Here is a 57,671-nt window from a genome sequence, read left to right on the forward strand (position 1 = left end):
GTCAGATTCAAATAGGAGGTATAGACAATCCTGTAGTTAAAGACCCTATTTCACAAGAACCTTACATTCCCGGTTCTTCCCTAAAAGGAAAGATGAGACACCTTTTAGAACTCTATTACGGATTTTTTAGTCCTGATGGTAGTCCTTCAAGTGCAAAAATTCTCAATGACAACGATGAAAACGGTCTTAACATATTAAAGTTGTTCGGTATTTCCGGTGCAGATACCAACGAAGAGGAAGTAAAAGAAAAGATAAAAGAAAAAAACATTACACCTACAAGGTTATCGTTCTACGACTTAAAGTTATTTAACGCTGAAAAACTTAGAAAAGTAAGTCCGCTTATGACTGAAGATAAAGCAGAAGTGAGAATAAATAGAATAACTGGAACCGGAGAACACCCAAGACATACAGAAAGAGTTCCTGCCGGCGCAGAATTTGAGTTTAAACTTGCACTTAAAGTTTTTGAAGACGATAACGAAGAAGCTTTTAGCAAACTTTTAGGAGAAGGTTTAAAACTAATTGAAGCCGATTCACTTGGTGGCAGCGGTTCACGAGGTTATGGAAAAGTTAAATTCCACATAGAAGAGGTAACTTCAGTTATTGGAGAGAAGGAAAGTGATATCTGGAAAAGCTTCAAGGAACAATTCAAAGAGGCAACAGATGGAAACCATTAAAATTACGTTAGAGCCGGAAACGTCTTTCATAACCCCACTGCAAAGCGATACGCTATTTGGTCAATTCTGCTGGTTGTACTTTTACCTTTACGGAAAAGAAAAATTGGAAGCGCTTTTGGAAGATTTTGATGAAAATCCGTTTATAGTTTTTTCTGATGGTTTACCGGAAGGTTTTTTACCAATGCCCCAAATGGTATACTCTAAAGAAAGCGAAGACGTTATAATTTACAAGAAATTCAAACAATTTAAGAAATTTAAATTTGTTGAGAAAAACCTGCTTTTAAGCGCCAAAACTCCTGATTCTCTGTTTAAAAAGTTTCTCTCCCTGCCCGATAAACAATCCATCGAAAACTATTTCCTCGTTTCCCCCTGGAAAAAGCAATCCTTTTTCAGAGTTTCCATTGATAGGCTTACTGGAACGGCAAAGAAAGGTCTTTTATTTGAAAATCAAGAATTTTTTGCTGGATACATAGATAAAGAGAAGGAAAAGCGCTTTAAAGTGGAAATTCATGCAAGGTTTAACCCTGATAGAATAAAGTTTGAGCAGATTAAAAAAATCTTTGAAGCAATCGGTGTAGTGGGATTCGGAGCAAAAAGAACCTGGGGAAAAGGAAAGTTTAAGATTGTTAGCATTAAAAAGGAAGAATTCAAAGAACCTGAAAACAGTAAAACGTTTATTTCTCTTTCAACAGGACTTCCAAAAGAGGAAGAAATAGAAGACTTTTACGCAGAGTTTTTTACGAAATATCCAAAGCACCCTAACGATATCAACAGCAAGTCTGTTTTTAAAGCTCCAATCGTTTTAACAAAAGCAGGCTCTATTTTTAAAGCCTCAGAGAAAAAGAAAATATATGGAATGAGTTTCAACATTTCTAAAAAGCCAGAGTTTAGCAGCTTTATACATAGTGCGAAAATCCTACCACTCTTTTTGGAGTTTGAACCATGGTAAAGCTAAAACCCGTTGAATATGAAGTTACCATAACTGTAAAATCCCCCTTAGCTATCACAACAGGAGAAAGTTACTACCTGACAGATTACGCTTTAAAAGATGGTTGCTTATTTGTATTAGATTCCAACGCTTTTGCTGAATATTTATCACGAAAAGGAAAACTTTACACCTTCATTAATTTACTTACCTCAAACGTTCAAAACCTTGAAAAGGTAAGAACTTTTATTGATGAAACCTTTGACTTAGGTTTTGAAAGTTTAAAAAGTAACTCCCTTAAAATAGAATGCGACCCTAAAGCCTGGGAAAATCTAATAACAGGAGAAAGAAAAAGAGAAATTAGGAAAATTTTTAGGAACCAGTTTGACGCTGAAAAGAAACCTTACATTCCTGGTTCTACCATAAAAGGAGCCATAAGAAATGCTCTTGAAACTAAACTCTTACTTAACGCTTTAAAAGAAATAGACAAGGAAACTCTTCCATTCCTTTTTGAAGAACTCAATAAATTTCTAAGGGAAAGAAAAAAGTCGGAAGAGATTTTAAACCGATTGGAAGATATGTGTGTTACTATCAGAGAGCTTCTACAAGCCGAAGCTAAAGTTGAATGTATAAAAAAAACTGCCGAAAAATCAAAGAAAGAAATAGATGATAAAAAAATCATAAAGATTTTTGATTCATTGGTAGAAAGGGCGTTGCAAAAGGATTTCAGACAGAAAATAACAGAAATTTTTAAAAAGCATTCAAAAAAACCACCCCCAACAGCAAAAGATTTAATGCGTTTTATAAAAGTGTCTGATTTTCAAATGGAGAAAGGAGAAGTTAGAATAGGGCATCCTGAAAACTCTAAAATGGGCGACGATGTCAAGATATTCACTGAATATGTAGCTCCAGGTGCAAAATTCAAAGGTAGTATAACCATATATAAAGGCGCAGAAAATCTGTTTGAATCTTTAGAGCTGAATTTGACTATAGAATTAATAGTTGAAGCTCTTAAAACTTTTGCTTCAAAAACCTATTCTTTAGAAAGAAATAAAAAACTCATACCTCAAAACTGGAAACTCAAAGTCCCTCCAGACTACAAAAACTCTCCTAACAAGAGCCTTTTAAAGTTAGGTTTCCACGCTGGAGCTTTATCAAAAACTGTGGGAGAAGAACATTTAAGAGCAATTCTTATTCGCAAAAAAGGACGAAAAGTAAAATATGAGAATTACCCATCATCTACCTGGCTTTTGAACGGAAAACCCATGGGCTGGTGCTTATTAGAGGTGAGGAAAAGAGAAAATGCCAATTAAGCTTTTGCTGAAGTTTCAAGCTGACAAGAAAATCCCCACATCAAGTTTAAAGCCCAAAACAATTCATGGAATATTTTTCTCCTTGTTTCCCGAAAACGTCGGAGAAATTTTCCACACTCCTTCAGTTAAACCATTTTCTCTTTTTTACCCCGTTTACTTCAAATCACCAAGCAAAAATCAACTCTCTTTTACGGTAGAAATGAACGTCCTCAATAACGAACTGTTTCCTGAAATTTCACAAGTACTGTTTAGAAAAACTTTTTCAGAGAAAGCACCAGTCGCAAATGTTGATGGAGTGGAAATTGAGTTAACTACTGTGAAAGCCAAAGATGTTACAACTTTTGAATCTTTAATGGCAAAAGCCAAACCTTTAAAAGAATTGATATTTGACTTCGTGACACCTACAACCTTTAAGAAAGGACGTTACGATTACGTTTTACCAGAACCTTACCTCGTGTTTAAAAGCCTACTAAACAGATGGAACGCTTTTTCTCCGATTAAAATTTCTGGTAAAGAGTTACTTCCATTCGTTAAAGAAAATGTTTTAATTTCTGGCTGCTGGATAAAAACCAAAAAGACAGAACTGATGAATGGAGCAAAAATAACAGGTTTTAGCGGAAGAGTTTTCTTTTATGCAGCAAAATTTGATGAAGAAAAGTTAAAAATACTCAACGCCCTTTCGCGCTTTGCCGAATTTGCCGGCGTCGGGAGAAAAACAACAATGGGATTCGGAAAAGTGAAACTGGCACAGAAAAGAGAAGGAGATGAACAGGACGTTTAAGGTAATGGTTTCGCCTGTCTCCACGCAAGTGTTTCCCGTTGTTGTAACAGCGCTAACGATAAGACCTGAAAGGGTTGTTCTACTCACAACTCCAAAAGTAGAAATTTTCACCAAGTTAATCAAAAGGGCGTTACTTTTTGCTGGAATAGAAGTTGAAGAGAGAAATATCAATCCTTATTCTTTTAACTCCATTAAAGAAAAAACGAAAGATTTACAAAATCCTTTTTTACTTCTTAACTGCGGGACAAAATTTACAGCGATTGCTCTTTTCAGATTATTCGGCGAAGAAAACGCTTATTACTACACTCCAGAGGGAAAGATAATTGATTTCAACAGTAACCTTTTGGAGAAAGTCTCTCAAAAACTTGTAGATGTTGAACTTCACTCTCAAATGTACGGTTTTGAAATCGTTGAAGAGAGGCAGGACCACGAAAAAATAAGAATGAGAGAAAAACTAACACGATACATCGCCTCTAAACCATCTTTATTGCCTGTTCTTACAAAACTTTACCTAAAAGGTTCTGCACGGATTTTACCCAACGAGTTTGCTGGTTTAGCAAAAAAGTTTGAAGTTGTTGTTTATAGGGGCGGAAAATACGTCGTTCTTGATAGAGAATACATCGGTGGAAAGTGGCTTGAAGAGTTTACGTTCTTAGAACTTCTGAAAAAGAACTTTTATGACGTGAGAATAGGAGTAAAGGTTGAATGGTACGAAAAAGGGGTAATTAACGAAATAGACGTTATGGCAACAAAGCATAATCAACTTCATATCTTTTCCTGCAAAACTGGAAAAAACGTAAAAGAAATAGCTAAACACCTTTACGAACTTGAAGAACTAACAGAAAGGATTGGGGGAGATTTTGGGAAAAGCTTTCTCGTGATAACGGAAAACATTTACGTGAAATCACCCCCACGGAGAGAAGACTTTCCAAACGCCCCTTCTGTTCCTTATAAGGTTGCTCCCTCTACCTGGAATGAGTATTACAAAACGGAAGAAGGCCAGAGATTCAAAAAACTATTTCGGATATACAATTCGTTTAAGTACCTTCACAAAAGAGCAAGTTTGCTTGGCATAGAAATACTAACTCCCGAGATACTTAAGAGAAATTTAGGAGGAAGAAGTGGCGCTTAAGACAGGACTTAAGCAGGCTTTTATTTCTCAGTTTGGATTCCTTTTCAAAAACTGGGGAATTGCTCTTATTTCAGCTGGTATTTTCCTTGTACTATCGTTGATTGCTGGATGGTTCCCCGATGGTTGTTCTATGCTTTTAAATGAAGAAACCAGAACACAGGGATTAAAACTCGTTAGTACTTCAGTTGTATTACTTTTATCTTTAGTTGTTTTAGGGCGAATCCTATATTCACCCCTTAGATTCGATGTGGATGCTGATAAACCTCGGAAAAAGAAAGTTTTAATCTGGTTCTTGAGTAAACCCTGGGGAACGAAAGAGGAAGTGGAACAAGACGTTAGAAAAGTTAGCGAAATGGCTAATAACCTAAACATTCAAGATATAAAGGAAGCTGTTAATGGTTTAAAAATCAAAAACTGGCGAATGGCTTTGGATGCGATTGAGTATCACATTCCTAAACTGGAAAGAGTTATTGTTATAACTTCACAAGAATCAGAAACTTATTTTGATTTGTTTAAAGATTTTATTAAAGTCGTTTTCGGTAAAACATTTTCTGTGGAAAAGTTTGCTACTGTTGATTTTGAGAATGGAGAAGAACTTATAAAAATTCTCGATGAGAAGCTCTTCCAGTTCTTAAAATGTTTAGGTTATAAAGATAGAGAAGTAATTGTTGATGTTACTGGCGGTCAAAAAACGATTTCTATCGTAGGTGCAATCTTAACAGTTACCAATTTTGATAGAGAGTTCCAGTACGTATCTACTAATAACTACGATATAAAATCATTCAACGTGAGGTTAGTTACAGATGATTAGGTTTTCCAAAAAAGAAATTCTCAACGGAGAAGCAGTTTTAGTAGAGTTTGAAATTGAAGACGGAGTAACCACTCCAAAAGAAGCCTTTAGCGTTGAACTTCCTCCTGTTCCATATGGAAAAGGAGTAATTTTAAGCGGCAGAGGTCCTATTTGGTTCTACGGCAGGCTTATCCATCACTTTCATCCTGCTAAATGGGTTGCTGTTTTTGACCCAAGAATTGGAGCTGTTGTGGTTCAGTCACATACAAAAGAGATAAGGGAGGGGGACGTAATAGAATTTATGGAGAAATAATGAAGGGCTACCTTTTTGTGACAACTCCAGGAGCATGCATCTCACGAAAAGGTAACGTCCTAATAGTAGAAACAACAGAAAGGAAAACTCAAATACCGATAGGTATTATCAAGCATGTATTTCTGTTCGGAACAGTTAACATTACTGTTCCTGCGATAAGACTCCTTTCTTCAAGAGGAAAGTTTGTATTTCTTTTAAATCGATACGGAAGGCTCGTTAGCGTTGTTTATCCAGAATTTTTCGGAAGCGATAATAACATTAGAATGAACCAATACTTAACCTTTAGCAATGAAGAAAGAAAAATAGCAATAACAAAAGAACTTCTGCAAAGAAAATTAGAAGTAACAAAGTTGGTTATCTACAATCTTTACGCTTCCAGAAACTTGAAACCAGAAAATCTCAATGAGTGGGCTGAAGGAATAAGGGCTTCTATACTTTCTGCTGAAAACCTCCAGTCTCTTCTGGGAATTGACGGGAACATAAGCAGATACCTTTACGGGAAATTTTCCTCTTTTAACGAAAGCCCCTTTTACTTTGAAAGGCGGGAATATTATCCACCACCTGACCCAGTTAACGCTTTGCTTAGCTTGAGCTTCTCAATTTTTTACTCAATCATGCACCCGCTGGTGCTTTCTTTTGGTTTTGACCCTTACCTGGGATTTTTCCATATAAGGAGAGGAAAACACGCTGCCCTTTGTTCTGATGTTATGGAAATTGTCAGACCGCGCCTTGCCGAGTTCGTTTTTACAGCTTTGAATGATGAGTTTTTTGAGGAGGGGGATTTTTCAAAGGACAAAGGAGGAATGTTTCTTAGAACTGAAGCTCTTAAATCTTTTGTTAAACTTTTTTCAGACGTTGTAATTCACGGTAAAGACGAAGCTTTTATGTCAGAAGTAATAGCTTTTCTTAACTGGTTAAAGGAAGAGGTCAAAAAATGAGATACCTAATTACATACGACATTTCGGAAGACTCTGTAAGAAACAAACTAATAAAGTTTTTAAACGAATACGGTAAAAGAGTGCAGTTTAGCTGCTTTGAAATAGAAGCAAGTAAAATTCAACTCGCTGATTTAATTAAAAAGATTGACGACTTAATAGACAAGGAAACTGACAAAGTGTTCTTTTTCCCCATTAGCGACTATGCTGCCCCTTTTGTTAGAAAGTTAGGAAAAAACGCCGATGAAGATAATCCCAACGTGGTGCTATGAGGTTACCTAAAAGGATAAAAAGATTTGTAGTAGCCTATGACGTTTGCGTTAAAGATGATTCGTATGTAGAAAAAAGGAATTCTGCAAAGAGAAGAACTAAAATAATGAGAGTTCTCTACGACTACGGAATAAGAACGCAACTTAGCGTTTTTGAAGTGGTTCTTAAAAGCAGACAGTACGAAGAGTTAATTGAAAGGGTGGAAAAAATTTTAAGAAAGGAAACTGACAAAGTTTACATTTACCCAATAGACGCAGGAAGTGAAAGTAAAATTGTTCGGCTCGGCAAAGAAATAAACATTCTTGGAGATATGTTTTTGTAAGATTATGGTAGAATTAAGGTTAGTTCTTTGAAAGATGAATATGGGGAAGAAGGGTTTTAAGGAGTATCAGGTTATTCTAAAATTGGAATAAACAAGACATTGCCTTACAATGCCTTAAAGGGTGTTTGGCGAAAAGTATTTCTTCGCAAGGAATTTTAGATAATTATAAAAATCCACCTACTTTGAGGCGTAAGAAAAATAATGTATAATGAAAGGTGCTGTTGAAATGCCCTGAAAAATGGAAGGGATTGCGACCTCCCGTGATTTGTTTTGGACGTTCAGGAAAAGTCCTGGTTGAAATGCCCTGAAAAATGGAAGGGATTGCGACAACTGAGAGCGGCAAGGTTTCTCACCACTCTTGTTGAAATGCCCTGAAAAATGGAAGGGATTGCGACAACTCTCCGGCAAAATAATCGTACCTGAGAGGCCTGTCCGCACGTTGAAATGCCCTGAAAAATGGAAGGGATTGCGACACTTTCGCCAGAGTCCAGAAAAGCAATAAAAGGTCTAAGTCCTCCTCATCCCTCAGTTGAAATGCCCTGAAAAATGGAAGGGATTGCGACGAGTTTCTTCAGCAGTTCGTTCAGCAGTTGCTGCTGCTGCGGCGTGTTGAAATGCCCTGAAAAATGGAAGGGATTGCGACAATAGAACTCCCTCTGGGGATTTTTCTGATGATGATAACTATTCTTTGTTGAAATGCCCTGAAAAATGGAAGGGATTGCGACACGGGAGTACTTATTAGTAGTCCTTCAGAAACTCCGAGAGACCCCCGTTGAAATGCCCTGAAAAATGGAAGGGATTGCGACGCCCTCCCTGTGCAGCTTTCTTACCACCTCAAGCCAGCAGTTACGCCGGTTGAAATGCCCTGAAAAATGGAAGGGATTGCGACACTACTTCCCCCGCAGTTCTTTCTTTCCTCCGAAGTGCGTGTTGAAATGCCCTGAAAAATGGAAGGGATTGCGACTCTCATCTCTACCCTCCTTTCAGTTAGTTTTTTTTGTTTGTTGAAATGCCCTGAAAAATGGAAGGGATTGCGACAACAAGGAATTCTCCAAAGTTCATTATTCGCCTCCAATATAAGATGTTGAAATGCCCTGAAAAATGGAAGGGATGTTTTTTTCAAGGGGGGAGTTTAAGGGGGGAACCTGTTCCCCCCTCACTATTGCTTGCCCTGAAAAGTGGAAGGGATAATTCACCTCGCCATGTTATAATTCTTCTAATATGAACAGTTTAAGAAAATATAAAAATCAGCTAATACACTTTTTTGTTATTCCAACAATTATCGGACTGTTGGGAGGGGTCTCGGCAATAGTCTTCAGGAAAGCTATCTCTTTTTTCCACAACTTGTTTACAACCGTTTCTCCGTTTCAGCAGTACCACTATTTATTTCCAATAATAATCCCAGTAGTTTTTCTTATTACTTACAAAATCTCAAAGCTGTTCGTTATCTCTCCTGAAGATGTAACAATAGACGAAGTAGCCAAAAGAATTTCTTTGAAAAAGGGAGGATTTGACCTCAAAAAAGGTTTGGCAGTTTTAGGAACAACCTCTTTTAACATAGGCGCTGGCGTTCCGGTAGGAAGGGAAGGACCAATTGCAAAGTTAGGCGGCGTTACTTCTGAATTACTAATGAAAATTATTAAAACAGACAGATTACATCTGCCTATATACCTAACCTGCGGCGTTTCTTCTGCCATCTCTGCCACCTTCAACGCACCAATAGCGGCGATACTATTTGGAACAGAAATAGTTTTAGGCAAGATAAACAGCTACATTCTCATACCCCTGGTGGTTTCATCCTCTATCGCAGCTATAGTTTCGCAGGAAGCTTTTGGAGACTTTGCTGCTTTTACCGTTCCTCACCTAAACTTTTCTAATGCAGAGATAATTTTCCTGCCAATAGCTGTTCTTCTATTGTCGTTGATACCACTATTTTTCTGGATATTCTTTGATTTCTTCTCCCATTTGAGATATGCATTCAGACATCACTGGGGAAAATTTGTTTTTATTTACGGAATTGTTGTGGGAATAGTTCTTTTCTTCTTCCCGGAAGCAGCTGGAGTAGGGTATGAACAGATAACAAAACTCCTAAGCGGACAGATTCCTCCGTTCTTGAGCTTTCAGATATTTTTAGCTAAGTTTTTTGCGGTTATCCTGGCGTTTGGAGCGGGGATTTTTGGCGGTTTAATGTCTCCATCTATATTTTTGGGGGCGTTTGGGGGATTTTCCGCAGGAGAGCTTTTTAAACTAATTGACCCTTCTGTTAATCCTGCTGTTTTTGCTCTTATAGGTTCAGCTTCTGTTCTTTCAGGAATATCCAGAGCACCTTTCCGTTCTTCTCTGATAATCATAGAGCTAACCCACAGTTATCAATTGGTGGTTCCTATACTGTTAGCTTCCATAATGACAAAATACCTGCTAAACGTTGAAGGAGAAATAAGCTTCCTCAAAAGAGCTCTTTTAAACAAAGGAATAGATGTTGAAAACATCCTCACAATTAAGAAGTTAAAGGACTTCAACATTAGTCAGTTTTTAAAACTTATTCATCCACTCTATGAAAATACCCATATTTCGGTAGCTCAGGAAAGACTGCTGAAAGAGAAATGGAGATATCTTCCCGTTGTTAAATCACCACACGACAACCACTTAATCGGAATAGTTTCTCTGAGGGATATCCGAATCAGCGCTTTATTTGAAGCGAAAAACTTAAAAGTAAGAGACATAATGACTCCCGACCCGTTCGCACTACCTTTGAACGCCTCTTTTGAAGATATCCTTAAAGCTCTTGCTCTCCTTGAAACAAACCTTATCCCCGTTGTAGATGAAAAGGGTAATTACGTGGGCATGTTTGATGTTGACGAATTCTTAAGATTCCTCTCTTTTTAACACCAATTTAAAAAACTTTTTGTAAAATTACTCTCACCACTTTTGGGGGTGATAGTATGCTTTTTAAGAAACCTCAAGTAGCGTTTTATCCTTTTATGGTTCTAAGAGATGATTATAAGTGTATTCGTTGTAAATCCTGCGTTGACCAGTGCTCTTTCGGTGCCACCTATTACGACGAGGATTTAGACAAAATAATGAACCATAATGAAAACTGCGTTAACTGCAAAAGATGCGAAGCATTCTGTCCTACCGATGCAATAAAGGTAGTTAAAAACCCTTCTACCTTCCATCCAGATGCAAACTGGACAGAAGAAGCAATTCGCGACGTTCACGTTCAAATGCTAACAGGTGCCGTAATTCTCACATCAACCGGAAACGACAAACCTATAAGAAACTATTTTGACCACCTGCTTTTAGATGCCTGTCAGGTAACAAACCCTCCAATTGACCCCTTAAGAGAACCTATGGAACTCAAAACTTTTATAGGAAGAAAAACGGACAGCTTAGAGTTTGAAGAGGATAGAGTAAGCATCAAAACAACAATAGGAAAGCAGTTGGAACTTGAAATACCTGTCCTTTTCTCAGCAATGTCTTACGGTTCAATCAACTTAAATCTTCAAAAGGCAATGGCAAGAGCTGCTAAAGAGTTTGGAACTTACTGGAATACAGGTGAAGGTGGTCTTCATAAATCGTTAAGAGAATATAAAGACTGCACGATTGTTCAGGTTGCTTCTGGTAGATTTGGCGTTGACCTTGACTACCTTGAGACTTCTGCTGCAATAGAAATTAAAATAGGACAGGGAGCAAAGCCGGGAATTGGTGGTCACCTGCCGGGCGAAAAAGTTACAGAAGGAATTGCTGAAACGCGTATGATTCCGGTAGGTTCAGATGCCATATCTCCTGCACCGCACCACGATATCTATTCCATTGAAGACTTAAGACAGCTCATTTACGCCTTAAAGGAAGCAACAAGATATGAAAAACCTGTATTTGTGAAAATAGCAGCAGTTCATAATGTGGCAGCAATTGCCTGCGGTATCGCCCATGCAGGAGCAGATGCAATAGTAATTGATGGAGTTCGCGGCGGAACAGGTGCAACGCCAAAAGCTTTAAGAGACCACGTTGGTATCCCTATTGAATTAGCAATAGCTGCAGTTGACGATAGACTCAGAAAAGAAGGTTTAAGAAACGAAGTTTCCTTAATTGCCGCAGGCGGATTTAGAAGCGCCGTTGACGTTTTAAAAGCAATAGCCTTAGGAGCGGACGCAATTTACGTTGGAACAGTTGCAAAGATTGCAGCAGGTTGCACGCAGTGTCAGCAGTGTCACACCGGTAAGTGTGCATGGGGAATAACAACTAACGACCCAAAATTAGCTAAAAGACTCAACCCCGATATAGTTGCTGAAAACCTTTACAACCTGTTGAGAGCCTGGGCACACGACATTAAAGAGCTGTTGGGTGCAATGGGTATTAACGCTATTGAATCCATCAAAGGAAACCGTCTGAGACTTCGTAGCTGGGGTCTTACAGAACAGGAAAACAAAATTTTAGGCGTTCTACCAGCAGGAATGTAGGAGAGGAGCGATGGCAAAGAAAAAGAGAAACCTTATGAAAGTTTATCCAATAGAAGAAAACTGTATATCCTGCAGGTATTGTGAAGTTGCCTGCACCATGGTTCACAGCCAGACGCAGGACCCTGTGAAAGCCTACAAACTTGAAGGTTTAAAGCCAAGACCGGCAGTAGAGGTAAAAGGAGCAGTTTCTCTTTCTGTAATGTGCAGGCACTGTAAACATCCTTTCTGTTTTGATGCGTGCATTTCTGGCGCCATCACGATTGGAAAAGGTGGGAAAGTTTTACTTGATGAAGAAAAATGCGTTGGTTGCTGGAACTGCGTTTTAGTGTGCCCGTTTGGTGCTGCACATCCGTTTGTTGAAAGGAAGCATTCTTTCAAATGCGACCTTTGTGAAGATAGAGGTTTTCCTGCGTGTGTAGAAGCTTGTCCAAACAGAGCGTTAGTTTACGATTACGAAAGGTAAACTGGAGGAACAGAGAAAATGCGTTACGTGATAATTGGTAACAGTGCTGCGGCAGTTGGATGCATAACGGGGATAAGAAAAGCAGACAAGGAAGGTGAGATTGTTGTTATCTCTTACGAAGACAAGTGTTATTCAAAGCCGATGATTGCGGATGTGTTGGTGGATTTTCCTGAAGAAAAGCTTATTTACAGAGACAAAACATTTTTTGAAAAAAATAAAGTAGAACAAATATTAGGGAAAAAGGCTATTAGCGTTGATGGTCAGAATAAAAAAGTTATGTTGGAAACGGGCGAAGAAATAACTTACGATAAACTCCTAATCGCAACAGGCGGAAAGCCTTTCGTTCCTCCAATAGAGGGAAGTGATAAAAAAGGCGTTTTTACCTTCACTGAACTTTCATCTGCTATCAATTTTAAAAACTATATAAAAGAGAACGAAATAGAAGAAGTCGTTGTAATAGGTTCAGGTTTCATAGGGCTTGAAGTGGCTTACTTTTTAGCAGAAATAGGGATAAAGGTAACAGTTGTAGAACTTTTAGACAGAGTATTGGCAAAAGCTTTAGATAAGAGAGGCTCAACAATAGTTGAAGAAATGTTAAAAGAAAAAGGAGTTGAATTCATTTTCAACGACACTGTAGAAAAAATATTGGGAGAGAAGCAGGTAGCAGGTGTAGAACTTAAAAGTGGAAAAGCTTTAACCTGCGGTGCTGTTGTTGTTGCAATAGGTGTAAGACCCAATACAGAATTGGCTGAAACGGCGGGAATTGAGATAAATAGAGGTATCATTACAAACGACTTCATGGAAACAAACGTTCCTGATATATATGCTGCCGGAGATTGTATAGAATGCATTGACATTATTGATGGTCAAAGAAAACCCATTCCTCTGTTCCCGTTAGCATTTGAGCAGGGACTTGTGGCAGGTCTCAACATGGCAGGTAAAAATATGAAATATTTAGGTGGTATCCCTCTAAACTCTTTAAAGTTTCTCCCAGTTCCTGTTCTTAACGCCGGAGTAGTAGAGCCTATTGACGATACGTGTGAAGTATTAGTTAACGACAAGTTTGATAGTAAGGGCTATTACAGGAAGGCTATCGTTAAAGATGAAAAGTTAATCGGCTACATAGCAATCGGCGAAATAGACAGAGTGGGAATTTTGACAAACGTGATAAGACAGAAAATAGATGTATCAAACGTAAAAGATAGGTTGGTATCACTTGATTTTGGTCTTGTTGACTTACCAGAATGGTGGAGAAAAGAAAAGTTGGTTGAAGACAAAACGGCTTATAAGGATTGGAGGGCTGTGTAATGACTCACTACAGTGAAATGTCTGGATGCGGCTTAGCTGGGATAATAAACAGAGATGGAACAAAAATAAGCGGGAAGTTCATATATGACTCCATAACGTCTATGAAAGAACGCGGAAACGGAATGGGAGCAGGTTACGCTGCCTACGGTATATATCCTGAAATGACGGAATATTACGCTTTTCACGTAATGTTAGATGATTTGGATTACGAATCTGAAGTTAACGCCGTTTTAAACAGGTTCTTCAGAATAGTAAAAAGTGAAATGATTCCTACAAAAAGCGTTCCTTCTCTATACAAAAAGACAAAACCACCTATTTTCTATAGATACTTCGTTGAACCAAGAGAAGATGCAAAGCTTCCAATGGAAACTGAAGAAGATTTAGTTGTAAGGGCGGTAATGACCATTAATGATGGTATTGACGGCGCTTACGTAATATCAAGCGGTAAAAATATGGGCGCTTTTAAAGGTGTAGGACATCCAGATGAAATCGGGGATTTTTTTGAAATAAAGGAATATGAAGGTTATATCTGGCTTGCACATACGAGATTCCCGACAAACACGCCGGGATGGTGGGGAGGTGCGCATCCTTTTACGCTGCTTGACTGGGCAATAGTTCACAACGGAGAAATAACATCTTACGGAACCAACAAACGCTACGTTGAAATGTTTGGATACAAATGTACCCTTTTAACTGATACAGAAGTTGCAGCATATCTGTTTGACCTTTTATTCAGAAAACACAGACTTCCTATAAGAGCCGTATTTATGGCTATGGCTGCACCTTTCTGGAAAGATATTGAACACTACAAAGAAGTTGGACTTGATAAAGTTTACGAAATGGCGAAAATGATAAGAACTGTCTACGCTCCTGCCATGCTTAACGGACCTTTTGCCATGCTATTTGCCTTTAAAGACGGAGTAATTGGATTTAACGATAGAATCAAGCTAAGACCTTTCGTTGCAGCAGTGAACGGCGATACCGTTTACATGGCAAGTGAGGAATCTGCTATAAGAGTTATATGTCCGGAACCTGAAAAAGTATGGATGCCTAAAGCCGGTGAACCAGTTATAGCGTTAATGAACCACTGCACAGAGGAAGAAGTTTGTTATCCTGGAAATTAAGGAAAAGGAGTAGAAAATGGAAGTCAGGCAGATTTCAGAGAAGGTCTACGAGATTACATGCGGAACGGTTCATTATAAAACCTTAAATGAAAAGATTAAGGAATTGGCAGATAACGGCGCCGAGAAAGTGATATTAAGAGAAGTTTACGGACAAAGATACATAGGAACAGGAATTAAACAGAAAATTAAAATTGAAATATACGGAACAGCAGGAAACGATTTGGGAATATTCCTTTATGGTCCAGAAATAGAAGTTTTCGGTAACGCTCAAGATGGCGTTGGAAATACAATGAGAGAAGGAAAAATAATTGTCAGGGGACACGCAGGAGATGTTTGCGGATACGGTATGAGAGGCGGAAAAGTTTACATAGAGGGAGACGTAGGATATAGAGTTGGAATTCACATGAAGGGTTACAAGAACTTAGTGCCCACATTTATAGTAGGCGGAAAGGCAGGAAACTTTTTTGGCGAATATATGGCAGGCGGAAGATTGATACTGTTAGGTTTAGATAGAAAAAGTGGAGAAGATATAGTAGGTGACTACTGTGCAACAGGTATGCACGGTGGCGTGATGTACGTAAGAGGTGAAGTTCCTCAAAGATTTTTAGGAAAAGAAGTAAAAGTATTTGAAACAACAGAAGAGGACGAAAAGATTTTAAGGGAAGAATTGAAGGGATTCTCTGAAGCGTTTAATATTCCTGTTGAAGAAATTATGTCTGAACCGTTCACCAAGATTGTTCCTGTAAGTGCAAGACCTTATGGAAGAATGTACGCCCACAGGTGGGGTATAGCGAGCGGCGTTATCAAGTAAATTCGGAGGAAACCTTGTATAGATATCCTGACGAAAAAGGCAAATATGGAATTTACGGCGGCAAATACGTTCCTGAAACGCTAATGGCTGCACTTTCTGAACTTGAAGAAGCTTACCAAGAAATAAAGAAAGATAGAAGTTTCCAGGAAGAGTTCGGAAAGTTACTGAAAGAATACGTAGGAAGACCTACATCACTTCAATACGCCAAAAGGCTTTCCGAATATTTGGGAAATGGAATAAAAATTTACCTAAAAAGAGAAGACCTTAATCATACAGGCGCACATAAGATAAATAACGCTTTAGGGCAGGCGTTGCTTGCCAAACGTATGGGTAAAAAGAGGATAATTGCAGAGACTGGAGCAGGACAGCATGGCGTTGCAACAGCTACCGCCTGCGCATTTTTAGGACTTGAATGTATCGTTTACATGGGTGAAGAAGACGTTCGCAGGCAAGCTCTTAACGTCTTCAGAATGGAACTGTTAGGAGCAAAAGTTGAGGTTGTTAAAAGCGGGAGCAGAACGTTAAAGGATGCTGTTAACGAAGCAATAAGAGACTGGGTAACAAACGTTAGAACGACTCATTACATAATAGGTTCTGTTGTAGGACCACACCCTTATCCGATGATTGTCAGGGATTTTCAGAGCGTAATAGGAAGAGAAACTAAAGAACAGATTCTGGAGGCTGAAGGTAGATTGCCTGACGTAATTGTGGCGTGCGTTGGTGGTGGAAGTAATGCGATGGGGATTTTTTATCCTTTTATAGAAGATGAAAACGTTGAATTAGTGGGAGTAGAAGCAGGTGGATATGGACTTGATACAGATAAACACGCTGCAACAATCTGCAAAGGTAAAGTTGGCGTCTTTCATGGGGCGAAATCTTACTTACTGCAAACAGAAGATGGGCAAGTAACTCCTACTCACTCCATTTCTGCAGGATTGGATTATCCAGGTGTAGGTCCAGAACACTCTTATCTCTTCGAAATTAAAAGAGCAAAATACGATGCAGTAACAGATGAAGAAGCTCTAAAGGCTTTTCAAATATTTTCAAGAACAGAGGGTATAATTCCAGCCCTTGAAAGCTCACATGCAATAGCATGGGTACTCAAAAACGCAGATAATCTAAAAGATAAGTTAGTAGTAATAAACCTATCAGGAAGAGGCGATAAAGACGTCAACCAGGTAAAAGAGATATTAGAGGAACAAAAGGACTTACGTATATGGTAGATGAGCTGACAGGGCTCTTATCAAGGAAAACATTCTTTGAGCACTTGTCAAAAATTCCCATAGAGCAATCTTTTACCATATGTCTTTTTGACATTGATGATTTTAAGTTTGTTAACTTTACCCATGGATATACTGTAGGAGACAAAATTCTTAAAGCAGTAGCTCTACAAATCCAAAAAGCTTTCAAGCTTTACTCTTCAAACTTTACTATAGCAAGAACCGGGGCTGACCAATTCGGAGTCATTATTTTTGATGAGATACCAAAAGTCAGAATAGAGGAGCTTTTCAATAGATACCTTAAATTACTTGAATTTAAAAAGGGCAACGACTTTATAAGATTAACTATAAGCGGCGGAGTTAGCGGAGGTAGGGGAAAAGGAGAAGTTATTTTCAGTCAAGCCGAAAATGCTCTATTCTCTGCAAAATCTGCAGGTAAAAATATGATTACTTTCTATGAAAACTTCGCAGCTTACGATATGGAGAAATTTAAGGAAGTTAGATATAAGTTAGTCCAAGCTATTAAGAAAAAAAGTATAAAACCCTATTTTCAACCGATTGTTTCGTTGAGGACGGGGAGGATTTTTGGATATGAAGTCCTTTCAAGGATTTTTTTAGACACTGAAGTTTTAAGTGGTGACTATGTATTTTTAGTAGCTGACTCATTAGCACTAACTCCTGAGATAGATAAAATTTTATTTCTCAATGCGATTAAATTTTTCGGGGAATATAAACTGTTTTTCAACCTTTCTATGAAATATTTCTTTAAAGAGCTAAACACCATCTTTGAAATAGCAAGAAAATATTCTCTTGACCTTTCCAACGTAATTTTTGAAATTACGGAATCCCAGAAACTACTTCAAGAAAAGACAGCCATAAGCATTTTCACAATGTTCAAAGAATTCAAAGCAGGCATTGCCGTAGACGACTTCGGAGCAGGTTATTCAAACTTTATGTACCTTAAAAAATTTCCTGCCGATGTAGTAAAAATAGATGGAGCATTCATTAAAAACGCGAAAAATAACATAAAAGACCTTAGTATTGTCAAAACTATAGTAGATGTAGCAAAAGTTCATAACTTGAGAACATTAGCAGAATTTATAGAAGATGAAGAAACTTACCAAGTTATGAAAGATGTAGGAGTATCTTTAGGACAAGGGTGGTTTATAGGTAAACCATCTCCTGAACCAATGGAAGTAAAAATCAATATAAAATAGAAAAAAAGCCCTCCGGAAGGAGGGCTTTTGAAGATTCAACAATCCAAACTACTCACTTTTCTTATCTTCACCGTTTGAATCCTTTTTTTCAGAATCCTGTTGCTCATCAGCAGTTTTTATTTCTGCTTCCTTTGGAGGTAATTCAGACTTTACTTCAAAGGTAAACTCTCCCTTCTCCTTATCGTAATCCACCTTCACAGTATCACCATCCTTAACGCTACCTTCAAGAATCTTAACAGACAACGGAGTTTCAATCTCTCTCTGTATAGTTCTTCTGAGAGGTCTTGCACCAAATTCTGGAACGTAACCTCTCTTAGCAAGTTCGCTCTTAGCCTCTTCTGTAAGCTCTACCTTAATTCCTCTTTCCTCCAATCTCTTATTAAGCTTAGAAATTAACAGGTCAACAATTTCCTTAATTTCAACTTCACTAAGAGGATGGAAAATAATTATTTCATCTATCCTGTTCAAGAACTCTGGTCTAAACCTTCTCTTAAGCTCTTCCATTATTTGCTCTTTAATTTTGTCGTAATTCTTCTCAAACTCCTCTTTGGACAGATTCATAAGCTTTTCAGAACCAACGTTACTTGTCATAATTATCACAGTATTGCTAAAGTCAACTGTTCTTCCTTTAGCATCTGTAAGCCTTCCATCATCAAGAATCTGAAGCAAGATATTAAACACATCAGGATGTGCCTTTTCTATCTCATCAAGAAGAATTACGCTATAAGGCTTCCTTCTAACAGCTTCTGTAAGCTGACCACCTTCTTCATAACCTACATATCCTGGAGGTGCACCAATCAACTTAGAAACGGCATGCTTCTCCATATATTCAGACATGTCAAGTCTAATAATCGCACTTTCATCTCCAAACAAGTATTCTGCCAACGCTTTAGCTAATTCTGTCTTACCCACACCCGTAGGACCTAAGAACAAGAAACTTCCAAGAGGTCTATTTGGAGGTTGTAAACCAGCCCTTGCACGTCTAATAGCTTCGGAGATAGCTTTAATAGCTCTCTCCTGACCAATTACCCTCTTATGTAACTCTTTTTCCATTCTGAGAAGTTTCTGAATTTCTTCCTCTTGAAGCTTAGATGCAGGAATACCCGTCATTTCAGAGATAACTTCAGCTATATCTTCAGCAGTAACTACAGGAACATTCTCTCCCTGTTCTTTACTCTTTTCTTGTTTCTCTTCAAGTTCCTTAATACGTTCCTCTATTTCTTTAATCTCCTTCTTCAACTTAGCCGCTTTATCAAATTCTTCTTTCTTAACAGCTTCATCTAACTCTGCTCTTAAATTGTGTAGTTTCTCCTTCAATTCAGCAAGTTCTGGAGAAGTATAAGTAGCTTCTATCTTCTTCCTTGCACAAGCTTCATCAAGAACATCTATAGCCTTATCAGGTAAATACCTTCCTTGAATATACTTCTTAGAAAGTTTTACAGCTGCTTCAATAGCATCATCAGTAATCTTAACTTTATGGTGCTCTTCAAGTTTCGGTCTCAAACCTTTAAGCATGAGAATAGCAGTTTCTATATCTGGCTCATCAACCCAAACTGGAGCAAATCTTCTCTCAAGTGCAGGGTCTTTCTCTATATACTTCCTGAATTCATCTACAGTTGTAGCACCGATTACTCTAAATTCACCTCTTGCCAAAGCTGGTTTCATTATGTTAGCTGCATCCATAGAACCTTCCGCTGCACCAGCACCAACAACAGTATGAAGTTCGTCAATAAACAGGATAATATTTCCTTCCTCTTTAATAGCATCTAAAACTTGCTTTAATCTTTCTTCAAACTCACCACGATATTTAGTTCCTGCTACCAGAGCCGCCATATCAAGAGCGACTATTCTTTTATCTTTAAGTTCATCAGGAACTTCGCCATTAGCTATCTTTTGAGCAACTCCCTCAACAATAGCCGTTTTTCCAACACCAGCAGGTCCTACAAGAACAGGGTTATTCTTCGTTCTTCTGGAGAGAATTTGAATAACTCTTTTAATCTCATTTTCTCTGTCAATTACAGGGTCAAGTTTACCTTCTTCAGCAAGACCTGTAAGGTCTATGCCAAATTTCCTTAAAACTTCAGGAAGCTGCTTGCCAGCCTTCTTCGCTTTTGCAGAAATATCTCTTGAAAGTTTAGCCTTACCTTCTCTATACTTTTTAACAGCTTTTAAAGCATCTTCCTTCTCAAGACCTAACTTAAGAAGAATTCTGTAAGCCATACTTTCTGGAACTTCGTAGAATGCAAGGAATAAATGTTCAAGGTCAACATTTCTTGCTTTCATCTGCCTTGCAATATCAATTGCTGCATCAAACACTCTTTTTAAAGTTGGGGTTATGTAGATTTCTTCGTACCCTGTATAGGAAGACGGTATACCAAGGCGTCCAACTCTATCAACCTGTTCTCTTATAAATTTCTTTGCCCTTACTGGGTCAAAACCTGCAAGAGTGAAAACGTCCAATATAGGTGAACCTGGAAGTTCAACCATTGCCAAAAGGAGATGTTCTGTATCTACGTATCTTTCTCCAAGCTGCCTTGCTATCTCCTGAGAAAGGAGTATCGCATCCTTCGCTCTTCCACTCAAAATGTCCCAAATGTTCATCATTACCTCCTATAAAAGTTTTTATCTTTCAAGAATTTCAACAAGTTTAAGAGCATCAAGCTCTTCAAAGGTTAACTCTTTCAATAAAGAAACAAGCATCTCTTTGGTTGTATCATCCAAATGTTCCGCCAAAGCTTTAAAAAGCTTCTCTATGTCATCTTCCAAACGTAAAATGAGATGAGTCCCCGCCACATTAACTCCTCTTTCTCGCGTAAGAGATACAATTCTTTTTACCCTCATTAAATCTCTTTCAGAATAGAGCCTTGTCCTCCCTTCCGTCCTTGAAGGTTTTATAAGTCCTTCATTCTCGTAAAAACGTAAAGTTTGAGGATGAACACCGGCAATTTTTGCAACAATGCTTATCATATAGACTGGTGTGTCTTTATCTATCACCGCCCGTTCCTCCTTTTATCTTGTTATTCAATTTAGACACTAAAAAGTTTTTGTCAACTATCCTAAAACAGAATTTTAACTCAATTGAAAGTTTCCTGAAAGGGAAATAACAGTAAATATTGACTAAACTAAGTAAGCAAAGTTTCGGAAATCAGAAAATAGGAAAGTAAGAAAGAAAAGCTTATTTATGCTTGTTCTTCTGCAAATGGAGTAATAAGGTTTTCTAAATACTTTAAAGGTTCCCCCTCTTCCAATTCTATAATTTCGCATAGGTTTTGGAAGTAAACCGTTCTAACAAAAGCTGCGTTAAGAGCATGTCCTGTTCTATAAGCAGTAATCTTTGCAAGCAAAGGATATCCTAAAACGTACAAATCCCCCACTAAATCTAAAGTTTTATGAGCCACGAATTCATTATCTAAACGTAATCCCCCTTCATTCAATATATCATATTCACCTATAACAATTGCATTCTCAAGGCTTCCACCTTTAGCAAGTCCTGCAGCTCTTAAAGCTTCAACCTCCTGATAAAAGCAGAAAGTTCTTGCTACAGCTATGCTTTTAAAAGATTCAAGGCTATGAGAATACTTCATTCTTTGGAATCTAACCTTCTTATAGGTATGGTCAAAAGAAATAGTATTATCTATCTCTAAACCAAAATAAGGTTCAGCAGTTATTCTCTTATTATCGTTTTCAATATTAACTTTCCGCTTTAAAAGCATATATTTTCGTTTTTGAGATTGCTCATATATCCCTGTATCTTCTAAAAGATATACGTAAGGAGCAGCACTCCCGTCTAAGATAGGTAACTCTTCTGAATCAAGAACTACATAAACGTTATCTATACCAAAAGCAGAAAGTGCAGCAAGAAGATGTTCAACAGTTTGAACAGAAATTTCCCCATTTGATAACGTAGTAGCATAAAACAATTTTGAAAGAAACTCGGGAGAAACCCTCAGAGAAGGAGAACCTTTTAAATCTCCTCTAACAAAAACTATACCCGTGTCTTCTTTAGCCGGTTCTATTCGAACGTTGACTTTCTTTCCAGTATGTAATCCTATTCCACTAAACTTTATAGAGTTTTTTATTGTTCTTTGAAAAACTTGCATCAAAAATTCTCCCTTTGTAACCTTAACCAAAGTAGATTATATAAGAGAATAAGTGGTTTTTTTCTCCAAAAAAAACAGAAATTTTGCGAATTTGCAGCTACCTCTGTTTAACAACCTGAAAGGATTGCAGGTCAAATATCATATTATCGTAAGCTGCCAACGTTTTAATTCCTGTATTTTCACTAACTGCGTTAGCCACCAACCAAGGCTTAGCCTCAAGCATGGTCCTGCCAAAATGAGTCATAATAGCAACCTGAGGTTTTATTTCGCTAATGAGAATAGCTGCTTCTTCAGAAGAAAGGTGGTCAACTACAGGTCTTTTCTTATACATCGTAACGTTGAGAATGAGTAAATCAACCCCTTTGTAAGCATCTATCAGTTTATCAAAGAAGCGCGTATCTGAAATATAAGCTATTTTCTTTTTCCACTTAAAAACCACTCCATACGTCTCTACTCTGTGGTCATGCCTTATAGGAAAAGAAACTCCTAAAGAATCTGTCAAAGTATATTCGTTTCCTTCCTTAACAATATTTACAGCCTTCAAATTACTACGAGTATATTCAAGAACCACTGGGTCATGAGATACAGCATCCTCAGGGCAAAATAGGATACCCCTCTTCCTCTTTCCGCCCAACGTCATAGCTTCTATAACGTGATTAACATCTGCACAGTGGTCTAAATGGCGATGAGACAAAATAATAACTTCTGTCCAATGAGGGTCTATTCCTTTTTTATGAGCATGAACGAAAGCTCCAGGACCAGGGTCAACGTGAACGTTAAATCCATCAAAATCAAAATAAAGACCACCAGCTTGTCTTAAAAAACCAAAAGCGACATACCTTGCACCTGCAGTTCCAAGAAATACAAGCCTATTTTTAAGAGTCTCTTTTGTTAATTTCAAGCCGGGCAGATACCTCTTTTACTATTTCTTATAAAGGAGACAAACTCTTTTACTTCTGGAATATCACCAAATTCTTCTTCCACTCTCTTAAGAGATATTTGTAAAGGTTCATCTGTTTTAAATACCATTTCAAAAACAGTAGTAAGATTCTTAATTGTATCTCTCTGAAATCCTCTTCGTTTTAAACCAATAATGTTAATTCCCTCTAATTTCGCTCTATTCCCTTGAGCAACAGTAAACGGAGGAACATCTCTATGAACGGCGGAAGCCCCACCAACCATCGCGTGCTTACCTATTCTTACAAACTGATGAATTCCCGTAAGACCACCTATAATGGCATAATCATCTATTTCTACATGTCCAGCTATCTGAACCGTATTAGCAACTATAACGTTGTTTCCTATAATAACATCGTGGGCAACGTGAGAATACGCCATAAGTAGAACGTTATCCCCAACTTTAGTTATTAACCCTCCACCTTCCGTTCCTCTATGTATAGTCACGTACTCCCTTACCGTAGTATTGTTCCCGATGATTACCTTTGATTCTTCTCCTTTATACTTTAAATCTTGAGGGGCAACCCCTATTGTAGCGCCATAAATAATGCAATTCTCCCCAATAGTTGTATCTCCTTCTATTACAGCCCCCTTTTTTATAACCGTCCCTTTACCAACCTTTACTTTAGAACCAATGTAAGCAAAAGGCTCAATTACTACACCTTCATCAAGTTCTGCACCTTTTTCAACGACCGCAAGTGGACTTACCTTAACCATCTCTCCTCGCAATCATAGCCATTATTTCAGCATCACACACCAAATCTTCACCAACATAAGCTTTACCAACCATCTTTGACATTCTTCTTTTTATTACACTTGGTTCAAGGACAAATTTTACAGTATCACCAGGTTTAACAGGTTTCCTGAAACGGGCTTTATCTATACCCATGAAATAAACTACGTACTCTTCGGGAGATATATCAAAGGATTTAAACATTAAAACGCACCCAACCTGTGCCATAGCCTCTACCAAAAGAGCACCTGGAAAGATAGGATGACCTGGGAAATGCCCCTGAAAGAAGGGTTCATTCATAGTAACGTTCTTAATACCCACTATCCTCTCTTTTGGAATAAGCTCAACGATTTTATCAACCAAAAGAAAAGGATATCTATGAGGTATAACTTTCATAATTTCAACTATGTCCATTATCATTCAAACCTCCCAGATGTCTTCTCTAAAAGAACTACTGCCTGAGCTGAAATGCCCTCTCTTCTCCCTTCAAATCCCATACCTTCAGTAGTAGTTGCTTTAACGGAAATCCTTTCCTTTCCTATTTTCATAACTGAAGCTAATTTCCTTTTCATTTCTTCTTTGTATGGTTTAAACTTCGGTTCCTGAGCAACAATAACTGTATCTACATTTACAATTTTATATCCCATCCTTTCAGCAAGAGAGACAACTTTCTCAAGAAGAATTAAACTTGAAACGCTCCTATACTTTTCATCAGTATCTGGAAATAATTCTCCTATATCTCCTAAAGATAAAGCACCTAAAATAGCATCACATATAGCATGAGTTAAAACATCAGCATCAGAGTGACCTTTTAGCCCCAAATGATAAGGAATTTCAACACCACCTATTATTAACTTTCTACCCTCTTCAAATCTATGAGCATCATAGCCTATACCAACTCTATACATCAAGCAAGCCTACTTTCAATAAGTTTCTTGACTTCCTCCCTGATTATCTTTTCTGCAAGTTCTGGAACAACTTCCCATGCAACTTCTCTTACAATCTTTTCTATCTGAGCATTATCAAGAGAAACTTCAGAAGGAAGCGCTTCCTTTACCTTTCCAGTCGCCGCAGGAACAACTGCTTCCACAGGTTTAGGAGCTTCTTTCTCCTCTGAAACAACAGGAACAATCTCTTTTTCTTCAACGGGTTTTACTTCTTCTACAGAAATTTCAGGCTCTGCCTCCAAAGTAATTTCTTCTGTTACAGGAGTAACCTCTATCTCATCAAGGTCAACTACAGGTAAAGGCTCTCCACCTGCACCGATAACTTCCATCTCAATTTCTTCTTTCTTAACTTCTGGTAGCTTCTCTTTCAGAGATTTAAGAACTGTTATCAAATCTTCAACAGTGAAAGGTTTCTCCAAAACCTGGAAAGCTCCAGCGTCTAAGAGCGAATCCTTATCCATACCCTCAGCTTTATAGCCAATAACTATAAAGGGAATACCTGTCCCTTTTATATCGGACAAAAACTCGGTAATGGGCAAATTATCTACCTTAGAGTTAAAAATTATCACATCAGGCTTTTCTGTATGAGCCAAGTTTATAGCTTCCTTAATAGTATAAGCATGGAAAACTTCTATACCCCTTGAGGAAAGTACCCTTTCAAAGAAAAGATGCCATGTCTTTTTACTGTCAACGTAAAGAACCTTCATTTCTTAACTCCTTCAAGCTCTTTCTTCACATCGGTAAGAATTAACGCTACTTCTTTTGCAGTTAACGTCTGTTTATCAAGGTCTTTCAAAACAGAATTTAAGGTCTCTTTCTTTAGACAATCAGCAAGAACGGTAAGTTCATCCTTCAAAAGAGAAGCATTTATTTCCTTTGAAAGTTTAATGGCTGAATCTATAGATGAGATTAGCTTTTCAAAATTAACTGGAACAGTTGCTGCTTTCTGTTCTTCTCGTTTAGAAAGCATTAAAGCCTGAAGGTCATTTCTCACTATTAACAGATTATCTTTTATCTGAGTAAGAAGAGAATTATCAAAATTCGGAGCAGAAATTCTAAAGTTCTTTAACATTTCTATACTGCTATCAATAGCTTTTCTACTACCTTCAGTCACACCTACTTTTTCTATTTCTACCTTTAACTTTTCAAGGTTTGAAATTAACTCATTAATCTCTTCTTCAATAGAGGAAATAACCTGCTGATTGAAGTGTTCAGCTTTTTCTTTCAATTCTTTTAATACGTTCTCAATTTTACCGGTCAAAGATGATACTGCAGAAAGAATAACCTCATTTGCTGGTTCGGAAACTTCCTTCTTTCCACCGCTAAAAGCTTTTCCAAGAATTATTCCAATGAGTATCCCTATAAACCCAAAGACAGCAGCTACAATAGCAGTTACTAATCCCCAATCCATTTTCTTTCCTCAGTTAAAGTAATTTCGTTTCAAGAGTAAGTATATCGTAAATCTTTCCTATCGGTAAACCCATAACGTTGAAATAGTCTCCTTCTATACGTTCTATGAAAATAGCACCTATACCTTGAATGCCGTAAGCGCCCGCTTTATCCATTGGTTCACCGGTTTCTACGTACCATTCAATCTCTTTCAAAGACATCCTTTTAAACTTAACTTCCGTTTTCTCCAGTCCTGAAACTAATTTTCCATTAGGAAAGAACAAAGCAAAACCGGTAATAACGGTATGATAGTTGGAAGATAACTTTTTTAAAAACTCTATAGCCTCCTGCTTATTTGAAGGTTTGCCTAAAACTTTTCCGTTAAAAACAACAATGGTATCCGCTGCAAGTATAATCTCATCAGGTTTCGCCTTATCTTTAACGGTAAGAGCTTTAAGTTCTGCATTCCTTACTGCCGTTTCCTCTGGAGTCGGGTAAATCTTTTCTTCTGCATCTGAAGGGAAAATCCTCACCCCCACTCCAACCATCTGCAGAATTTCCTTCCTTCTTGGAGAAGAAGAAGCTAAAAGTATCTTAAATCTATCAATCATTTATCACTCCTAAAGCTTTAAGCATCTCTTTTGCTGCCTGCTGCTCTGCAGCTTTCTTGGACTTACCTGTTGCAACAGTAGTTATTTCGTTTACTCTGCACTCAACGGTAAAGGTTTTATCGTGTTCGGGTCCTTCCGATTTTAAAAGAGTATAGACAGGAATAATCTTGTACTCTTTTTGTGTAATCTCCTGAAGGTAACTCTTAAAATCTTTATAAGTAACAGCCGAGTTTAAGATATCCCAGAGTTTGTCAAGGAATTTTTCTTTGAAGACTCTTTTTGCTGCTTCAAAACCACTATCAAGGTAAATCGCGCCGAAAATGGATTCAAAAACGTCGCAGAGGAGGGAGGATTTTTTCTTACCACCGGACAACTTTTCACCTTTACCCAAAAAGAGAAAATCCCCCAACCCCACCGTCTTCGCAAGTTCCGACAAAGACGGTTCACTAACTAAATAAGCCCTTATTTGAGAAAGTTCTCCTTCTGTTTTATCGGGAAACCTCTTTATCAACTCCTCGCTAACGATAAGTCCAATAACGGCATCGCCCAAAAACTCTAAAACTTCGTAGTTTTCACCGGTTTCCTTTTCGTGAGCGAAAGATTTATGAATCAAAGCCCTCCTGAGAAGGGCTTTATCTTTAAACGAATAACCTATTCTCCTCTCAAGTTCCTTAAGGCGGTCCTCTTTCAACCCACCTCCCCTAAACCTTCTTGAGAACGAGACAGGCGTTAGTTCCACCAAAGCCAAAAGAGTTCTTCAGAACGTACTTAACGTCCATTTCTATCGCCTTATTTGGAACGTAATCAAGGTCACATTCCGGGTCAGGTTCTTCGTAGTTTATAGTAGGTGGAACAATCCCCGTCTTAAGCGTTAAAACAGAAGAAATAACCTCAACGCCACCTGCTGCTCCCAATAGGTGACCTATCATAGATTTAATACTACTCACCTTAACCTTATAGGCGTGGTCACCAAACACGCTCTTTATAGCCATCGTTTCAAACAGGTCGTTAAACTTGGTAGAAGTTCCATGGGCGTTAATGTAATCAATATCTTCAGGCGTTAATCCTGCATCCTTGAGAGCGTTTCTGATAGCTCTTGCAGCGCCTTCACCGTTTGGCGCTGGTGCAGTCATATGGTAAGCATCACCACTTGTTCCGTAACCGACAACTTCTGCTAAGATTTCAGCACCTCTCTTTTTGGCATGTTCGTAATCTTCAAGAACAACTATACCTGCACCCTCTCCCATAACGAAACCGTCTCTGTTCTTTTCAAACGGTCTGCTCGCCTTTTCCGGTTCATCGTTACGCGTTGAGAGAGCCTTAGCCGCTGCAAATCCCGCTACCCCTAACGGCGTAATACAACTTTCTGCCCCACCAGCTATCATAACGTCCGCATCGCCGTAAAGAATCGTTCTGTAAGCTTCACCTATCGCGTGAGTTCCTGTTGCACAGGCTGTAACAACAGAAATGTTAGGTCCCTTAAAACCAAACCTTATAGAAACGATGCCTGAAGCCATATTTATTATCTCCATAGGTACGCAGAAAGGAGAGATTCTGCGTGGACCTTTCTTTAACAGTATTTCGTGCTGAGCCTCAAGGGTGGTTAATCCACCGATACCGGAACCTATCAAAACACCAACTCTTTCTGGGTCAACGTTAGAGTCTTCAAGTCCGGCACTTTTAACAGCTTGAACTGCAGCACCTACAGCGTACTGAATGAACGGGTCTGTTTTCCTAACATCCTTCTTCTCAAAATACTCTAACGGGTCAAAGTCTTTAACCTCTCCCGCTATCTGAACGGGAAACTCAGATGCATCAAACTTGCTGATTTTACCTATGCAAGGTTTACCAGCAGTAATGTTCTCCCAGAACTTTTCAACGTTACTTCCTGCTGGAGAAACAACACCAAGCCCCGTTATAACAACTCTCCTCTTCATAATCCCTCTCTCCTAAAATTTTATAAGTGAAAATACAGGATATCCCCTTTTAACTATCTTCTCTCTTCCGCCTAAGAAGGTTAACTCTAAAAGGAAGTCAACGCTTATGATGTTTCCGCCTAACTTCTCAACAAGGTCAATGGCAGCGTTCATCGTTCCGCCGGTAGCCAAAACGTCGTCTATTAAAACAACTTTCATTCCCTTCTGAATCGCATCTTCGTGGACTTCTATCTTATCTTCGCCATACTCAAGGGTATAAGTGGCGCTAATCGTTTTGTATGGTAGCTTCCCTGGCTTTCTTATTATTGCCAAGCCTGCGCCAATCTTGTAAGCAAGAGCAGAGGCAAGGATAAAACCTCTTGATTCAATGCCCGCAACGATGTCAACGCCAAGACCGATGTACCTGTTGCCTATGTAGTCAATTACTTTTTGAAAAGCCCAAGGTTTGTGAAGCAAAGGCGTGATATCCTTGAAAACGATACCAGGCTTTGGAAAGTCAGGAACGTCCCTTATTAAAGATTTAAGCTCTTCAATTTCTTTATGAACGTTAAGGTCAGTTTCTTTAAGGTTTTCCATAGTTACCCTTCCTCCACTTTTAAAAGTTTCTTCACAATTTTAACAGCTTGCTGAGCGTCACCGCCGTAAATTCCGCCTATTTCTTCTGCAAATTCCGGCGTAACAACAGCACCGCCAACTATGACTGGAACGTCTAATCCAGCTTCCCTCAATGCTTTTATCGTTTCCTTCATTGATGGTAAAGTAGTTGTCATTAAAGCGCTCAAACCTACAACGTCTGCATTTTCTTCTTTAACAGCTTCAACCACCTTTTGAGGGGGAACGTTCGTTCCAAGGTCAACAACGTTAAACCCGCTGTTTTCAAGCATCGTTATAACGATGTTTTTACCTATTTCGTGAACATCTCCGTGAACAGTAGCCATAACGATTTTGCCGGAGAGTTTTAAGTTTCCACCTCTCTTTTTCATCTCTCTTTTTAAAATTTCAAAGGCACTTTGAACAGCCTGAGCAGACTTTAACATTTGTGGGAGGAATATTTTCCCCTCTTCAAATCTTTTTCCTACAACGTCAAGAGCTGGAATGAGAGCTTTATCGCTGATTTCCATAGGTTCAAAAGAGGAAAGGGCTTCTTCAACTATGGGTTTTATCCCTTCTCTATCACCTTCAAGAACCTTTTTAAAAATCTCTCCCAAAACGCCGGAAGGAGCGTCTTCATCGGAAGATTCCTTCTCTTCCTTTTTCTTTTCGGACTTTATGGTAACTTCTCTTCCCTGCAGATAAGAACAGGAAAGCTGACATATCTTTTCTAAAATCTCTCTACACTTATCGTCGTACGTCTTTGGTTTGTAATTCTGGAACTTTTCAACGTAGCGAACTGCACCTTTGTCTTTACCAACTAAAACGTCTGAAGCGTATATGGTTTCAACCATTCTGCTATCGCCGGGGTTAACAATTCCAGAGTCAAGCCCCGCCTCAATAGCCATAGCCATAAACGCCGAATTTATAAGAGGTCTTGCAGGAAGTCCAAAGGAAACGTTACTGACACCTAAAGTGGTGGCAACGCCGAAGCGCTCTTTAACAAGCCTTATTGCCTTTAAGGTTTCAACGGTTGCTTCCTGCATTGCGCTTGCTGCAAGGTTTAAAACGTCTGCGATGATTGAATCTTTCTCTATTCCTTGCTTTTCACATTCTTTTATTACTTTTTCAACAACGGCAACTCTATCTTCTGCTTTCTCTTTTAAACCTTCATCATCTATCGCCAGAGCTAAGACGTTTGCACCAAACTTTGCAGCTATAGGTAGAATGTTTTCAATGTCCTTTTCTTCACCAGAGCAGGAGTTCACTATCGGTCTGCCGTCACACATCTTCAAACCTTCAAGGAGAGCCTGAGGGTCTTTCGTATCAATCATTATAGGAACATCAACCGTTTCTATGACGGTTTTTACAGCCTGTTTCATGACAGCAGCTTCGTCTATTCCGGGAACGCCAACGTTAACGTCTAAAAGGTCTGCACCTTCCTCTACTTGCTTTTTAGCTTCTTCTCTAACAAGGGAAAAGTCTCCTTTCTTTAGAGCTTCCTGAAGGCGCTTTTTACCTGTTGGATTTATCCTTTCACCGATAATTCTTGTAGGGAAGTTGCTACCGATAAATACCAACTTCGTTCTGCTCGCGACCTTCAAACCTTCAATCGGGTTCCTTTCAACAGGTTTAAGGTCTTTAACTGCTTCTTTTATGGCTTTTATGTGGGCAGGCGTCGTTCCGCAACATCCGCCTATGATGTTTGCACCAGCTTTAACGAATTCAATAGCGTATTTCCCAAACGTTTCAGGCGGTTCAGGATAGTAGGTTTTTCCGTCCTTTAAAACGGGTAAACCGGCGTTTGCGTAAACGATTATCGGCGTATCCGTAACCTGTGCCATCTTCTCTATTAAGGAAACGAAACTTTCAGGTCCTAAAGAGCAATTTGCACCAACGGCAGCAACTTTCAAACCTTCAAAAACGGCTGCTGAAACTTCTGGCGGAGTTCCCAAGAGGGTTCTGCCGTCTTCCTGGTAGGTCATACTGACCATAACGGGCAGGTCGCAAACCTCCTTTGCTGCAATAACGGCAGCCTTTGCCTCCTTTATGTCGGACATCGTTTCTATGAGAACAAGGTCTGCACCTGCGTCTGCACCGGCTTCTATCTGCTCTTTAAAAACGTCAACGACTTCATCAAAGGTTAAGTCTCCAACAGGTTCAACGAACATCCCGGTAGGACCAACGGAAAGGGCAACTAAAGCTTTACCTTCTGCTGCCTCCTTTGCAAGTTTTACTCCTGCAGCGGTAAGTTCTCTTACCCTGTCTTCAAGTCCGTAGTGGGAGAGCTTTATTCTGTTGCTGCCGAAAGTGTTTGTTTCTATGATGTCTGCGCCGGCGGAGATGTAGGCGGTGTGGATTTTTTTCAAAACTTCTGGCTCTTTTATGTTAAGGAGTTCGGGGGCGAAGTTGACGTCCACCCCCGCCTCCATGAGCATCGTTCCCATACCGCCATCTAAAACCCAGACCTTACTCCAAAAGTCCACGCCACATCCTCCTACATCACGCAGTCAAGGTTGTTGTAATAGTAAGTGACGCCGTATTTTTTCTTCATCTCTTTCAGCATCTGGTCGGCAACTTCCTGAAACTTCTGATGGCTGAGCATTCTCTTAATTGAACCGTAGGCATCCCCATAAGGAATCTGCTTTGGCGGAATTCTCTTTTCAACAATAACTAAAAGAGTTAAGCCGTTAGGCATTTCAACAACGGCTTTATCCTGCTTGTTTTCAAATACGAGCGTTGCAACGGGATTTTTGCCAACGTCTGAAGCCAAAACTTTCCACTTTCTACCTGTTTTGAAGACTTCAGGAGGAATAGCTTCTTTGGGGGATTTTCCTTTCTTAATTAAGTCTAAAGCTTTCTTAGCTTCCTCTTTATTTGCAAACTGATAAATAACAACCTGAGCCTGTTCAGGCATCTTCATTTCACTCTTATGCTCCTCGTAATATTTCTTAATTTCATTATCAGAAACCTTTACTTTCGCCATCAGTTCCTTCTCAAAAGCTCTTACAGCTGCATCCTCTTTCATACGGTTAACAAGGCTGGCAAATTCCGGTTCCTTGTCCATTCCCTTTTCAAGGGCTTTAAGGTAAAGAACGTAGTAAGTAATCGCTTTTTTGAGAGAGTCCCCAGTAACCGTTTTACCCATGAGCGGTTTAACATCAGAGTAGCGAATCTCTCTACCGTTATAGACAGCAACAACAGTGTTATCGTTCAGTTTCTTTAAATCAACTTTTTTAAACTGAATCTCTTTTTGAACTTTATTAAACGCCTCGTTCCTTAACTTTTGAAACTTCTGAGCTTCAAGATTCATTTTGATAAAGCGCTTTTCCATAGGAGAAACTTTCTTTCCTTTGTAGTATTTCTTTATTGCCTCCTCAACCTCCTTATCTGTAACCGTATAGTCCTTTATTTGAGAGTTGAGGTATCTCATGGCAAGTTGCTGCATCTCAAAGCGTTTAAAGCGATTTTTAACTTCTGGAGTATCAAATAGACCTTTATCCTTTTCATAAAGAACTATAAGTTGTCTATCAACTATTTTTTGAAGGAGCTCCTTTTTACCCTCCTTACCGCTATAAAACTTTTTCAAAGCCCACTGAGGAATCGTTTTTTCAATCTCTTTATAGTAAGCAACGGTTATCGTTTTATCTCCTACCTTTGCAAGTGGCGTGTTAGCGTTACAAACTTTTTGTTGAGTAGTCCTTGTTGGCGCGCTCTCTGACGTTTTTTTCTCAGTTTTATGTCCGCAACCTGCCAAAAGTAAAAGCGCCGTTGAAACTGCTATCAGCTTTCTCATTTAAAACCTCCAAAAGTTTTGAAAGGATTGTATCAAAGTATAATTAGAATCCGATTAAATTTAAAATTTTTCCAAGTAAAACCATAAAACCTCCTGCTATAAACCAGCCAAGCAGAAGTTTACTCCTTTTGTATAAGAGATAAGAAACAGGAAAGAGGAACAACAACCATAAAAAAGAAACTGTTGCAGAAAAAGAGGGAGAAGGTGCGTAATAGAGCTTAGCTACATTGTAAACAAGTGCATAGGTTTTAAAATCCACCCACCCCGCCACGCAAAAAACGGAGCAGATAAAGAGTGAGAAAAAGTGGAAAAGTAACATTCCTAAAAGAAAACTAAAAACTTTCAAATTTTCCACTACTCTATTTTCTCCAAGAGTTTTTCTGAAAGGAGAAGCAGGTAATCGGAACTTTCAAGGCATTCTACCCAGTCACGAGGTATCGCTTCAAATCCTAAATATCCGCCGGATAGAGCGCCGGTTATGAAGGCTATGGCATCTGTATCTCCACCAAACTCTCCATAGGTGTTGGCTGCCGCAAGAACAGCCTTCCTGAAATCGCGGGGATGTTGAAGTAAAACGTAAACGGCAAGTGAGAAGGCTTCGGGTGCGTAAGAACCGTTTCCGATTAAAAGGATTGCATCGTCCATCGTTTCAACGTTTTTCTGAAGAACGTTTGTCACAAGGTCAAGGTAGGATTTAACCGTTTCTGTTTGCGCGTATTCTCTTAAAACTTCTAAGAAGCCGAACCTGTCTTCTGGCGTGTCCAGTAAAACTCTACCCGAGATAACTTCAGAAACGGCAACGGCTAAAACACCTGCAGTGTCTATCAGAGTTTCATCTCTGTGGGTTACAGAAGCTATAAGACAGCCTTCCTCATAGGCATCTGAAGGACTATCCCATCTGTAAATGCCACCTGCAACGGCAGGAACTGCACCGTCTATGTCACAGGATTTAACTCTTGCTTCATCTATGTCAAGCCCACCTGCATAACCTAAAGCGGCGTTAAGGTGGGAGCCGGCAGGGTAGCGGTGGGATTTTTCGTCTTTTGCCCACTCAATCAGCTTTTCAAGATAGGCAACCTCATCAAAGTAGCCTTTCTCGGCGTAAACTTCTAAAACTTTTATAAAGATTTGCGTTTCGTGGGAAAACTGACCTTTTTTCAAAAATGGACATACTGAATTGGGGGAAGGATTAACAAAACCTATTATTGCTGTGCCGTAGGATTTTTTGACCGTTTCTCTGTCCATCTCTTCAACTAACGTTCCTAAAGCATCGCCTATCGCTGCACCTACTATCGTTCCTTTTACTCTGCTTTCAAGCATAGATGCCTCCTGAAAAAATTAGCAGATACAAATTTAAATCCTATAATTTACATTACCACCAGAAACGGAGAGAACCTTGCTTCCGGACAGGAAAGTAGCGCTGAAAAACTATAGAGAATTGAAGCTGAGGAAAAAAGCATTCATTTATTCTCTCTTAATTCCAGGACTGGGACAGTTTTTAACCGGTAGAAGAATAACCGGAATAGCGTTTTTAACGTTTTTTCTCTTTCCGTTTTACTATCTCTACTTAATAGGTTTTTCATTAAATTACGGAACAATTTCTCTACTTCTATCCCAATCAATTCTTTACTTTTTGCAGGCATGGGACGCATTGAAGTCAGCTAAAAGGGAAACGTCGCCGTGTGAGGATTTTTGCCCTGCAAAAGTAAATATTCCAGCGTTTATGGGGAAGTGTGAGGAAGGAGATGTGGAAGGGGCGTGGGGGATTTTTTCTATCTATTCTCCTTTTCCATTCACCCTAGGTGAAATATGCCATGCTCCCTGTGAAGAAAAGTGCGGAATACTTCCAGAAAGACCTTTAAAAATAAGAGAAGTCCACAGAGAATTAGGAAAAACATTTAACCAGGAAATTGAAGTTAAAAATAGAACACCTTTTTTTCCACTAACTAACAAAAAAGTAGCAGTAATAGGCGGGGGAATTGCAGGTATAACAGCAGCCTACTATTTAGCATCAACAGGTATTCAAGTTGACCTCTTTGAAAAAGAAAAGGAATTAGGTGGAACCCTAAACTTCATTCCGGAATTCAAACTTGACAAAAAACTATTCAAAAAAGAAATAGCTTTAGCCACTTCGTTCAACTGTATCCGAATATTTACAGAAAAGGAAGTAAAATCAATACCGAAAACCTACGATGCAGTAATAATAGCAGTAGGAAGTCAAAAAGAAAAGCAACTCAAAATCCCCACCCACGGCACCCCCAACATCATCTACCCTCTCTCTTTCCTCAAAAATCCCCCCCACCCCCTCACCTCAAAAAAAATCGTCATCATCGGTGCCGGAGATACCGCCTTTGATGTAGCAAGATTAGCCGTCCGCTCAGGCGCAGAAGCAATCGTCTTTTACCGCAGCGACGAAAGCTCAATGAAAGCCCAGAAAAAAGAAATATCAGCTGCAATAAAAGAAGGCGTAAAAATCTATACAGATTGTCAGCCCGAAAGAATAGAAAACAACACAATCTTCTTCAGTTGCGGCAAAGTAACCTTTGACTACTTAGTCCCCGCAATAGGATTTGAGAAAGACGAAAAACTCATCAAAAAGCTGCAATCAAGCCACCCAAACGCCGTATTAGCCGGAGATGCAGAAAACGGCATGTCAAACGCAGCGTTAGCCTCATACTCAGGTAAACTGGCAGCCTACAAAGTCCTCAAAATGCTAAATTTACACAGCAGGGCATGGTTCACAGTTGACGTTAAAGGAAGAAAACCTGCCAGAGCACAGGGCAAAAACGTATTTTTAGTCTCAGAAAGTTCCCTGTGTCAGCACTGCGGCGAAAAGGTAAGGAGTTAAAGTATGGAAAAGTTAGCACCAAGACTTGAAGACTACCTTGAAACTATATATCTCTTAGAAAAAGAAAACGGCGTAGCGCGAGTAAAAGAAATTGCCGAAAAGCGAAACGTCAAAATGCCAACCGTTACAGAAGTCCTAAGAAGGTTATCAGAAAGAGGTTACATTAACTACGAACCCTACGGCTACGTTACAACAACAGAAAAAGGCAAAGCTTACGCAGAAAAGATATACAACAAGCACGAAGCTATAATAAATTTCATGAAAAAAGTTCTACTACTGCCGGAAGAAAAAGCCGAAGAGGAAGGATGTCTCATGGAACACCACCTTTCACCAGAAACGGTAGAGAGGCTCAAACAGCTAACAGATTTTTTCACAGAAAAAAACTTAGATGGAGAGTTTAAAAAGTGGCTAAAATAGAAGAGATAGTTAACCCTCAATTGGTTGAAGATAAAAACCTTATCAAAATAGCTGAAAAAATCCTAAACAACGAAAGACTCTCTTTTGAAGATGGTATTAAACTATTTGAAACCAACGACATTCTTACGTTGGGCAAGTTAGCAGACTACGTAAACAGAAAAAAGAACGGACGTCTGGTTTACTTCGTTGTCAACAGACACATCAATCTTACAAACCTCTGTGTAGGAAACTGCAAGTTCTGCGCTTTTAGGAGAGAAAAAGGAGACCCTGATGCCTATGAACTGACCATAGACCAGGTTCTGCAAAAGATAGAAGAATTCAAAGGAGTTTCCGAAATCCACATAGTCAGCGGATTACATCCCGACTGGAACTACGACTACTACGTTCAACTTCTCAAAGCAATAAAGGAATCTTTCCCCCACATTCACGTCCAGGCATTCACTGCAGAAGAAATAGACCACCTTTCACGAATTTCAGGAAAACCGATAGAAACAGTCCTATCAGAATTGATAGAAGCAGGTCTTGACTCAATCCCCGGCGGCGGTGCCGAAATATTCAACGAATCCCTCAGAAAAGAACTATGCCCACACAAACTTTCATCGGAAAGGTATCTTAAAATCCACGAAACAGCCCACAAATTCGGTTTAAAATCAAACGCTTCAATCCTTTACGGTCACGTAGAAACCTACGCAGATAGAGTTAACCACCTCTTAAAACTAAGAGAACTTCAGGATAAAACAGGCGGATTTCAAGCCTTCATGGCTTTTGCCTACCACCCGGAAAATACCCGTTTAGGCGGCAAGTTCACCACAGGTTTTGACGATATAAAGATGCTTTCTGTAGCAAGGCTAATTTTAGACAACTTCCAGCATATAAGGGCGTTCTGGATAATGTTAGGTGAAAAGTTGGCACAGGTTTCGCTTCATTTCGGAGTTAACGATTTAGACGGAACCGTTGTAGAAGAATCAATAACGAGGTCTGCAGGCGCAAAAACAGATTCATTCATGCCAAAAGAAAGACTCATAAAGCTGATAAGAGAAGCAGGAAAAATCCCCGTAGAACGCGACACTGTATACAACGTAATCAAAATTTACGAGGAGCAACTATGGAACAACTAATTTCCCTACTTGACAAGGAATTAATACCTATAGCAGAAAAGGTTTTCAACGGCGAAAGGCTCTCTTTTGAAGATGGCTTAAAGCTCTTTGAGTCAAGCAACTTAACAGCAATAGGAATGCTGGCAAACTACGTTGCAGAAAAGAAAAACGGAAAATTCGCCTACTTTAACGTAAACGTTCACATAACCCCAACCAACATCTGCATCGGCACCTGCAAGTTCTGTGCTTTCAGAAAAAGCAAAAACGACCCAGACGCCTATGAATTAACTACAGAAGAAATAGTCAAAAAACTAAAAGACTACTACTCTCAAAACCCAAATCTCACAGAAGTTCACATAGTAGGCGGATTACACCCCGACTGGAACTACAACCGCTTCATTGAAATAATAAGAGCAGTAAGAGAAAACTTCCCCGATATCCACATTAAAGCTTACACCGCAGAAGAAATCAAATACATAGCTGAAAAGGGTAACAAAAGCGTAGAAGAAACTCTGCACGAACTAATAGAAGCAGGACTTAATTCAATTCCAGGCGGCGGTGGAGAGATATTCAACGAAAGAATCCGCCAGAAGATATGTCCTGAAAAGATAACCGCCGAGGAATACCTGCAAATTCACAAAACAGCCCATAGAATGGGGCTAAAATCCAACGCAACCATGCTTTTCGGTCACGTAGAAACTTATGCAGACAGAGTTGACCACCTTATTAGGTTAAGAGAAGCTCAAGATGAAACGGGAGGCTTTCAAACTTTTATTCCCCTTGCCTTTCACCCACTAAACACGAAAATCCCCAACGCCAATTACACAACAGGCGTTGATGAACTTAAAACGATAGCTGTTTCAAGGCTAATCTTAGACAACTTCCCACATATCAAAGCCTACTGGATAATGTTAGGTGAAAAGGTTGCCCAAATAGCCCTTCAGTTCGGCGCAGACGATATAGATGGAACAGTAACGGAAGAAGACATAACTCAAGCAGCAGGAGCAAGAGCAGGACAGTCAATTCCTAAAAGCAGACTCATAAAACTAATCAAAGAAGCAGGAAAAATCCCCGTAGAACGCGACACCATCTACAACGTCCTTCACATATACAATTCGGAGAAACAATGAAAACCCTTTTTGACAAACTAAAGAAAGCGTTAGAAAAAGATGAAAACGTCGTATTCGCCTACGTTTTCGGTTCACACGTTAACGGAATTCCTACACCCAAAAGCGACGTTGACGTAGCCGTATACTTTAAAAAACCGCCAAGAGGAACAGAAATACTTGACTACGCCGTAAAACTTTCAAACTTCCTTAACAAAGAAGTTGATTTGGTAATTTTTAACCTCGCCTCACCGTTTACCCGCTTCCATATACTTAATACAGGCGAACCGCTGATAGTGAAAGACTCTGAAGCCCTCGCAGAGTTTAAGAGAAAAACGATGATAGACTACGAAGAATACAAATACATGGCGGAGGCATTCTTTGCTGAACAGAAAGTTAATAGAGAGAAAGCTAAGTAAAATCGTAGAATACGTAAACGAAATAAGACAAACAGAAATCAAAGATTTCCACGAATTTCGGAACAACGTAATAGTGAAAAGGTTTATTGAAAGAAACCTTGAATTAGCCATAGAACAGGCAATAGACATCTGCAGACATATAGCCGTTTCAACGCTTAAAAAACTTCCCGAAAGTTACGCTGAATGTTTTGAACTATTAAAAGAAAAAGGGGTAATTCCTGAAAAACATGCAGAAACTTACAAAAAGATGGCTAAGTTCCGTAACCTTCTCATTCATATGTATGATACCGTTGATGACGAAATAGTTTACGGCATCTACAAAAAACACCTTTCAGACTTCGACCTATTCGTAAACGATATAAACCAATACCTTCAAAATCATTCACCCTAAATTTACAATTTAGCATATAATTACCTTTAGCATTCTCTACTGGAGGTGGAAAATGGACCAGAACACCATCTTAGGCATAATCTGCACAATCATAGCAATCGCTCTACCTCTCTCTTTCGCCATCTTAGCCTGGAAACACACCTTAGAAGAAAAGAAAAAGCAGAAAGAACAGGAAGGAGAAAAATAGTAGAATATCTTTCACAACTTAACCGAAAGAGGAATAATGTCCTACGTAGCAATACCGAGGAAGTATAGACCTCAAAAATTTAGTGAAGTCACAGGACAGGAATTCATAACAGAAACCCTGCGTAACGCCATAAAAACAGATAGAGTTGCCCACGCTTACATCTTTGCAGGACCAAGAGGTGTAGGAAAAACCTCAACAGCAAGAATAGTGGCGAAAGCCTTAAACTGCGAAAATCCCCAAAACGGCGAACCCTGTAACCAATGTCCTCAGTGCGTTGAAATAACGAAAGGCTCTCACCCTGATGTAATAGAGATAGACGCAGCAACAAACAGAGGAATAGACCAGATAAGAGAATTAAGGGAATCCGTCCACTACGCCCCCGCAAGAGGCAAAAAGAAGATATACATCATTGACGAATTCCACATGCTCACAAAAGAAGCCTTTAACGCCCTTCTCAAAACCCTTGAAGAACCGCCAGAACACGTAGTTTTCATCTTAGCCACAACAGAGATAGACAAAATCCCCCCCACCATCCTCTCCCGCTGCCAGAAATTCGTTTTCCGCAAAATCCCCCGCCCGGTAATGGTAGAAACCTTAAAGAAAATCTGTGAAGCAGAAAACGTAGAGTTTGACGAAGAAGCGTTAAACCTCATCGCAGTAGCTTCAGAAGGCTGTATGAGAGATGCAGAAAGTCTTTTAGACCAAGCAATAGCCTTCGGTAACGGAAAAGTAGAACTCAACACTGTATCTGAATTTTTAGGCGTCTTAACAGGAAAAGACCTTATAGAACTCTTAAAAACCGCCTTCTCTGGTAACAAAGAACTTTTGAGAGAAACCCTCTTTAAATTGGAAGAAAGAGGCTACAACCCCCTATTCGTTTTAAAACAGCTGATAGAAACGGTAGAAAAGGAATTTCTATCCAACGACAACTTTTCAACCGAAGAGATGGAAGCAGCGTTCCAGATACTATCAGAGTGCTTTAAAGAAATAACAGTTCATCCATACCCCTACAGCGTCCTTCTATTTCATCTTTACAGGCTTTCATACTTTAAAGACGTCCAAAAACTTGAAGACCTATTATCAAACGGCATACAGATAGCAGAAAAAAAAACTAAACCTGCCCAGAAACTAACAGAGGAAACTGAAGAAAACCAATTCTTCAACCAGTATATAAAAGAAACAAAAGAAGAAAACGGAATCGTAAAAATCATTCCCAAAAACGAACTTTCCTACCAGCTACTTAAAACGAGAAAAGACGAATTAGAAAAGAAATTCGGCAAAAGAGTTGAAATAGTTGAAGTCAAAAACCAGAAGAAAAACGGCAAAAAAACGATATCAAAAGAAAGCAATGAAAAGATTAACAAAGTGATAGACCTTTTCGGCGCTAAAATCATTAAGCTGGAGCCTTTAGATGAAAGTTCTGATAGTTGACGATGAAAAAGGCATAAGAGAAACGATAAAAGAGATTCTACAGGACGAAGGTTACGAAGTCTTCACGGAAGAAATCGGTTCTAACGTTGAAAGAAAAATAGAAGAGGTAAATCCCGACATAATCATTTTAGACCTTTTCCTGCCCGGAATGTCAGGGATGGACGTTTTAGAAAAAATCCACGCAACCGGCGAAATAAAAAGAAGAGCCGTTATAATCGTTTCAGGACACGGAACGGTAGAAACGTCGGTAAAAGCCCTGAAGTTAGGTGCTTTTGACTTCTTGGAAAAACCGATAAAATACGACAAGCTGATGGAAGCGATAGAAAATGCCGTTGAATTCGTCAAGAGTTCTCACTCGCCAGAAATTGAAACTTTTACCTCTTTACCACTCAAAAAAGCCAAAGAGGAGTTTGAAAAAGCCTACATTATAGATGTCTTAAAGAAATGCAACGGAGACCTGAAAGAAGCAGCAAAGTTCATGGGAATAGATATCTCAAACCTCTACAGAAAACTCAACAAATACAACATAAACCCTCAAAAGTGATGAAGTGGATAGAAAAAGAACTTAACCAGCTAAAAGAGAAAAACCTTTACCGCTCTCTAAGAACGCTAAGCTCACCTCAAGGCAAAGAAATAACCATTAACGGTAGAAGACTCATTAATTTCTCTTCAAACGACTATTTAGGACTGGCAAAAGAGTTCTGTCAGGAATGCGGAAAGTGGGGAAGCGGTAGTGGAGCGTCAAGGCTGGTGTGCGGTAACTTTGAAATCCACGAAAAGTTAGAAAACAAATTAGCTGAACTTAAAAAGACAGAAAGCGCCCTGCTCTTTCCCTCAGGCTATATGGCAAACGTTGGCGTCATATCAACCCTTGCAGGTGAAGGAGATGTAGTATTTTCCGATGAGCTCAACCACGCCTCAATAATTGATGGCTGCAGACTATCAAAAGCAAAGGTAACCGTATACCCTCACAAAGACGTTGACACCCTTGAATATTTACTTTCAAAAGAAAGAAAAAATTACAGAAGAAGCCTCATAGTAACAGATTCTGTCTTCAGCATGGACGGTGACGTCGCACCGTTAGACAAACTCTTTAAACTAAAGAACGAATACGATTCCATACTCATAGTTGACGACGCCCACGCCACAGGAGTTGTAGGCTGGAGTTCCTTTGAACTCTTCTCTCTAACACCTGACGAAACAACGGTAATCATCGGCACGTGTGGAAAAGCCTTAGGCACGTTAGGTGCTTTTGTGTGCGGAAGCACTCTTTTAAAAGAATATCTCATAAATAAGTGCAGAACGTTTATCTACACCACCGCCCTCCCGCCCTCTATAGTTTGCCAGACCCTGAAAAACTTAAAAGAAGTTCCCGAAAGAATGAAAAAACTACAAAGCAACATAGAATTCTTTAGAAACCTAACAGGTATAAACTCTCAATCAGCCATCTTTCCCCTTATAGTAAAAGACGAAAAATCCGCCCTCATCCTCTCCCACCACTTATACGAAAACGGCTTCTTCGTTCCAGCTATAAGACCACCAACCGTAAAAAAAAGCAGACTAAGAATATCAATCACATCAGAACACACAAAAGAAGAAATGGAACAACTAATTAAAGCAATTAAGCTATAGCCAGAAAAGACAAATTAACCTATTTTTATCTTAAACTCTACTTGGTTTAACGATGGATTTAGAAAAAGCAAAGAAAATTTTAAGAGAACACAAACAGGAACTAAAGGAAAAATACGGGGTCAAATCCCTCTCAATATTTGGTTCTTATGCCCGAGGAGAACAAAGAGAAAACAGCGATATAGATATAGTCGTTGAATTTGAAAAACCTATAGGACTCAAATTTTTTGAATTAGCTGATTACTTAGAAAGTTTACTTAAACTTAAAGTAGACCTTTTAACAAAAACCGCCATACGAAGGAAAAAACTCCTTTGGAAATCCATAGAAAAGGATTTAATAAATGTCTGAAAGAAACTGGAAACTTTTCCTAAGCGATATCTTAACGGCAATTAGTAAGATTGAAAATTACGTTCAGAATATAGACCTTGAAACGTTCTTACAAAACGAAATGATACAGGACGCCGTGATAAGGAACTTAGAAATAATCGGCGAAGCAACCAAACAAATCCCTTAGAACGTTAAAGACGAAAACCAAAATATTCCCTGGAAACAGATGGCAGGATTAAGAGACCGTTTAATTCACGGCTATTTTGCAGTTGATTTGAACATCGTATGGCATATAGTAAACAAAGAACTTCCAGAAGTAAAAGCCAAACTCCTAAAGCTACTTAACAGTAATTGACAGCGCTACTTTATCGCCTTCTTTCAAGCCAGAAACGATTTCAGTAAACCTATCATCGCTCCAGCCTACTTTAACAGGCACCTCTTTCACTTTACCGTTAACAACTTTATAAACTATATATCTACCGTTTTTCCACTTAACCGCAGCATTAGGCACAACTAAAACACCTTTCTTAACGCCAGCGATAATCGTGTTATGCGTCGTCATTTCAGGTCTCAAAAGGTTAACGTCCTTGAACCCTCTTGCAACAACAATGTAGTAAACAACGTTGTTAAGAATCTTCGGTTTAGGATATATCTCCTCAACCTTTCCCTTAAAAACCTTATTTCTGTAAGTATCTACAGTAAACTCAACTTTCATCCCTTTCTTCACTTTCCCGATTTCCGTCTCATCAACGTATATCCAGTCCTCTAACCTGTTTGGGTCTAAAATCGTCACAAATTGCGGAGCGTTAAGACCTGCCACAACTGTCTCACCTTCCTGAGTTGAAACGTAGGAAATAATTCCACTCTTTGGTGCATAAATAAAGGAATAGGAATACCTTATCTCCGCTTCTTTTACATTCGCTTCAGCCGTTTTCAGTTGAGATTCATACTCCGCTTTCAATCTACCCAATTCTTCCTTGGCAATCTTTAAGTCTAACTTCGCTCTCTCAACGTTTTCTTTTGCCGCTTTTAAAGCACTCTCAGCCTGCGCGAGCTTTAACTTCAAATCCTTTATTTTCTGCTCCGTTGAGAAACCTTCCTTAAAAAGCTTTTCCTGCCTTTCAAACTCCCACTTAGCAACGTTGTAAGCTTCTCCCTTTGCCTTTAAATCAGCAACTGCACTCTTTAAAGCAGCTTCTGCAGATTTCACTTTTAACTGCTGAGAAGCTATTCGCTTAGAGTAAGTTTCCTTTACTTCCTTCAAGTGTGCCTTCGCCTTCTTTAACTCTTCCCTCAAATCCCTGTTATCTATCTCCGCTATCAAATCACCCTTTTTAACGTAATCACCAACTTTAACGTTTTCCTTGACTACTGTTCCTGAAATTCTCGCTCCAACTTTTATCTCAGCACCAACCTGAGGCTTTATTATTCCCGTTGCATCTATTTCCTTTCTAACATTCCCTCTTTTAACCTCAACCACCTTAACAGGAACGATAACCCTTTTGTGCTTTGACTTAATAAAGAAAACGCCACCAACAGCAAAAGCAACTAAAATCAAAATAGCAACTATCTTTTTCACCACGTACCTCCAGGCATCTCACCTGTTGCTTTTAAGAGCTGTAAAACAGCTAAATTGTAAGAGAGTAAAGCGTTAATATAATTCTCTTGAGCGCTGACATAGGCAGAATGGGTCTGAAGTAAGTTAACTATATCGGTAACACCCAATTCGTACTCTTTAAGCGTTCTATCATAAGCCTTTCTGCTAAACGAAAGGAAAGAAAAAGCACTCTTCAAAACTTCACTCTTAGATTTAACAGCAATATAGGCATTTATAACCTCTTTCTTTACAGCGTTTTCAATTTTCTTTAAAGCTAATTCTTTTAAAAACACTTTCCTTGATTCAGAAAGAACTTTAAACTTAGTAACGCCACTATCAAAGAAAGGATAAGAAAACGTAAGAGAAAGAGAGTAATTATTATCGTCTGGAGGAAAAGTAGTATCCATCTTATTCCAAGAAGCAGAAACGCTCAAAGACGGAGAAAGAGTACTCTTCTGTAAGTTTAATTCAGCCTTCGCTACCTTTATTTCACTTTTAGCTTTTTTAATTTCAGGACGGTTCTTAAAAGCCAAATGCAGATAATAATCCAAACTTTTTAAAGGAAATTTTTCTTTTAAGATAACTTCCGGTTTCTCATTTTCCTTCAAAGCGTAATCAACTACCTCATTTAAGTCGTTAAACGTTTCTTTATAGTCAAGTTTCGCATTCTCAAAATCTGAAAGGGCTTTCTGTAAATCCGCTTGAGCTTTTAGAACATCTGTTATGAGAACAAATCCCTTTTTATACCTTTCCTCTGTCGCCTTTAATATTTTCTTGCTATCCTCAACGTTTTTCTTCTTTATCTTAACTATCTCTTCTTTAGCCTTCAAGTTCAAAAGAAGCCCAACGGCGTTATAGACCGAATTAAGAACAGTAACAGACAGCTCTCTCTTAGACGTTTCAAGTAGCTTTTCATCCAACTCTATTTTATTTCTTTTCTGAAAATTCAGAACATCAAAAGAAGCTGTCAAACCGTAAGAGTAGTTTTGATTCCACGACTTGGAAAACATAGTCTGGTAAGGATAAAATTCTTGAAATTGAGCGTTAAAAGAAACCTTTGGAAAATAACTTTTTTTATCTGCAAAAAGAGAATATCGGGAAACGTCAATAGAAACGCTTCCCGATTTAACGTCAAGGTTTTTACTCCTCACCAATTGTATAAGTTCCTCACACGTAACGCCATAAGCGTTAGAAAAAGCAAACAGAAACAGGAAAAAAGTAAAAATTCTAAATCTCAAACTTCCACTCCTTTTTTCTTTTTAACTATCTTCCTCAGATAGTTATACCACTCTTCAAGACCTTCACCAGTTTTAGCAGAAACTACAAATACTTCCAACTTAGGATTAAGAGCAAGGGCTTCTTTCTTCACCTTTTCTACATCAAAATCAAAGTAGGGCAGTAGGTCAGACTTTGTAATGATAAAGACATCAGAAGTCTTAAACGCCTTGGGATACTTGGCTGGTTTATCTGGACCTTCTGGAACAGAGATAAGAACAACTCTTAAATGCTCCCCTAAATAGAAAGATGACGGACAGACTAAATTCCCAACGTTTTCAATGAACAGAATATCAGGCGTCTTATCTCCCATCTGCTTTTCAAGGGCATGAAAACCTTTATGAACTAACGGCGCTTCAAGATGACATGCACCACCGGTTGTAAGTTGAACAGCGTAAGCTCCTTTAGCTCTAACCCTTTCAGCGTCCCTCTCCGTTTCTATATCACCTTCAAGAACACCTATGTTGAACTCATCCTTCAACGCTTCTATAGTTTTCTCAAGAAGCGTAGTTTTTCCAGAACCTGGTGAACTTATAAGGTTTATAGCTAAAATTCCTTTTTCATCAAAATGTTTTCTGTTGATTTCTGCAACTCTGTCGTTCTCGCTCAAAAGACTCTTCTTTACCTCTACCGTTTTCTTTCCCTCATCTGAAACAACAAAGTTGTTTTCAGGCTGACCGCACCCACAAACATCACACATCGCTCACCTCCTGTTTTATAGCAACCAAAGTATTGGCAACTCCTCCCATATAAGTTCTGACCAATTTTACATCAAAGCCATTCTCTCTTAGAAGTTCAGAAAATTCATCAACCGTATAAAAGTTTTCTATTGAATAGAACAGGTATTCAATTGCTTCTCTATGAGAAGGTATAAGTGCACCGTTTAACTTCATAAATGAACGGAATAGAAAGTCGTTAAAAGCTGTCACAGGCGCTCTTTCTTTTATTTTAAAGAAATCCAAAATCCCCCACGCACCACCTGACTTCAAAACCCTGTAAACTTCTTTAACGGTTTTTATCGGTTCAGGTGAGTTTCTAACGCAAAAAGAGGAAAAAACGGCATCAATTGAAGAATTCTTTACGGGGAAAAACCTATTATCAGCACACACAAAAGCACTATGTTCAGGAAGCTCCTCTTTTCCAAGATTAAGAAGTGGTTTACTTATATCGCAGTTAATGATGAAAGGTGGATTTGAAGTAAGAGATAACAAAAGTTTTCCCATATTACAGGCACCAGAACAGTAATCCACCACTATCTCAGGGTCAGGAATTTCTGAAAGGATGTCTTTAATCAATCGTTTTCGCCACCTGTTAACCTGAACAGGACTTGAAATTTTATTAATGACTTTCTCATAGAAAACGGCAAAAGGACTGTTAAAAATATCCTTGACGTTGTACCTCATCTAAACCTCTATCTCAACGTCTATAACTTCAAGCTCTTCTCCTCTAAGAAGTTTAACGTTCAAAGAACCACAATCAGGGCATTCAGGAAAGTAGACAGACTCCACTTCAAACACCTTCCCACAATCAAGACACTCATATTCTACAGGCACTTCTTCAATCTCTAACTTGGCAGAAGCTATTTTAGGATATTCAGCTTTTATGGCGTCAAAAGCAAAAGCGAAGGAATCTACCACTATTCCAGAAAGCTTACCTATTCTTACTCTAACCTTTGTAATCTTTTTGGCTTTTTCTTTTTCCGCTAATTCGTCAAGCGATTGTAAAAGCCCCATAGCTATTGAAGTCTCATGCATCGTTAATACCCCTCTTGCTCTTCAATGGCAGCCATAACTTCATCTAAAACCTTCCAGATTTCCTCTGCTTCCTTCTCATCTATCACTTCTATTGCATTTCCAACGTGAACCATAACGTAATCGCCCACTTTTACTTCATCTTCAGGCAAAAGCATAAGGTTAATCTGCCTTTTCACCCCTTTAGCCTCAGCAACAGCCATAGGGTAATTAATTTCAACAACTTTCATAGGAACGCCTACACACATTATTGAACCTCCGATACTTTCTTCTCCCACCATATATTAGGGTCTTCAGGATTTTCTTTCTCCCTAAAATTAACGCCCCACTCTCTCAAAATGTCAAGAACTATTCTTTCTACTTCGGGAAGCTTGGCTTCAAGCTCAGGAGTCAAATAGGTTCCTGCATCAAGAGATTTTGGAATAACACCCACAAGCTTCACCTCTTCCGGACACGTCCCCTTTATCTCGTTAAGAAGAAGCACTTCCTGTAAACCTAACTGATGAGGTGACAGTTTTAGTGGAAGGCGGTCTATAAAGAAATCCTCTTTTTCATAAACCTTAATATCTCCAGGCTTACCTTCCGCTTTAACAACGTCAATTATTAAAAGCTTAGAAAGGTAATCTATCTCAGGAGAAAGAAAAATCCCCGCCGTCCCCCCATCTATAAGAACAACGTTCTCCGGAAACTCGTACTTTGCCTTCAGCAAATACAACAATTTAACGCCAAAACCTTCATCGCTAAGAAGGATGTTTCCAACTCCCATAATACCTATCTTTTCCATCAAATTAAACCTCCTCAAATAAAATAAGGGGGAGAGTTTTACTCTCCCCCTTCCCTATTAAAAGCAAAACCAAAATAATTAATGCTCTTTGTGGGCAAACTTAAATCCGTCAAAGATAGAAGAAATAAGTCCTTCTGGAGATTTTATATCGTTCCAGATAACGATGTAAATATGCACAACTGCAAACCAAGCAAAGTACCAGTTCAAGATGTGATGGATAAACCTTGCTTCCTGCTGAGTTCCAAAAATTGAACCTAAAGATACCCAGAAATGACTTTCAGGGTACAACAGATAGAAACCGGTAATAAACTGAATAACGGCGAGAATAAGGGTTAAGCAGTAAGAGGAACCTGCAAGCGCGTTATGTCCCAACCTGTGTTCATGACTATCTGTAATGTAAGCGTAGTAAAGAAGAGTAGTGAAAAGGTTCTTAATATTCCTCTTGTTAATAGGAATGAAATCCCATATTCTTTCATACTTATTACCGAAGAACCACAGGTAAATTCTAATAATCACAGCGCACGTAAAAATCATTCCTGCGATAAAGTGAGCCCATCTCATATAAGCCATTGTAAACTGATGGCTACCTTCCATCCAGGTATTAGTCCAGGGCCAGTTTATGTAAAGTCCTGTAATGACAAGAGTTGCAATTGAAAGCGCAAAACACCAGTGGAATATCCTCATCAAGATACTCCACACGTACTTTTTCTCGTAAACAGCCATCTTTCCCTCCTTTAGCAGGCTTTAAAGGAGGGGGAAATCCCCCCTCTTAAAGAGCCTTAACCTTAACGATTTCTTCTCCTTCAGGGTCAACCATGTGAACAGCACAAGCGATACATGGGTCAAAGGAGTGAACAGTTCTAAGAACCTCAAGTGGCTTCTCAGGGTCAGCTATTGGGTTACCAATGAGAGAAGCTTCGTACGGTCCCATCTGTCCCTTAGAATCCCTCGGGCTTGCGTTCCACGTAGAAGGAACAACTTCCTGATAGTTCTTGAGAACGCCGTTTTCAATTACACACCAGTGGGAAAGCGTTCCTCTTGGAGCCTCGTGGAATCCACAACCTTTAATCACTCCCTTTGGATAGCTTGGTGGGTTGTAGATTTCAAGGTCTCCTCTTCCAACGTTGTCAACAAGCTGCTCCCACTGCTTAATAGCAAGGTCGGAAAGCATAGCAGCCCTGATAGCTCTTGCTATATGTCTTCCTGGAGTGGACTGAAGAGCGTTTACATCAACACCTTCGCTGGACTCTCCAATAACGCCAAGTATTGTCTTAAGGAGGTCAAGAGACTTATCTACCCATTTCTTAGTAGCCTCGTGTCCTAAAGCGTATCCAACCAATACCTGAGCAAGAGGTCCAACCTGCATTGGAACGTAATCGCCGTTTACCTTAAATCTTGGAGCCTTAGCCCAGGAGTACTTACCGCTTCCATCAACGTAACCACCTGGCATTCCTGTGTAATCTGGGTCTGTATCTTCATCCCAAGGATGCCTTATCCAGCTTCCCTTATACCAGGAGTGGGAGATATCCTCAGCAACGTTGCTAATAAAGTATGGGTCATTAAAGCTCTTAATAGCTTTAGCAGAAGAAAGGTCGCCCCCAAGAATTGTTCCACCTGGCAGGTCAAAGGTTTCACCTTTTGTATCCTGTGGCAAGTCTGGAACTGCAAGGTAGTTATCAACTCCTCTACCGTACTGGAGCCACTCTTTGTAGAACGCAGAAATAGCAAGAACGTCAGGAAGGTAACAGTTCTGAACGAAGTCTCTAACCTCTTCAAGAAGCTGCTTGATGTAGTAAAGTCTTTCCATATTTATAGTAGCTTCGTTATCTGGGTTAATTGCCGTAGATACGCCACCTACTGCAAGGTTCTGAATGTGTGGGTTCTTACCACCTAAGATAGCAATCGCCTGGTCTGCTTTTCTTTGGTAGTCGAGAGCCTGCAAGTAGTGTGTAACAGCAATGAGGTTAACCTCTGGTGGAAGTTTCATTGCTGGGTGACCCCAGTAACCAGAAGCAAACGGACCAAGCTGTCCACTTTCTACAAATTTCTTAAGCTTATCTTGAACAGCCTTGAATACTGCAGCGCCGTTCAACTTCCAGTTCTGATAGCTCTCTGCAATCTTTGCAGCTTTGTGAGGGTCTGCCTTAAGAGCAGATACAACGTCTACCCAGTCAAGTGCAGAAAGGTGATAGAAGTGAACGATGTGGTCGTGAAGCGCATGAGCCGCAATAATGATGTTTCTTACCATTTGAGCGTTGTAAGGAATTTCAAGCTGAAGAGCGTTCTCTACAGACCTTACAGAAGCAATCGCGTGAACGGTAGTACAAACACCACAAGTTCTTTGAGCGAACATCCACGCATCATCTGGACTTCTTCCGCGTAGGATAAGTTCAAGACCTCTCCACATTTGAGCGGAAGAGTAAGCATCTTTAATGTATCCGTTTTCAGGAACTACTTCTATCCTAAGGTGACCCTCTATCCTCGTCACCGGATCTACTACTACCCTTTTAGCCATCTTTTAAACCTCCCATCGGGTTTTATTCTCATCTTTTAATTATTCTTCAGATTTAGAACCTGTTGCAAGTCTTTTGGCAATTCCAAGACCAGCATGAATCGCAAGAGCTGCAGCTGTTACACCAACAGCAACTTTACCGATTTCTGTAGCGCTTGCCTGAATGCCAGCACCAGGAATCTTAACGTTAGGTAGTCTCTCATGGAATGGAGTCATTGTATCCCAGAAGTTAGGTTCTGTACAACCGTAACATCCGTTACCAACAGAAACTGGCCATACCTCAACGTCGTTAAATCTAATTACAGGACAGTTGGAGTAAGTTTCTGGTCCTTTACAACCAACCTTGTAGAGACAGTAACCGAGTCTGTGACCAACGTCACCAAACTGCTCAACAAACCTTCCCTCATCAAAGTGAGGTCTTCTTTCGCAATGGTCGTGAATCTTTCTACCGTAAGCAAACAGTGGTCTTCCCCACTTGTCTGTAGGTGGGAGCTTCTTAAACGTTAAGAAGTATAAAACCGTAGCTAAGAAGTTATGTGGGTTCGGTGGACAACCTGGTACGTTAACAATAGGTTTGTCTTTGATTATGTCAGCCGTTCCAACAGCGTTTGTTGGATTTGGCTTTGCTGCAGGCAAACCACCGTAAGCAGAGCAAGTTCCAATGTTAATAATTGCAAGAGCGTTCTTAGCAGCTCTCTCAAGATTATGCTTGGCGGAATGACCACCAATCATACAGTAATCTTCGCACTCTCCTGTTGGAATAGAACCTTCCACAACCAAAATGTAGTTAGGTTCTTTAATGGCTTCCTCAAACGCTTCCTCAGCTTGAGGACCAGCACCTGCCATTAGAGTTTCGTGATACTGCAGGTCAATAAGATCTAAGATAAGAGTCGCCAAATCTGGATGGGAAGCTCTTAAAAGAGACTCAGAACATCCAGTACATTCCTGAAAATGAAGCCATACAACTCTTGGTCTTTTGGGGTCTTTGGCAGCTTCAGCTACCTTTGAAACCATCTCCATCGGAAGTCCCATCGCAGCTGTAGCAATAGCACATGCCCTCAAAAATCCTCTACGGGAGGTCGTTCCCGGTATTCCTCCCATGAAAATGCTCCTATCCATTATTACCCTCCTTTTATGAGGTTGTCTTCAAAAGGGAATTCTACCCCAACGTTAATTCAATGTCAAGACTATCCTAAAATACTTATTTTTCACTTTTTGAATTAAAGACCATCCTTTTCCAAAAAGATAAAATGAAACTCTTCTTTTTCTCAAAATTTCTCCTAAACTCTTCACGTTACCAGCCATAATACCATTACTTACGAGAAATAACAATTTTATACTAATAACTTACTGCAAATTTCTTATTCAATTCAAAAATACTCTACAAATAGTTAAGCAAATAAGATGCTAAGGATTTCTTTAACCCTATCGTTAACCAACTTATAAAGAACTTTTGTACCTTCTTTTCTGAAAGAGAGAACTCCAAGTTCCTTCATCAATCCCACATGTTGAGAAACTTTTGGTTGGGAAATTCCTAAAATTTCTACGAGTTCCTTCACGCACATCTCTCTATCAGCAACCAATAAAACGATAGCAAGTCTTTCTGGATGTCCCAAAACTTTTAGAAGTTCAGCATTTTCAATTAATTCCTCTCTTAAAACCTCTTCGTACCTAACCATTTCAGAATACCTCCTCTATATTTGAATCTTCTAACGTGTTCCAAATTCTGTAAAGCTTTGCGAATCTGTTAGTGTTCCATTTAGGTTCTGGAAATCCCGATTCAAATCTTTCAAGGGAGCTATCAACGTTAAGGAGAACTTTCTCTTTAAGAATCTTTTCAACGTAAGCAATATCTTCCCTCCCTATCAGTTCAACGCTACATTCTTCCGGAAAACTCCTCTGAACAAGCCACAACGTTTTCCAACCTCTTTCACTCCGAACGATGAATATACCATATTTCCCATTCCTAATATAAGAAATATCCGCCCCTTTGGCTGACAGGTTAAAACAGTACTTACAGGCAGAATTAACGTAGGAGTGATGTACACTTAAAGGTATCTCTATTTCCCCCTCTCTTGTTAAAGCTTTGAAACCTGAAGGTGTAAACCTGTATTCTAAAACTTTATCTCTTTTACCGGTCAAATCCATAACTTCAACTTCTTCTCCTTCACCTACCGGCGTTCCTACGCAGACAATTCCAACTTTAAGAGCAACCGCCGTTTTTACCCAGTTGCAACCTATTCCGTAGTACTGGGTTTTGTTCAAACCGTCAAGAATGCACGAAGGTCCAACAACACAGAGTTTTGAAAACCGGTACTTCTGAATCGCTTTTTTCAAATAAGCGTTAACACCAAAAAAAGAGGTTTTAGAAACCGTTAACCTTTCTGGAGATGCAAATAGGGCTGGTTTACCGTTTTCATCAGCTGTAAGAACTCCATCAACAACTTCCAACTCAAAGAACTTTTTCAATAAAAACTCAAGAGGGTCTTCATTCTGAACGTTTACCTTACAGATTCCTTTAATCTTCCCTAAGACGAAATCGGAGTTAACGTTCAGCATGCTCTCTCCTTAAAAATAAACAGGTTGAGGATAAGGTTTAAAGCTTTGAGGACAAGCACCTAAACATGAACCGCAGTGTACACAAAAAGAAGCTTCAAACATGGGTTTATTGTAGGTCTGGTTAAAAGTTAAAGCTCCTGAAGGACAGGCTGTCACGCAGGTTCCACAACCAACACACAATCCTTTACTTACTACCTCTTTAATAACGTCAAAACCGCTGGCATCCTTTGTTAAAACCATGTATTCAAAAGGCTGTAAAAACTCCTCATTTACCTCTAAAAGAGCAAGCATGAAGTTGTAAAGGAGAGAAGGGTTTGGTGGACATCCGGGTATCGCGTATTTGATTTTAGGCCTTAAAATCTCCACTTCCGTTATAGGAACAAACGACTGGTGTGCAGGTTGTGGAGCTTGACCACCAACACTGAAACGTCTTACACCTCCGAAGGAAGCACATCCCCCCACCGTAACTATCATTTGCGTTTTTTCAACTATTTCCCTTGCAAGCTCTGTATGCCTCTTGTCTTCAAGGCAGAAAGCACCTTCAACAAAAGCAACGTTCATTTCAGGAATTTCTTCTTTCTTTGTAAGCATATTGGAATAGACCAACTCCACAGCATCAAGAACTTCAACGGCATCTTCAAACATATCAAGGAAGGATATTTGACAACCTGAACAGCTGGAGAAGTGAAAGAAACCGATTTTCAGTTTAAAGTCATCGTCAAAGTCTCTGCTGTAGAACATTGTCAACCTCTATCAGTGAACGGAACACACAACACAAGGATCGTAAGCCCTTATTATGTAGTCTACGTGTTCCAACTTAGCACCCTTCAACGATTCGGAGATAACCAAAAAGTTTATCTCCGTCGGCACCACAATTTTATAATATACTATTCTTCCGCGCTTGTCCAACTTGACCATATGAACGTTCACACCCCTCGGAGCTTCGTGAACGCCCACACCTAAAGTTTCACCATCAGAGGTGGGAAAAGCTTTATTCTGAAGCTCTTTTTCAAACGAGGTAGATGACAGGATATCTTTAATTCTTTCAAAAGCCTCTACGTTTTCAGCAGAACGCAAAACGTGAAGTTCTTTTACTCCCCCTCTATGTTCATAACTTTTATAGAGGACGCTTCTTGCCCTTGCACCTGTTTCTACAACAGTGCCATCAATCAGCGGATAAAGGTTCGTTACCTCTCTCTTTAAGTCGTTTCTAAATACCTCTTGTGGATACTTAAAAGTTATCCGATTGATATCAAAAGGTTTACCGTAATAAAGGTCTGTGGCAAAAAATCCCCTCCCATGCTTCCCCAAATCCTCAGGCAAACCTTCTCTCTTCCACATCTCGCCGAGAGCTGAAATGAAAGTTTTATGGAGGGTAGAGAGGGAGGGGAGGATTTTTTCAACAGAATCCAAAACTTTATCTCTTACCAAATCTTCTAAAGGCTCCGGAAAGCCCCCCACTCTTACCTTCGGAGGATGAATAATCTCACCGCCTATTGACTCTAAAACTTCTCCTGCAACCTTCCTCACCTTTTGAACCTGCTTTATAAAAGCCATCCTTTCCTTCTTTTCAGGGAAAAGGTCTTCCGAAATAAGAATCTGGTGGAGAAGGTTGTTATAGACCCTGACGGCAAGCCCTAAAACTTCTCTTAAAAGCGTCGCTTCTTCAGGAATTTCCATACCGGCAGCGTCCTCTATAGCCCTCGCTGCAGCTATGGCGTGAGTTACCTGACATAAACCGCAGATTCGGGATGTAATTGTAGGAGCAACAACCCCCTCCTGCCCTAAAAGGAGCGTTTCAAACCCTCTGACAGGAACGAGCGCGTAGTAGTAACCGTCCACCACCACGCCGTCCTCAACGGTCAGATAAACACCTGAATGTCCCTCTGTAAGCGGAATACCCTCATACTTAACTATCCTTTTCAATCAACCCTCCGTAAACTGCCTGCCCTAACGATATTCCAGCGTCGTTTGGAGGAACTACCTGATGAGTTAAAACGGTAAAACCACTCTTTTGCAACTGTTCCTCAATATTTTCAGAAAGTATTCTGTTCTGGAAAACGCCGCCGCTCAAAGCAACTCTATCAATACCCGTTCTATTACGAATATCTCTAACAACTTCAACGGAAAAAGCAACAACGGTATTGTGAAACTTTTTAGCGATATCGGAAACGGCAACGCCCTTTTTAAAGTCGGAAACGATACCCCTGACTATCGGTCGCCAGTCAACAACGCCTCTTTCCAGCTCAAAAGGATAGATATCTTCAGAATCGGAATGTAACGCCACTTCCTCAAGCAGTATGGCAGCCTGAGCGTGATAGGATACCTTATACCTTATACCCAAAATGGCTGCTACTGCATCAAAGAGTCTGCCCATACTGGAAGTTTTCGGCGAATTAACGCCCTTCTCAACCATCTGGGAGATAAAGGAAATCTTTTTAATATCAACATTAAGAACGTCGGAAGGGTTTATGCCGGCTTCCATCAAAACCGAAACTGCAACTCTATAAGGTTCTTTAACCGCTCTATCACCCCCTGGAAGGCGAAAATATTTCAGGTGAAAGGCTCTTTCAAACTCTGTATAGCCCGCAACTAAAAATTCCCCTCCCCAAATAGAGCCGTCAACGCCGTAGCCCGTTCCATCAAAAGAAAGACCTATAACCTTTTCACCAATTGGCAACTCGTTTTCCGCCATACAGGAGATAACGTGTGAGTGATGGTGATAAACTTTAATCAGCTTATCCGAAAATCTCTTTTCGGCGAATTTCGTGGAATAGTATCCGGGGTGAGCGTCAGAAACTACCACTTCCGGTTCAACATCAAAGAGTTTTAACATGTCTTCTACAACTTCTTCAAAGAAGCTCTCTGCCAGAGGATTATCAACGTCGCCTATGTGCTGGGAAAGGTAAACTCTGTTACCTTTAGCAACAGTCACCGTATTCTTCATATGAACGCCAACGGCAAGAACAGGTCTTTTAAGAGAAAACGGAAGTATTACGGGCAAAGGGGCAAAACCTCTTGACCTTCTTACAGGCACCTGCTTGTTAGAGAAAACCCTGACAACAGAGTCGTCGCAACGTCTTACAATTGGTCTGTTGTGAACCAAAACGGCATCGGTAATATCGCCTAAAGTTCTTATAGCTTCTTCATTATCCTTCATTATCGGTTCGTCGGTAAGGTTACAGCTCGTTGCAACTATGGGTTTACCGAAATCTCTGAGTATTATATGGTGCAAAGGTGTATAGGGTAGAAAAGCACCTACAGTAGAAGTATCGGGTGATACTGAAGGTGCAAGGTCTGTGTTTTCTTTTCTTTTAAGTATTACTATCGGCGTCTCTACAGAGGTTAAAGCCCTCTCTTCAAGGGGGGAAACCTCAGCGTAGAGCTTAACCGATTCAAGCGATGGAAACATAACGGCAAACGGTTTTTCTTCTCTGCGCTTTCTAACCCTCAAAGTTTTAACTGACTCTTCATTTGTAGCGTCGCAGATAAGATGAAACCCTCCCAATCCTTTGATTGCCAGTATCTTCCCTTCAGAAAGAAGCCTTACGGTTTCTTTTATAGCTTTTTCTCCCTCGTAAGTCTTGCCTTCTTCGGTATAAAGCGTTACGTGCGGTCCACAAACGGGACAGGCGTTAGGTTGAGCGTGAAATCGGCGATTTGAAGGGTCTGTGTATTCAGCGTAGCACTTTTCACACATTTTAAAGCTTTTCATAGAGGTGTTCTGCCTGTCGTAGGGCAGTTTTTCTATTATGGTAAAGCGTGGACCGCAGTTGGTGCAGTTGATAAAGGGGTAGCGGTATCGCCTATCTTTCGGGTCAAATAGCTCTCTCAGACAATCTTTACAGGTAGCAATGTCTGGAAGGACAGATACGGCAACTTCACCTTCTGAATCGCTTTCTTTTATCTCAAAACTTTCATAGCCGGCGGGAGGTAGAAACTTGTATTCAAGGCTGAAGATGCGGGAGAGGGGGGGATTTTCTTTCTGAAGCTTTTCAAGAAACTTTATCAGGTTACCTTCCTCTCCTTCTGCCTCTATAACCACGCCGATGGTGGAGTTCAGAACGTAGCCGGTCAAACTACACTCTTTAGCTATCCTGTAAACGAACGGACGAAAACCAACCCCCTGAACAAGTCCCGTTAAAAATACCTTAATACGTCTTTTCTCAGCCATTCAATCTCCTAAAAGTAATTTCATTCTTAATATACGCTCAAAATCCT

61 protein-coding genes, 1 pseudogene and 1 CRISPR repeat array (1 of these 63 running past the window's edge) are annotated in these 57,671 nt (G+C 39.5%); of the genes and pseudogenes, 30 read left to right on the plus strand and 32 right to left on the minus strand.

Going from position 1 to position 57,671, the window contains the following annotated elements; translation table 11 throughout:
- From csm3 to QOL23_RS01450, 18 genes are all read left to right on the plus strand, one after another.
- Positions 1-674: the 3' portion of a type III-A CRISPR-associated RAMP protein Csm3 gene (gene csm3 / locus QOL23_RS01365; protein ID WP_283399786.1), read on the plus strand. Its footprint begins 79 nt before the window's first position; 674 of the gene's 753 nt are visible here — the last part of the coding sequence; the start codon falls outside the window, past its left edge; it ends in the stop codon at positions 672-674.
- Positions 661-1,623 carry a type III-A CRISPR-associated RAMP protein Csm4 gene (csm4, locus tag QOL23_RS01370; RefSeq protein WP_283399787.1) on the plus strand — a complete coding sequence of 321 codons (963 nt, stop codon included), beginning with the start codon at positions 661-663 and terminating at the stop codon, positions 1,621-1,623. The genes csm3 and csm4 overlap by 14 nt, the downstream gene beginning before the upstream one ends.
- Entirely contained in the window at positions 1,617-2,912 is a 1,296-nt protein-coding gene (gene csm5 / locus QOL23_RS01375) for a type III-A CRISPR-associated RAMP protein Csm5 (RefSeq protein ID WP_283399788.1), read from the plus strand. Before csm4 ends, csm5 begins: the two co-directional genes overlap by 7 nt.
- Positions 2,902-3,693, plus strand: coding sequence for a CRISPR system precrRNA processing endoribonuclease RAMP protein Cas6 (gene cas6, locus QOL23_RS01380; protein ID WP_283399789.1), 792 nt, complete (start codon positions 2,902-2,904; stop codon positions 3,691-3,693). Before csm5 ends, cas6 begins: the two co-directional genes overlap by 11 nt.
- Positions 3,677-4,825, plus strand: coding sequence for a Card1-like endonuclease domain-containing protein (locus QOL23_RS01385; RefSeq protein WP_283399790.1), 1,149 nt, complete (start codon positions 3,677-3,679; stop codon positions 4,823-4,825). The genes cas6 and QOL23_RS01385 overlap by 17 nt, the downstream gene beginning before the upstream one ends.
- Positions 4,815-5,636, plus strand: a complete 822-nt coding sequence (locus QOL23_RS01390) for a hypothetical protein (RefSeq protein WP_283399791.1) — start codon at positions 4,815-4,817, stop codon at positions 5,634-5,636. Before QOL23_RS01385 ends, QOL23_RS01390 begins: the two co-directional genes overlap by 11 nt.
- Complete coding sequence (gene crn3, locus QOL23_RS01395) at positions 5,629-5,928, plus strand: CRISPR-associated ring nuclease Crn3/Csx3 (protein ID WP_283399792.1); 300 nt, start codon at positions 5,629-5,631, stop codon at positions 5,926-5,928. The genes QOL23_RS01390 and crn3 overlap by 8 nt, the downstream gene beginning before the upstream one ends.
- Positions 5,928-6,866 (plus strand): CRISPR-associated endonuclease Cas1, encoded by a 939-nt coding sequence (cas1, locus tag QOL23_RS01400; RefSeq protein WP_283399793.1) that lies wholly within the window; start codon positions 5,928-5,930, stop codon positions 6,864-6,866. The genes crn3 and cas1 overlap by 1 nt, the downstream gene beginning before the upstream one ends.
- On the plus strand, positions 6,863-7,135 hold the full coding sequence (cas2, locus tag QOL23_RS01405) for a CRISPR-associated endonuclease Cas2 (protein ID WP_283399794.1): 273 nt from the start codon (positions 6,863-6,865) through the stop codon (positions 7,133-7,135). Before cas1 ends, cas2 (QOL23_RS01405) begins: the two co-directional genes overlap by 4 nt.
- Positions 7,132-7,455, plus strand: coding sequence for a CRISPR-associated endonuclease Cas2 (gene cas2, locus QOL23_RS01410; RefSeq protein ID WP_283399795.1), 324 nt, complete (start codon positions 7,132-7,134; stop codon positions 7,453-7,455). Before cas2 (QOL23_RS01405) ends, cas2 (QOL23_RS01410) begins: the two co-directional genes overlap by 4 nt.
- 220 nt (positions 7,456-7,675) lie before the next feature.
- A CRISPR array of direct repeats spans positions 7,676-8,573; the repeat unit is 35 nt; unit sequence GTTGAAATGCCCTGAAAAATGGAAGGGATTGCGAC.
- A 172-nt stretch (positions 8,574-8,745) separates the two neighbouring features.
- Positions 8,746-10,341, plus strand: a complete 1,596-nt coding sequence (locus QOL23_RS01415) for a chloride channel protein (RefSeq protein ID WP_283399796.1) — start codon at positions 8,746-8,748, stop codon at positions 10,339-10,341.
- A gap of 56 nt (positions 10,342-10,397) precedes the next feature.
- Positions 10,398-11,915, plus strand: a complete 1,518-nt coding sequence (locus tag QOL23_RS01420; RefSeq protein ID WP_283399797.1) for a glutamate synthase-related protein — start codon at positions 10,398-10,400, stop codon at positions 11,913-11,915.
- Between the two features lie 10 nt (positions 11,916-11,925).
- Complete coding sequence (locus tag QOL23_RS01425; RefSeq protein WP_283399798.1) at positions 11,926-12,378, plus strand: 4Fe-4S dicluster domain-containing protein; 453 nt, start codon at positions 11,926-11,928, stop codon at positions 12,376-12,378.
- Positions 12,379-12,396: 18 nt separating this feature from the next.
- The gene (locus tag QOL23_RS01430) at positions 12,397-13,686 is read left to right on the plus strand and encodes an NAD(P)/FAD-dependent oxidoreductase (protein ID WP_283399799.1); all 1,290 of its coding nucleotides are present in this window, start codon (positions 12,397-12,399) and stop codon (positions 13,684-13,686) included.
- Positions 13,686-14,810 carry a class II glutamine amidotransferase gene (locus QOL23_RS01435; RefSeq protein ID WP_283399800.1) on the plus strand — a complete coding sequence of 375 codons (1,125 nt, stop codon included), beginning with the start codon at positions 13,686-13,688 and terminating at the stop codon, positions 14,808-14,810. The genes QOL23_RS01430 and QOL23_RS01435 overlap by 1 nt, the downstream gene beginning before the upstream one ends.
- Positions 14,811-14,826: 16 nt before the next feature.
- Positions 14,827-15,621, plus strand: a complete 795-nt coding sequence (locus QOL23_RS01440; protein ID WP_283399801.1) for a GltB/FmdC/FwdC-like GXGXG domain-containing protein — start codon at positions 14,827-14,829, stop codon at positions 15,619-15,621.
- Between the two features lie 14 nt (positions 15,622-15,635).
- Complete coding sequence (trpB, locus tag QOL23_RS01445) at positions 15,636-16,844, plus strand: tryptophan synthase subunit beta (RefSeq protein ID WP_283399802.1); 1,209 nt, start codon at positions 15,636-15,638, stop codon at positions 16,842-16,844.
- Positions 16,838-18,058: an EAL domain-containing protein gene (locus tag QOL23_RS01450; RefSeq protein ID WP_283399803.1), complete on the plus strand. Its 1,221-nt coding sequence runs from the start codon at positions 16,838-16,840 to the stop codon at positions 18,056-18,058. The genes trpB and QOL23_RS01450 overlap by 7 nt, the downstream gene beginning before the upstream one ends.
- 48 nt (positions 18,059-18,106) lie before the next feature.
- Here QOL23_RS01450 and QOL23_RS01455 read toward each other — a convergent pair whose 3' ends face one another.
- The 17 genes from QOL23_RS01455 to QOL23_RS01535 all read right to left on the minus strand — a co-directional run bounded on the left by QOL23_RS01455 (position 18,107) and on the right by QOL23_RS01535 (position 34,439).
- Positions 18,107-20,659 (minus strand): ATP-dependent Clp protease ATP-binding subunit, encoded by a 2,553-nt coding sequence (locus tag QOL23_RS01455; RefSeq protein WP_283399804.1) that lies wholly within the window; start codon positions 20,657-20,659, stop codon positions 18,107-18,109.
- Positions 20,660-20,680: 21 nt separating this feature from the next.
- Complete coding sequence (locus tag QOL23_RS01460) at positions 20,681-21,052, minus strand: heat shock protein transcriptional repressor HspR (protein ID WP_283399805.1); 372 nt, start codon at positions 21,050-21,052, stop codon at positions 20,681-20,683.
- A 185-nt stretch (positions 21,053-21,237) separates the two neighbouring features.
- Positions 21,238-22,158 (minus strand): UDP-3-O-acyl-N-acetylglucosamine deacetylase, encoded by a 921-nt coding sequence (gene lpxC / locus QOL23_RS01465; protein WP_283399806.1) that lies wholly within the window; start codon positions 22,156-22,158, stop codon positions 21,238-21,240.
- A gap of 97 nt (positions 22,159-22,255) precedes the next feature.
- A complete protein-coding gene (locus tag QOL23_RS01470; protein ID WP_283399807.1) occupies positions 22,256-23,059 on the minus strand; it encodes an MBL fold metallo-hydrolase in 804 nt (267 codons plus the stop codon).
- Entirely contained in the window at positions 23,056-23,832 is a 777-nt protein-coding gene (lpxA, locus tag QOL23_RS01475) for an acyl-ACP--UDP-N-acetylglucosamine O-acyltransferase (RefSeq protein ID WP_283399808.1), read from the minus strand. The genes QOL23_RS01470 and lpxA overlap by 4 nt, the downstream gene beginning before the upstream one ends.
- Positions 23,825-24,268, minus strand: coding sequence for a 3-hydroxyacyl-ACP dehydratase FabZ (gene fabZ / locus QOL23_RS01480; protein WP_283399809.1), 444 nt, complete (start codon positions 24,266-24,268; stop codon positions 23,825-23,827). Before fabZ ends, lpxA begins: the two co-directional genes overlap by 8 nt.
- The gene (gene ispF, locus QOL23_RS01485) at positions 24,265-24,756 is read right to left on the minus strand and encodes a 2-C-methyl-D-erythritol 2,4-cyclodiphosphate synthase (RefSeq protein ID WP_283400234.1); all 492 of its coding nucleotides are present in this window, start codon (positions 24,754-24,756) and stop codon (positions 24,265-24,267) included. The genes fabZ and ispF overlap by 4 nt, the downstream gene beginning before the upstream one ends.
- The gene (locus tag QOL23_RS01490; RefSeq protein WP_283399810.1) at positions 24,756-25,502 is read right to left on the minus strand and encodes a response regulator; all 747 of its coding nucleotides are present in this window, start codon (positions 25,500-25,502) and stop codon (positions 24,756-24,758) included. The genes ispF and QOL23_RS01490 overlap by 1 nt, the downstream gene beginning before the upstream one ends.
- Positions 25,499-26,206, minus strand: a complete 708-nt coding sequence (locus QOL23_RS01495) for a hypothetical protein (RefSeq protein WP_283399811.1) — start codon at positions 26,204-26,206, stop codon at positions 25,499-25,501. Before QOL23_RS01495 ends, QOL23_RS01490 begins: the two co-directional genes overlap by 4 nt.
- 13 nt (positions 26,207-26,219) lie before the next feature.
- The gene (locus tag QOL23_RS01500; protein ID WP_283399812.1) at positions 26,220-26,795 is read right to left on the minus strand and encodes a nucleoside triphosphate pyrophosphatase; all 576 of its coding nucleotides are present in this window, start codon (positions 26,793-26,795) and stop codon (positions 26,220-26,222) included.
- Positions 26,788-27,486 carry a ribonuclease III gene (rnc, locus tag QOL23_RS01505; protein WP_283399813.1) on the minus strand — a complete coding sequence of 233 codons (699 nt, stop codon included), beginning with the start codon at positions 27,484-27,486 and terminating at the stop codon, positions 26,788-26,790. The genes QOL23_RS01500 and rnc overlap by 8 nt, the downstream gene beginning before the upstream one ends.
- A gap of 10 nt (positions 27,487-27,496) precedes the next feature.
- Entirely contained in the window at positions 27,497-28,732 is a 1,236-nt protein-coding gene (fabF, locus tag QOL23_RS01510) for a beta-ketoacyl-ACP synthase II (RefSeq protein WP_283399814.1), read from the minus strand.
- Between the two features lie 12 nt (positions 28,733-28,744).
- Positions 28,745-29,266 carry an adenine phosphoribosyltransferase gene (locus QOL23_RS01515; protein ID WP_345782574.1) on the minus strand — a complete coding sequence of 174 codons (522 nt, stop codon included), beginning with the start codon at positions 29,264-29,266 and terminating at the stop codon, positions 28,745-28,747.
- Between the two features lie 44 nt (positions 29,267-29,310).
- A complete protein-coding gene (locus tag QOL23_RS01520) occupies positions 29,311-31,809 on the minus strand; it encodes a homocysteine S-methyltransferase family protein (RefSeq protein ID WP_283399816.1) in 2,499 nt (832 codons plus the stop codon).
- A gap of 11 nt (positions 31,810-31,820) precedes the next feature.
- A complete protein-coding gene (locus tag QOL23_RS01525) occupies positions 31,821-33,119 on the minus strand; it encodes a peptidyl-prolyl cis-trans isomerase (protein ID WP_283399817.1) in 1,299 nt (432 codons plus the stop codon).
- A gap of 43 nt (positions 33,120-33,162) precedes the next feature.
- The gene (locus QOL23_RS01530; RefSeq protein ID WP_283399818.1) at positions 33,163-33,378 is read right to left on the minus strand and encodes a hypothetical protein; all 216 of its coding nucleotides are present in this window, start codon (positions 33,376-33,378) and stop codon (positions 33,163-33,165) included.
- A 95-nt stretch (positions 33,379-33,473) separates the two neighbouring features.
- Positions 33,474-34,439, minus strand: a complete 966-nt coding sequence (locus QOL23_RS01535) for an ADP-ribosylglycohydrolase family protein (protein WP_283399819.1) — start codon at positions 34,437-34,439, stop codon at positions 33,474-33,476.
- Positions 34,440-34,515: 76 nt separating this feature from the next.
- On the opposite strand from QOL23_RS01535, the gene QOL23_RS01540 reads away from it, so the two are divergent.
- The 12 genes and pseudogenes from QOL23_RS01540 (at position 34,516) to QOL23_RS01595 (ending at position 43,327) form a co-directional block, all read left to right on the plus strand.
- Positions 34,516-35,967, plus strand: coding sequence for an FAD-dependent oxidoreductase (locus QOL23_RS01540; RefSeq protein WP_283399820.1), 1,452 nt, complete (start codon positions 34,516-34,518; stop codon positions 35,965-35,967).
- A gap of 3 nt (positions 35,968-35,970) precedes the next feature.
- Positions 35,971-36,384: a metal-dependent transcriptional regulator gene (locus QOL23_RS01545; protein WP_283399821.1), complete on the plus strand. Its 414-nt coding sequence runs from the start codon at positions 35,971-35,973 to the stop codon at positions 36,382-36,384.
- On the plus strand, positions 36,372-37,502 hold the full coding sequence (gene mqnE, locus QOL23_RS01550; RefSeq protein WP_283399822.1) for an aminofutalosine synthase MqnE: 1,131 nt from the start codon (positions 36,372-36,374) through the stop codon (positions 37,500-37,502). The genes QOL23_RS01545 and mqnE (QOL23_RS01550) overlap by 13 nt, the downstream gene beginning before the upstream one ends.
- Positions 37,490-38,611, plus strand: a complete 1,122-nt coding sequence (gene mqnE / locus QOL23_RS01555) for an aminofutalosine synthase MqnE (RefSeq protein ID WP_283399823.1) — start codon at positions 37,490-37,492, stop codon at positions 38,609-38,611. Before mqnE (QOL23_RS01550) ends, mqnE (QOL23_RS01555) begins: the two co-directional genes overlap by 13 nt.
- Entirely contained in the window at positions 38,608-39,006 is a 399-nt protein-coding gene (gene mntA, locus QOL23_RS01560; RefSeq protein WP_283399824.1) for a type VII toxin-antitoxin system MntA family adenylyltransferase antitoxin, read from the plus strand. The genes mqnE (QOL23_RS01555) and mntA overlap by 4 nt, the downstream gene beginning before the upstream one ends.
- Positions 38,969-39,397, plus strand: a complete 429-nt coding sequence (gene hepT, locus QOL23_RS01565; protein WP_283399825.1) for a type VII toxin-antitoxin system HepT family RNase toxin — start codon at positions 38,969-38,971, stop codon at positions 39,395-39,397. Before mntA ends, hepT begins: the two co-directional genes overlap by 38 nt.
- A gap of 52 nt (positions 39,398-39,449) precedes the next feature.
- A complete protein-coding gene (locus QOL23_RS01570) occupies positions 39,450-39,584 on the plus strand; it encodes a hypothetical protein (RefSeq protein ID WP_283399826.1) in 135 nt (44 codons plus the stop codon).
- Between the two features lie 36 nt (positions 39,585-39,620).
- On the plus strand, positions 39,621-41,015 hold the full coding sequence (dnaX, locus tag QOL23_RS01575; protein WP_283399827.1) for a DNA polymerase III subunit gamma/tau: 1,395 nt from the start codon (positions 39,621-39,623) through the stop codon (positions 41,013-41,015).
- Entirely contained in the window at positions 40,996-41,559 is a 564-nt protein-coding gene (locus tag QOL23_RS01580; protein ID WP_283399828.1) for a response regulator, read from the plus strand. Before dnaX ends, QOL23_RS01580 begins: the two co-directional genes overlap by 20 nt.
- Positions 41,559-42,647 carry an 8-amino-7-oxononanoate synthase gene (gene bioF / locus QOL23_RS01585; RefSeq protein ID WP_283399829.1) on the plus strand — a complete coding sequence of 363 codons (1,089 nt, stop codon included), beginning with the start codon at positions 41,559-41,561 and terminating at the stop codon, positions 42,645-42,647. The genes QOL23_RS01580 and bioF overlap by 1 nt, the downstream gene beginning before the upstream one ends.
- 52 nt (positions 42,648-42,699) lie before the next feature.
- Positions 42,700-42,993, plus strand: coding sequence for a nucleotidyltransferase family protein (locus tag QOL23_RS01590; protein ID WP_283399830.1), 294 nt, complete (start codon positions 42,700-42,702; stop codon positions 42,991-42,993).
- Positions 42,986-43,327 (plus strand): annotated as a pseudogene (locus QOL23_RS01595) (HepT-like ribonuclease domain-containing protein). Before QOL23_RS01590 ends, QOL23_RS01595 begins: the two are co-directional and overlap by 8 nt.
- Here QOL23_RS01595 and QOL23_RS01600 read toward each other — a convergent pair.
- From QOL23_RS01600 to hypF, 15 genes are all read right to left on the minus strand, one after another.
- Positions 43,310-44,551, minus strand: a complete 1,242-nt coding sequence (locus tag QOL23_RS01600; protein WP_283399831.1) for an efflux RND transporter periplasmic adaptor subunit — start codon at positions 44,549-44,551, stop codon at positions 43,310-43,312. The pseudogene QOL23_RS01595 and the gene QOL23_RS01600 sit on opposite strands and share 18 nt — an antisense overlap.
- Positions 44,548-45,807 (minus strand): TolC family protein, encoded by a 1,260-nt coding sequence (locus QOL23_RS01605; RefSeq protein WP_283399832.1) that lies wholly within the window; start codon positions 45,805-45,807, stop codon positions 44,548-44,550. Before QOL23_RS01605 ends, QOL23_RS01600 begins: the two co-directional genes overlap by 4 nt.
- A complete protein-coding gene (gene hypB, locus QOL23_RS01610) occupies positions 45,804-46,544 on the minus strand; it encodes a hydrogenase nickel incorporation protein HypB (RefSeq protein ID WP_283399833.1) in 741 nt (246 codons plus the stop codon). Before hypB ends, QOL23_RS01605 begins: the two co-directional genes overlap by 4 nt.
- Positions 46,537-47,247, minus strand: coding sequence for a class I SAM-dependent methyltransferase (locus QOL23_RS01615; protein ID WP_283399834.1), 711 nt, complete (start codon positions 47,245-47,247; stop codon positions 46,537-46,539). Before QOL23_RS01615 ends, hypB begins: the two co-directional genes overlap by 8 nt.
- Positions 47,248-47,598 (minus strand): hydrogenase maturation nickel metallochaperone HypA, encoded by a 351-nt coding sequence (gene hypA, locus QOL23_RS01620; protein ID WP_283399835.1) that lies wholly within the window; start codon positions 47,596-47,598, stop codon positions 47,248-47,250.
- Positions 47,599-47,600: 2 nt separating this feature from the next.
- Positions 47,601-47,843 (minus strand): HypC/HybG/HupF family hydrogenase formation chaperone, encoded by a 243-nt coding sequence (locus QOL23_RS01625; protein WP_283399836.1) that lies wholly within the window; start codon positions 47,841-47,843, stop codon positions 47,601-47,603.
- Positions 47,843-48,379 (minus strand): HyaD/HybD family hydrogenase maturation endopeptidase, encoded by a 537-nt coding sequence (locus QOL23_RS01630; RefSeq protein WP_283399837.1) that lies wholly within the window; start codon positions 48,377-48,379, stop codon positions 47,843-47,845. Before QOL23_RS01630 ends, QOL23_RS01625 begins: the two co-directional genes overlap by 1 nt.
- A 78-nt stretch (positions 48,380-48,457) precedes the next feature.
- The gene (cybH, locus tag QOL23_RS01635) at positions 48,458-49,102 is read right to left on the minus strand and encodes a Ni/Fe-hydrogenase, b-type cytochrome subunit (RefSeq protein WP_283399838.1); all 645 of its coding nucleotides are present in this window, start codon (positions 49,100-49,102) and stop codon (positions 48,458-48,460) included.
- A gap of 46 nt (positions 49,103-49,148) precedes the next feature.
- Positions 49,149-50,894 (minus strand): nickel-dependent hydrogenase large subunit, encoded by a 1,746-nt coding sequence (locus QOL23_RS01640; RefSeq protein WP_283399839.1) that lies wholly within the window; start codon positions 50,892-50,894, stop codon positions 49,149-49,151.
- A gap of 39 nt (positions 50,895-50,933) precedes the next feature.
- Positions 50,934-52,010, minus strand: a complete 1,077-nt coding sequence (locus QOL23_RS01645) for a hydrogenase small subunit (protein WP_283399840.1) — start codon at positions 52,008-52,010, stop codon at positions 50,934-50,936.
- 272 nt (positions 52,011-52,282) lie between these two features.
- A complete protein-coding gene (locus QOL23_RS01650; protein ID WP_283399841.1) occupies positions 52,283-52,570 on the minus strand; it encodes an ArsR/SmtB family transcription factor in 288 nt (95 codons plus the stop codon).
- Between the two features lies 1 nt (position 52,571).
- Entirely contained in the window at positions 52,572-53,450 is an 879-nt protein-coding gene (locus QOL23_RS01655) for a Coenzyme F420 hydrogenase/dehydrogenase, beta subunit C-terminal domain (RefSeq protein WP_283399842.1), read from the minus strand.
- A gap of 9 nt (positions 53,451-53,459) precedes the next feature.
- On the minus strand, positions 53,460-54,191 hold the full coding sequence (locus QOL23_RS01660; RefSeq protein ID WP_283399843.1) for an NADH-quinone oxidoreductase subunit B family protein: 732 nt from the start codon (positions 54,189-54,191) through the stop codon (positions 53,460-53,462).
- Positions 54,192-54,203: 12 nt separating this feature from the next.
- Positions 54,204-55,376, minus strand: a complete 1,173-nt coding sequence (locus tag QOL23_RS01665) for a nickel-dependent hydrogenase large subunit (protein ID WP_283399844.1) — start codon at positions 55,374-55,376, stop codon at positions 54,204-54,206.
- A complete protein-coding gene (gene hypF, locus QOL23_RS01670) occupies positions 55,360-57,624 on the minus strand; it encodes a carbamoyltransferase HypF (RefSeq protein ID WP_283399845.1) in 2,265 nt (754 codons plus the stop codon). Before hypF ends, QOL23_RS01665 begins: the two co-directional genes overlap by 17 nt.
- Positions 57,625-57,671: the final 47 nt, after the last annotated feature.

This window comes from Desulfurobacterium pacificum, assembly GCF_900182835.1.
In the GTDB taxonomy this organism is placed as follows: domain Bacteria; phylum Aquificota; class Aquificia; order Desulfurobacteriales; family Desulfurobacteriaceae; genus Desulfurobacterium_B; species Desulfurobacterium_B pacificum.

Excerpts from the sequence above, each read along its gene's own strand:
- mqnE (WP_283399823.1), top strand. The coding sequence starts at position 37,490 with ATGGAACAACTAATTTCCCTACTTGACAAGGAATTAATACCTATAGCA.
- QOL23_RS01525 (WP_283399817.1), bottom strand. The coding sequence starts at position 33,119 with ATGAGAAAGCTGATAGCAGTTTCAACGGCGCTTTTACTTTTGGCAGGT.
- QOL23_RS01630 (WP_283399837.1), bottom strand. The coding sequence starts at position 48,379 with ATGGAAAAGATAGGTATTATGGGAGTTGGAAACATCCTTCTTAGCGAT.
- crn3 (WP_283399792.1), top strand. The coding sequence starts at position 5,629 with ATGATTAGGTTTTCCAAAAAAGAAATTCTCAACGGAGAAGCAGTTTTA.
- QOL23_RS01495 (WP_283399811.1), bottom strand. The coding sequence starts at position 26,206 with ATGGATTGGGGATTAGTAACTGCTATTGTAGCTGCTGTCTTTGGGTTT.
- QOL23_RS01580 (WP_283399828.1), top strand. The coding sequence starts at position 40,996 with ATGAAAGTTCTGATAGTTGACGATGAAAAAGGCATAAGAGAAACGATA.
- QOL23_RS01455 (WP_283399804.1), bottom strand. The coding sequence starts at position 20,659 with ATGAACATTTGGGACATTTTGAGTGGAAGAGCGAAGGATGCGATACTC.
- mntA (WP_283399824.1), top strand. The coding sequence starts at position 38,608 with ATGAAAACCCTTTTTGACAAACTAAAGAAAGCGTTAGAAAAAGATGAA.
- QOL23_RS01660 (WP_283399843.1), bottom strand. The coding sequence starts at position 54,191 with ATGTTCTACAGCAGAGACTTTGACGATGACTTTAAACTGAAAATCGGT.
- QOL23_RS01645 (WP_283399840.1), bottom strand. The coding sequence starts at position 52,010 with ATGGATAGGAGCATTTTCATGGGAGGAATACCGGGAACGACCTCCCGT.
- QOL23_RS01655 (WP_283399842.1), bottom strand. The coding sequence starts at position 53,450 with ATGCTGAACGTTAACTCCGATTTCGTCTTAGGGAAGATTAAAGGAATC.
- cas1 (WP_283399793.1), top strand. The coding sequence starts at position 5,928 with ATGAAGGGCTACCTTTTTGTGACAACTCCAGGAGCATGCATCTCACGA.
- QOL23_RS01425 (WP_283399798.1), top strand. The coding sequence starts at position 11,926 with ATGGCAAAGAAAAAGAGAAACCTTATGAAAGTTTATCCAATAGAAGAA.
- bioF (WP_283399829.1), top strand. The coding sequence starts at position 41,559 with ATGAAGTGGATAGAAAAAGAACTTAACCAGCTAAAAGAGAAAAACCTT.
- hypF (WP_283399845.1), bottom strand. The coding sequence starts at position 57,624 with ATGGCTGAGAAAAGACGTATTAAGGTATTTTTAACGGGACTTGTTCAG.
- csm5 (WP_283399788.1), top strand. The coding sequence starts at position 1,617 with ATGGTAAAGCTAAAACCCGTTGAATATGAAGTTACCATAACTGTAAAA.
- QOL23_RS01590 (WP_283399830.1), top strand. The coding sequence starts at position 42,700 with ATGGATTTAGAAAAAGCAAAGAAAATTTTAAGAGAACACAAACAGGAA.
- csm4 (WP_283399787.1), top strand. The coding sequence starts at position 661 with ATGGAAACCATTAAAATTACGTTAGAGCCGGAAACGTCTTTCATAACC.
- hypA (WP_283399835.1), bottom strand. The coding sequence starts at position 47,598 with ATGCATGAGACTTCAATAGCTATGGGGCTTTTACAATCGCTTGACGAA.
- QOL23_RS01640 (WP_283399839.1), bottom strand. The coding sequence starts at position 50,894 with ATGGCTAAAAGGGTAGTAGTAGATCCGGTGACGAGGATAGAGGGTCAC.
- QOL23_RS01450 (WP_283399803.1), top strand. The coding sequence starts at position 16,838 with ATGGTAGATGAGCTGACAGGGCTCTTATCAAGGAAAACATTCTTTGAG.
- hypB (WP_283399833.1), bottom strand. The coding sequence starts at position 46,544 with ATGTGTGATGTTTGTGGGTGCGGTCAGCCTGAAAACAACTTTGTTGTT.
- QOL23_RS01625 (WP_283399836.1), bottom strand. The coding sequence starts at position 47,843 with ATGTGTGTAGGCGTTCCTATGAAAGTTGTTGAAATTAATTACCCTATG.
- QOL23_RS01545 (WP_283399821.1), top strand. The coding sequence starts at position 35,971 with ATGGAAAAGTTAGCACCAAGACTTGAAGACTACCTTGAAACTATATAT.
- QOL23_RS01385 (WP_283399790.1), top strand. The coding sequence starts at position 3,677 with ATGAACAGGACGTTTAAGGTAATGGTTTCGCCTGTCTCCACGCAAGTG.
- QOL23_RS01490 (WP_283399810.1), bottom strand. The coding sequence starts at position 25,502 with ATGAAGGTTCTTTACGTTGACAGTAAAAAGACATGGCATCTTTTCTTT.
- QOL23_RS01570 (WP_283399826.1), top strand. The coding sequence starts at position 39,450 with ATGGACCAGAACACCATCTTAGGCATAATCTGCACAATCATAGCAATC.
- fabZ (WP_283399809.1), bottom strand. The coding sequence starts at position 24,268 with ATGATAATGGACATAGTTGAAATTATGAAAGTTATACCTCATAGATAT.
- cas6 (WP_283399789.1), top strand. The coding sequence starts at position 2,902 with ATGCCAATTAAGCTTTTGCTGAAGTTTCAAGCTGACAAGAAAATCCCC.
- lpxC (WP_283399806.1), bottom strand. The coding sequence starts at position 22,158 with ATGCAAGTTTTTCAAAGAACAATAAAAAACTCTATAAAGTTTAGTGGA.
- QOL23_RS01420 (WP_283399797.1), top strand. The coding sequence starts at position 10,398 with ATGCTTTTTAAGAAACCTCAAGTAGCGTTTTATCCTTTTATGGTTCTA.
- cybH (WP_283399838.1), bottom strand. The coding sequence starts at position 49,102 with ATGGCTGTTTACGAGAAAAAGTACGTGTGGAGTATCTTGATGAGGATA.
- QOL23_RS01430 (WP_283399799.1), top strand. The coding sequence starts at position 12,397 with ATGCGTTACGTGATAATTGGTAACAGTGCTGCGGCAGTTGGATGCATA.
- QOL23_RS01440 (WP_283399801.1), top strand. The coding sequence starts at position 14,827 with ATGGAAGTCAGGCAGATTTCAGAGAAGGTCTACGAGATTACATGCGGA.
- QOL23_RS01615 (WP_283399834.1), bottom strand. The coding sequence starts at position 47,247 with ATGAGGTACAACGTCAAGGATATTTTTAACAGTCCTTTTGCCGTTTTC.
- QOL23_RS01435 (WP_283399800.1), top strand. The coding sequence starts at position 13,686 with ATGACTCACTACAGTGAAATGTCTGGATGCGGCTTAGCTGGGATAATA.
- lpxA (WP_283399808.1), bottom strand. The coding sequence starts at position 23,832 with ATGGTTAAGGTAAGTCCACTTGCGGTCGTTGAAAAAGGTGCAGAACTT.
- dnaX (WP_283399827.1), top strand. The coding sequence starts at position 39,621 with ATGTCCTACGTAGCAATACCGAGGAAGTATAGACCTCAAAAATTTAGT.
- cas2 (WP_283399794.1), top strand. The coding sequence starts at position 6,863 with ATGAGATACCTAATTACATACGACATTTCGGAAGACTCTGTAAGAAAC.
- QOL23_RS01650 (WP_283399841.1), bottom strand. The coding sequence starts at position 52,570 with ATGGTTAGGTACGAAGAGGTTTTAAGAGAGGAATTAATTGAAAATGCT.
- QOL23_RS01500 (WP_283399812.1), bottom strand. The coding sequence starts at position 26,795 with ATGATTGATAGATTTAAGATACTTTTAGCTTCTTCTTCTCCAAGAAGG.
- fabF (WP_283399814.1), bottom strand. The coding sequence starts at position 28,732 with ATGAAGAGGAGAGTTGTTATAACGGGGCTTGGTGTTGTTTCTCCAGCA.
- cas2 (WP_283399795.1), top strand. The coding sequence starts at position 7,132 with ATGAGGTTACCTAAAAGGATAAAAAGATTTGTAGTAGCCTATGACGTT.
- ispF (WP_283400234.1), bottom strand. The coding sequence starts at position 24,756 with ATGTATAGAGTTGGTATAGGCTATGATGCTCATAGATTTGAAGAGGGT.
- QOL23_RS01535 (WP_283399819.1), bottom strand. The coding sequence starts at position 34,439 with ATGCTTGAAAGCAGAGTAAAAGGAACGATAGTAGGTGCAGCGATAGGC.